Raw genomic sequence first — 57,320 nt, 5'->3', positions numbered from 1 at the left:
TGCAGGCGGCGGCGAACTGCGCCATCGGAGCGGCGTCGGCGGCGGTCGCGTTGAACGGCACCAGCGGCTCGCGGGTCTCCCGGTCGCGCACCAGTTCCAGCGCCCAGAACGCGCCGATCCCGCGGACGTCCCCGACCGACGGGTGCCGGTCGGCCAGCTCGCGCAGCCGCGGTTCGTAGACGTCCTGCGCCATACGGCGGACGTGGCCGAGGATGTCCTCCTCCTCGAAGATCCGCATCGAGGCGACCGCCGACGCGCAGGCGAGAGGGTGCCCGGAGTAGGTCAGGCCGCCCGGGAACGGCTTCTCGTCGTATGACGCAGCGATGTCCTCGTGGATGACGACCCCGCCGAGCGGCACGTATCCGGAGTTGACGCCCTTGGCGAAGCTGATCAGGTCGGGCGCGACGTCCCACGCGTCGATCGCGAACCACTGCCCGCACCGGCCGAATCCGCTCATCACCTCGTCGGCGATCATCACGATGCCGTGCTCGTCGCAGATCTCGCGGACCCCGGCGAGGTAGCCCGGCGGCGGCACGAGGATGCCGTTGGTGCCGACCACGGTCTCCAGCATGATCGCCGCGATCGTCTGCGGCCCCTCGACCATCACCACGTCGCGCAGGTGCTGCAGCGCGCGCTCGGTCTCCTGCTCCGGTGAGTCGGAGTGGAACTGGCTGCGGTAGGGATACGGCCCCCAGAAGTGCACGGTGCCGTGGGTGACCGGCTCGTTGGCCCACCGGCGCGGGTCGCCGGTCAGTCCGATCGCACCGGTCGTCGCGCCGTGGTAGCTGCGATAGGTGGTCAGGATCTTGGGCCGGCCGGTGTGCCCCTTGGCCAGCCGGATCGCGTACTCGTTGGCTTCCGCGCCGCCATTGGTGAAAAACACCTTGGTCAGCTTCTCCGGGGCCACCTCGGTGATCCGCCGGGCCGCTTCGCTGCGCACGTCGTTGGCCACCGAGGGCGCGATCGTGCACATCCGTGCCGCCTGATCTTGTATGGCGGCAACGAGTTTCGGGTGCTGATGGCCGATGTTGACGTTGACCAGTTGCGACCCGAAGTCGAGGTAGCGATTGCCGTCGTAATCCCAGACGTAGGAACCCTCACCCCGCTCGATCGCCATTGGGTCGAGGGCTGCCTGCGCCGACCAGGAGTGGAAGACGTGCTGCTTGTCCAACGCCTTCACCTGGTCACCGGAGAGGCCGAAATCGTTTGTGCTCACTGGAGATTCCTTCTCGTTGCGGGGTGACTCAGCGGGTCGTCGGGAAGCCGAGGTCGACCTGCGAGGTCGCCGGGTCCGGCCACCGGCTGGTGACGACCTTGCCGCGGGTGTAGAAGTTGATGCCCTCGGGTCCGTACATGTGGGAGTCGCCGAAGAGCGACGCCTTCCAGCCGCCGAACGAGTAGTAGGCGACCGGCACCGGGATCGGCACGTTGATGCCGACCATGCCGACCTCGACGTCGTTCTGGAACTCCCGCGCCGCGCCGCCGTCACGGGTGAAAATAGCTGTGCCGTTTGCAAATTCGTTTGCGTTGATCAGCTCCAGCGCTTCCTCGAAGGTCTCGCAGCGAACCACCGACAGCACCGGGCCGAAGATCTCGTCGGTGTAGACGCTCATCTGCGGGGTGACGTTGTCCAGCAGCGTGGTGCCGAGGAAGAACCCGTCGTCCGGGACGTCGGCGGAGCGGCCGTCGGTGACCAACGTCGCGCCGGCCTCCTCGCCCGCGGCGATGTAACCGGCGACTTTGTCGCGGTGCTCGGCGGTGATCAGCGGTCCCATCTCGACGCCCGCCTCGGCACCATTGCCGATCCGCAACGAGGGCAGTCGTTTTGCGATGGCCGGGACCAGGTCGTCGGCGACGTCGCCGACGGTGACGCAGACCGAGATCGCCATACAGCGCTCGCCGGCGGCACCGTATGCCGCGGACACCGCCGCGTCCGCGGCAAGGTCGAGGTCGGCATCGGGCAGCACCACCATGTGGTTCTTGGCGCCGCCGAGTGCCTGCACTCGTTTGCCGGCGTGCGTGCCCTTCTCGTAGATGTAACGCGCGATCGGGGTGGATCCGACGAAGCTGACCGCAGCCACATCGGGGTGGTCCAACAGCGCGTCCACTGCCGTCTTGTCGCCGTGCACGACGTTGAAGACGCCGTCGGGCAGGCCGGCTTGCTTCCACAGGCGTGCCAGCAGCAGCGAGGCGGACGGGTCCTTCTCGCTGGGCTTCAACACGAAGGTGTTGCCGCATGCGATTGCGTTGGCGCACATCCACAGCGGCACCATTGCCGGGAAGTTGAACGGCGTGATGCCCGCTACCACCCCGAGCGGCTGCCGGATCGAGTAGACGTCGACACCGGTGGACGCCTGCGACGAATAACCCCCCTTGAGCAATTGCGGTATGCCGGTGGCGAATTCGACGTTCTCCAACCCTCGGGCCAGCTCGCCCTTCGCATCGCTGAGCACCTTGCCGTGCTCGGCAGTGAGGATCGCGGCCAGCTCGTCGGCGTGGTCGTGGACCAGCTGCCGGAAGGCGAAGAGGATCCCCGCGCGCTGCGACAGCGAACTGCGCGACCAGGTCTTGGCCGCTTCCTTGGCGGCCTGCACCGCGGCGTCCACCTCGCCGACGTCGGCCAGGTCGACCTCGCCGGTCTGCTGCCCGGTTGCCGGATTGAAGACTGGTCCGGTGTTGCCCGAGGTGCCGGCGCGCTCGGCCCCGTTGATCCAGTGGTGAATGCCCGTCGTCATACCGGACACGCTACGTGTGGTCGGGTAGCGTGACAATAGAAACAATGTAATGTTACAAACATGGCGACCGCACGGGAATCCACCATCGACGCGATGCGGGCACATCTGGCCGAGCCGAGCTCGCGGGGGATTGCTGACGCGGTGACCGCCGCACTCCGATCCGGAGAACTGTCCGCAGGAGATCTGCTGCCCCCGGTGCGGCAGGTCGCGCACCGGTTGCAGGTCTCACCGACCACCGTCAGCGCCGCCTGGTCGCTGCTGTCCCGGGCCGGGGCAATACGCACCGACGGCCGTCGGGGGACCCGGATCGCGTCACTGGAGCAACGCGGCCCGGCGCGCTACCGGCAGGCGCTGGAGACGCGGCCGGCCTTCGCCCTCGACCTCGCCACGGGGGTGCCGGACCCGCTGCTGCTGCCCGACCTGGGACCGGCAGTGCGCAAAATCCGCACCGGGTCCGGGCCGAGCAGCTACCTCGAGGCTCCGGTGCTGCCCGAGCTGGAAGCGCAACTGCGCGCGACCTGGCCGGGTGAGCCCGAGCGCATCACCGTGGTGGACGGCGCGATGGACGCCTTGGACCAGGTGATCGGGCAGTTCGTGCGGCCGGGTGATCGGGTGGTGGTCGAGGACCCGACCTTCCCCCAGATCCTGGACCGGCTGGAGGCCGCCGGAGCGGTCGCGGTGCCGGTCGCCGTCGACCGGCACGGCATGCGATCGGACGCGCTCGCGGAGGCGTTGAGCGGCCGGGTGCGGCTCGTCGTACTCCAACCGCGCGGGCACAACCCGACCGGTGCGACGCTCACCCCTGCCCGGGTAGGGGAGCTCTGTCGCGCGCTCGCCGACCACGACTGTCTGGTGATCGAGGACGACTCGGCCGGCGACCTGTCCGACCATGGCCCGGTCAGTCTGGCGCGACGACTGCCGGCGCGCACGGTGCACATCCGCAGCTTCTCCAAGTCGCACGGTCCGGACCTGCGCATCGCTGCGGTCGGCGGTCCAGCCAGCCTGATCGACCCGCTCGTGGAGCGACGTCTGCTGGGTCAGGGGTGGACCTCTCGGCTGCTGCAGCAGGTGCTGCTTGAGCTGCTCCGGGATCCGGCAGGGGTGCGGGCCGTGGCCGACGCCCGGGTCGAATACGCCCAGCGCAGAAGGCTGTTGGCCGACGGACTGGCCGCCGAAGGCATCGACCTTCCAGACGGTGAAGGCTTGAACCTCTGGCTGCCCGTCGTCGACGAGGCGGCGGCGCTCGTGCTGCTGGCCAGCCGGGGCATCGGTGCTGCCGCGGGCCGCCCGTTCAGCGCGGCGGCAAGCCCCGAGCCGCACCTGCGCGTCACCTGCGGGCTGGTCGCGACCGACCACGAACACCTTGCCGTCCAGCTCGCGGCCGCGGCACGGGCACCGGGCTGGTCCGGCCCGCGATAGTGGACCTGCTGGCCCCAGGTCAGGTGGTCGCCGCCCCGGCCCGGTTGACCTGCGGCAGCACGTGCTCGGCATACCCGGCCAGCGTGTGCTCCTTGGCGTCGTGCTGCAGGTAGACCGCGAACTGGTCCACGCCCAGCTCGCGCAGTTCCTCGATGCGGCGCACCTGCTCCTCGACCGGGCCGATGATGCAGAAGCGGTCGACGATCTCGTCCGGCACAAACGCGGCGTGGGTGTTTCCCGCGCGGCCGTGCTGGTTGTAGTCGTACCCCTCGCGGCCGGCGATGTAGTCGGTGAGCGCCTTGGGCACACCAGAGGATTCGCCGTAGCGGGTGACGATGTCGGCCACGTGGTTGCCGACCATGCCGCCGAACCAGCGGCACTGTTCGCGAGCGTGTTTCAGCCCCGCGTCGCTCCCGTCGGTGACGTATGCCGGGGCGGCCACACAGATCGTCAGCTCGTCCGGATCGCGACCGGCCCCTTCGGCCGCGTCCCGCACCGCCTTGATCATCCATGCGGTGATCTGCGGATCGGCCAGCTGCAGGATGTAGCCGTCGGCGACCTCGCCGGTCAGTTGCAGCGCCTTCGGCCCGTATGCCGCGACCCACACACCGAGACGGGACCGCTCGGCCCAGGGCAGCCGCAGGGTTGCGCCCTCGTGCTCGACCGCGCGACCGTTGGCCAATTCCCTGATCACGCCTACGGATTCGCGCAGTGCGCCGAGTGTCGCCGGCCGGCCGCCGTTGACCCGGACCGCCGAGTCACCGCGGCCGATGCCGCACACCGTGCGGTTGCCGTACATCTCGTTGAGGGTGGCGAAGAGGGACGCGGTGACCGTGGAGTCCCGGGTGGCCGGGTTGGTGACCATCGGTCCGACGGTGACGTTGCGGGTGCGGTCCAGGATCTGCCCGTAGATCGGGTAGGGCTCCTGCCACAGCACGTGGCTGTCGAAGGTCCACACGTAGTCGAACCCGCACCGGTCTGCCTGCACGGCCAGATCGACGACGCGCGCCGATGGAGGAGTCGTCTGCAGCACGACCCCGAAGTCGAGCCGGGAGCGCCGCGCCATCAGACGAGGTACTGCGACAGGGAGCGCTGCTGGAAGTGGCCTCGGCCCGGCGAACCGCTGAACTCGCCGTCCGCGAGGATCACCTCACCCCGGCTGAGCACGGTCTCGACGCGACCGGTGAACTCCCACCCCTCGTAGACCGAGTAATCGACGTTCATGTGGTGTGTCTGCGCCGAAACCGTCTGGGTTGCCTGCGGATCGTAGATCACGATGTCCGCGTCTGCGCCGGGGGAGATGGTGCCCTTCCTCGGGTAGAGACCGAACATCCGCGCGGGTGTCGCGGCGGCGATCTCGACCCAGCGGGCCAGGCCGATCTCACCCTTGGTGACGCCCATGTGCAGCAGGTCCATCCGGTGCTCCACACCCGGCAACCCGTTGGGTATGGCGCGGAAGTCGTCCCGGCCGAGTTGCTTGTCCGGCACGAAGCAGAACGGACAGTGGTCGGTCGCGACCACCGACAGGTCGTTGGTGCGCAGGCCGCGCCAGAGTTTTGCCTGCTCCTCCTGCGGCCGCAGCGCCGGCGTGCAGACGTACTTGGCTCCCTCGAAATCTGGTCGGGCCAGGTCGGATTCGTCGAGGAAGAGATATTGCGGGCAGGTCTCCCCGAAGACGTTGCGTCCGGCGTCGCGGGCTTGCGCGACGACGTCGACGGCCTCACCACTCGACAGGTGCACGAAGTAGAGCGGTGCGCCGGTGACTTCGGCCATCCGGGTGGCGCGGCCAACCGCCTCTGCTTCCAGCGCGATTGGTCGGGTGAGGCCGTGATACTTCGGCTCGGTGTGGCCGGCGGCGATCGCGCGGGTGACGATCTGGTCGATGGCCGCGCCGTTCTCGGCGTGCATCATGATCGTCGCGCCGTTGTCGGCCGCCCGGTACATCGCCTGCATGATCTGGTCGTCGGTCGAGAGGAACACCCCGGGGTAGGCCATGAAGAGTTTGAAGCTGGTCACCCCCTGGTCGACCAGGACGTCCATCTCCTTCAGCGAAGACTCGTTGACGTCGGCGAGGATCGCGTGGAATCCGTAGTCGATGCAGGCCTTTCCGTCGGCCTTGGCGTGCCAGGTGTCGACTGCCTCCTGCAGCGACCCGCCCTTCTTCTGCACCGGGAAGTCGATGATCGTGGTCGTGCCGCCCCACGCGGCGGCGCGGGTGCCGGTCTCGAAGTCGTCGACACTGAACGTGCCGCCGAACGGCATGTCGAGGTGCGTGTGCACGTCGATGCCACCGGGCAGCACGTACTTGCCGGTCGCATCAATGGTCTTGTCGGGGACGAGCCCCAGGGTCTGCGCGGTGCCAGGCGCCAGCACCGCGGTGATCGTCTCGCCGTCCACGAGCACGTCGGCAGGGGTCACACCCTGCGGTGAGACAACCTCGCCACCAGAGATGAGCGTCGTCATACGGTCACTCCTTCGTCTTCGGGAGCGTCCGTCGGACGCTCCGAGTCGTCATACGAGACAGGGACTTTCAGTGCTTTCATCAGGATCGTGTAGAGCACGGCGGCGACGACGAGGCCGACCAGCCAGCCGTAGTCGGCGAGCGGCTTGAGCAGCGGGATCAGCCCGTCCACCGGGAATGGGCCGGTCTTGTTGCCCTTGGCGTCGACACCCGAGTAGGAGCCGCCGGCGGCGAGTATCGCGGCGACCGCGAACGAGAAGACCGCCACCCAGTTCCAGCCGCCGGAATACCAATAGAGGCCCTTGCCGCGGGTATAGAGGTCGCGGACCACGAGGTTCTTGCCGCGCACGAACCAGTAGTCGGCGAGCAGGATCCCGGCAACCGGTCCGAGGACCGCGCCGATGAACCCGAGCCAGGTGAAGATGTAGATGTTCGGGTCGGAGACCAGCTTCCACGGGAAGATCAGCACCGACAGCACGCACGTGATCAGCGCGCCCTTGCGGAAATCGATGTACTTGGGTGCCGCGTTGGCGAAGTCGTACGACGGGCTCACCAGGTTGGCGGCGATATTCACCGACAGCGTCGCGATCATCACCGTGGCGAGCGCGAGCAGGGTGCCGATCCAGTTGTCGATCCGGGCGGCCAACTGGATCGGGTCCCAGATCGGCTCGCCGTAGACCTTCTCCGATGCCGAGGTGACCAGCACCGACAGCAGCGCGAAGAGAGTCATCGTGGTCGGCAGGCCGTAGGTCTGGCCGAGCATCTGCTGCCGCTGGGAGCCGCCGAACCGGGTGAAGTCGGAGATGTTGAGCGACAAGGTCGCCCAGAACGCGATCATCCCCATCAGCGCGGGGCCGAAAGCCTTGCGGAACTCCGCGCCCGACATCGTGCCCGGCTGCGAGAGGATGTCGCCGACGCCGCCGGCCTTGATCCACATGTAGACCAGCAGCGCGACGGCGGCGACCAGCACGACCGGCGCGGCCCAGTTCTCGAAGTGCTTCAGGGTGTCGATGCCGCGCACGATGATCGCGATCTCCAGCAGCCAGAAGATCAGGAAGCTCAGCCATTGCGTCCAGGCGAAGCCGCCGATCTGGGAGGCGTTGGCCCAGCCGTCGCCGAACATCTTCCCGGCGAGCAGGAAGATGCCCTCACCGCCGATCCACGTCTGGATGCCGAACCAGCAGGTCGCCGCGAAGGCGCGTACCAGCGCCGGCAGGTTGGCACCGAACACCCCGAAGGAGGAGCGCGCCAGCACCGGGAACGGGATGCCGTACTTCGTGCCGCCGTGTCCGTTGAGCAGGATCGGCACGAGCACGATGACGTTGGCGGCGAGAATGATGAAAACTGCCTGTTTCCAGGACATTCCGGCCGCGATCAGACCAGAGGCGAGCAGCCAGGAGGGGATGTTGTGGCTCATCCCGACCCACAGGGCGGTGTAGTTGTAGGTGTGCCAGTTGCGGTGTGGCAGGTTGACGGGGGCGAGGTCGTCGTTGGCGAGGGCCGGGTCGTTCAGCGCGGATGCGTCCTCAAGGGTGACACGGCCGTCGGCATGCTGCCGCTGACCATGTATGACGGCAGTCACCGCATGCTCACTTGTCGGTGATGATCGAGTAGGTCTCGGGGCGGCGGTCCCGATAGAACGCCCATTGGTCGCGCACCTCGCGGATGACGTCCAGGTCGAGGTCGCGCAGCACGAGCTCCTCGACCTGGTCGGACGCGACGTCGCCGACATACTTGCCGCGCGGGTCCACGAAGTAGGACGTGCCGTAGAAGTCGTTGTCGCCGAGGTCGGACTCGATGCCGACCCGGTTGAGCGCGCCGACGTAGTACATGTTCGCCACGGCGGCGGCCACCTGCTCGACCTCCCAGATGTATTTCGACAGGCCGCGGGAGGTGGCACTGGGGTTGAAGACGAGCTCGGCGCCGGCCAAGCCGAGTGCGCGCCACCCCTCGGGGAAGTGCCGGTCGTAGCAGATGTAGACCCCGACCTTGCCGACCGCGGTCTCGAAGATCGGCCAGCCGTCGTTCACACCGGGCCGGAAGTAGAACTTCTCCCAGAAGCCCTTCACCTGGGGGATGTGCGTCTTGCGGTATTTGCCGAGGTATTTGCCGTCGGCGTCGATCACCGCGGCGGTGTTGAACAGCACACCCGGCTGCACCTCCTCGTAGACCGGCAGGATCAGCACCTGTCCGGTCTCCTTGGCGATGGAGCTGAAGCGCTGCACGATCGGACCGTCCGGCACCTGCTCGGCCCAGGAATACCACTCGCTGTCCTGCACCTGGGCGAAGAACGGGCCCATGAAAAGCTCCTGGAAGCAGAGCACCTGATTGCCTTGTTTCGCGGCCTCGTGGGCGATCTCCTCGTGCGCGTCGAGTTGCGCCGCCTTGTCCCCACGCCAGTGGGTCTGGAACATCCCTGCCTTGATGACCGCCATGCGCTCCGGCTCCTTCGTTCCCGTGATGGAAAAAAGTCACGCTAGCGCCACGGTGGTCGAAAACGGGCCGGTTCGGCGAGATTCGTCGGGCGCGCGCTACCGTCGGAGGCGAAGCGCCATACAACAAAGGGAGAAGAGCACCGATGCCCGACCGGATCGCGCTGCAGCAGTTTGTCGACGCCTTCCCGCCTGACGGCGGCACCCGCGTGCCGACCGACCCGTTCCTCACGTATGGCGAGGGTCACGCACCCGACGCCCTCGTCGAGCTGTGGCGCACCCACGGTCTCGGCTGGTATGGCGGTGGCCGCATTGCGCTCGTCGACCCGGGCGAGTGGATGGCGACCCTGCAGACGTGGTTCGGCAACGAGGTGGGCAGCTTCCCGATCGCGGTGACCAGCTTCGGCCACGTCTACCACTACGACCGGCCGGCCGGGAAGGACCGGATCCAGTGCCTGGACCCGCACTTCCAGAACAACCAGGTGGTGGCCGAGGACATCAGCGAGTTCTTCAACAGCCACCTGCCCGGCAACAGCTCGCACCTGGCCGACCTGCACGCGCTGCACAACGCCTCGCGCGACGCCAAGGGCGAGCTCGGGCAGGACGAGATCTACTACTTCGAGCCGATGCTCGCGATGGGCGGCCAGGTGCGGATCGAGAACCTGCGGTCGGGCAACGGCCCCGATCATCTCGCCGAGATCCACCGGGCGGTCGGGGCGCGCGCCGGAGCGTGAAACCCGTTCCGCGCGGTGCAGATCGCGTGCCATGCCACGCGACCTGCACCGTCCGGGACTGCCGTCATACGCCGGATCAGGAGGTGTGGTGCACCTCCTGCAGCCGGTAGACCGGCGTCGGGATGCCCTCGTAGCGCGCCTTGAGCTGTAGCGCGAGGTAAAGCGAGTAGTGCCGTGACTGGTGCAGGTTGCCGCCGTGGAACCACAGCGCCTCCTGCTGGGTGGGCTTCCACATGTTGCGCTGCTCGCCCTCCCAGGGGCCTGGGTCCTTGGTGGTGTCCGAGCCGAGGCCCCAGACCTTGCCGACCTTGTCGGCGGTCGCCTGGTCGATGATGTCGGCCACCCAGCCGTTCATCGAGCCGTAGCCGGTCGCGTAGACGACCAGATCGGCGGGCAGCTCCGTCCCGTCGTCGAGTATGACGGAGCTCTCGGTCAGGTGGTCGACCTGACCATGTGCCAGCTTCACCTTGCCGTCGCAGACCAGGTCCGCGGCGCCCACGTCGATGTAGTAACCCGACCCACGGCGCAGGTACTTCATGAAGAGACCACTGCCGTCATCGCCCCAATCGTGTTGGAAACCAACGGCTTCCAGCCGGTCGTAGAAGTCCTTGTCGCGCTCCTTCATCCGCTCGTAGAGGGGGATCTGAAACTCGTGCATGATCCGGTAGGGGAGTGAGGCGAAGATCATGTCGGCCTTCTCGGTGGTCACCCCGCCCGCGAGCGCACGCTCGGAGTAGAGGTCGCCGAGGCCGATGTCCATCAGCGTCGCGGACTTCACGATGTGCGTCGACGAGCGCTGCACCATCGTCACGTCGGCGCCGTGCTCCCACAGCGCCCCGCAGATGTCGTGGGCGGAGTTGTTCGAGCCGATCACCACGACCTTCTTGCCCTCGTAGGCCTCCGGCCCGGGGTGCTGCGACGAATGCTGCTGCTCACCCGAAAAGACATCCATGCCAGGGAAATCCGGCAGGTTCGGTTTGCCCGACATGCCGGTCGCAAAGACGAGGTGCTTCGGCTCGAGCACGATCTGCTCGCCGTCCCGGTCGACGACGACCCGCCACGTCTGCGAGCTTTCGTCATACGTCGCCGAGCGCACGGTCGACTTCGACCAGTAGGGCACTTCCATCACCCGGGTGTACATCTCCAGCCAGTCACCGATCTTGTCCTTGGGCGCGAAAACCGGCCAGTTCGCTGGGAATTGGAGATAGGGCAGGTGGTCGTACCAGACCGGGTCGTGCAGGCAGAGGCTCTTGTAGCGGCCGCGCCACTGGTCGCCGGGCCGGTCGTGCTTGTCGAGCACCACATGCGGCACGCCCAGCTGGCGCAACCGCGCCCCGAGCGCGATCCCGCCCTGGCCGCCGCCGATCACCACGACATACGGCTGCTGCTCGCGACCGAGTGTGGCTTCCTCCTCCTGCTTGCGCTCCAGCCACGACTTGCGCCCGGGCGCCAGCTGGTGCTCGACGCCCTGGGGACGACGCTCGCCGAGGCCCTCCTCGTGACCCTTGAACTCGCGCAGGGTGGTCAGCAGCGTCCAGCCCCGCAGCTGGCCGTCGTCGTCGGCCTTGAGCCGCAGGTGCCCCTTGCCACGGCCCACCTCCGTTTCGAAGGCGACCCAGCCCTCGATTACGCCGTCGGTCTCGGTGACCGGCTCGGTGAACTCGAAGGCCTGCGGCGCCGCCTGGTCCAGGGTCGCGGCCAGCAGGTCGCCGATGCCGTCCCGGCCCTCGGCGGTCGTGATGTTCCAGGTCAGCGCGACCAGGTCGCGCCAGAAGCTCTCAGTGCCGAACAGGCCGGTCACCGCGTCGACGTCGCGCGCGTCGAGCGCGGCGTTGAAGTCGGCAAGCCACGCATCGGCGCGGGCCTGGGCGTCGGTGCCGTCGGTCGCCGGGCGGGAGGACGCGCTCTGCTCGACGGGCGCGGCACCGGTGTCGGGTTCGAGTGTCTGGGTCATGGCGCAACCTTCCGAATCGGGGAATGTGATCCACAGCACACCGCGCCGGTTAGGCTTGTCGGAAGCGTTGCACCACGTTGCAGCCGCACCAGGCGGCGAGCAGGAGACCCCGTTGACCGACTACAGCGCCATCAGCGCCGGCACCGACCTGACCCGTTACGCACACGAGCTGGTGCGGATGCACGATGCACTCATCGGCGGCAGCCGGTCGGCGATGCAGCCGCGGCCGCTGGTCGAGCGGTCCTGGCAGCGGGTGATGCAACTCGGTCTGGTGCCGGACCGGCCGGGCGCTCGCGATCCGCTGCCGATCGAGGCACTTGAGCGTCGCCGGCGTGGGTCGCCGCTGCGGCTGGTGATCGACGACCTGGAGCGGGTGATCTCCTCAGTCGCCGACGCTTCGCACTTCCTGATGGTGGTCACCGACGGCGACGGGGTGATCCTCTGGCGCAAGGGCGCTCCGGCGGTGCGGCGGCGGGCGGACGAGTTGGGTTTTTGCGACGGTGCGCGGTGGACCGAGGAGACCGTCGGCACCAACGCGATCGGCACCGCGCTGGCCGAGGCATCGCCGGTGCAGCTCTTCTCCGGTGAGCACTTCGAGCAAGCCCAACACCCTTGGTATTGCACGGCTTTCCCGATCCACGACCCGCGCACCGGTGAGCTGCTGGGCATCGTCGACATCAGCGGCCCGGCGCTGACCCTGCACCCGGCGATCGGCGCTCTCGTCGAGACTGCGGTGCTGCTGGCCGAGTCGTTGTTGCACCGGCATCACGCGGCGGCGCTCGAGCGGTTGCGCCAGGCGGCCGAGCCGATCGTGGCCGCCGCCGGCGGCCCCGCGCTGGTCGTCGACGACGCCGGCTGGGTGGCGCACAGCCTGGGGGTCAGCACGCGGGACCGCATCTCGGTGCCGAGCGCCGACCGGCCGCTCGCGGTGCCCGGCCTCGGGCTGTGCCTGCCCGAGCGGCTCGACCACGGCTGGCTGGTGCGGCCGTCGGGCGGCGACCGCGGTGTTGAGGCACGACTCGAGCTCGGTGAGTCACCGGTGGTCGAGGTGCGCTCGGAAGGCGAGCCGTGGCGAATTGCGTTGTCCCCGAGGCGTGCCCAGATCCTGCGCGAGCTCGCCCGTGCGGGCCGCGAGGGTATGACGGCACAGCAGTTGTCGGTCGCGCTCTTCGGCGACGGCGAGCACACCGTGGCCGCGCGCGCGGAGGTTTCCCGCATGCGTCGCAGTCTGGGCGCGATCGTCGCCGGCAGCCCCTACCGGATCGCTGAGGGCGTGCGGCTGACGGTCGCGACAGCGGGCGCGACCGACTGAGCCGGAAGGGTTCAGCCGGTCGCGGCCTGCGTCATACCGACTCGATGACCGCGCCCCCGGTGGCGGTCCAGCGGATGGTCGCCTTCTCGAAGCGCTGCTTGCGGCCTGCGCCGTCGGCCTCCTCGTCGGCGAGCGGGTAGCCGAGTTGTCCCTCGCGGCCGGACCTCTCGAACTTCTTCAGGATCTCCCCGTGGATCAGGTGCGCGCCGGTCTGCTGCGACCAGAGGATGAGTGCGCCCTCGAAGTACTGGTAGCGACCCTTTGTGCCGGTCGGTGATGCGCCCGCGTCGAGCTCGTCCATGGTCGGGAAGCCCCACGCCTTCTCCGAGCCGGTGTTGCGGTAGGTGCTGAAGATCAGGCCATGCACCAGGAACGGCGCGGCAGCCCCGCGCTTCCAGATGATCATGCCGTTCTGGAAGTCCCGGAACCGGCCGGAACCAGCTGGGTTCGTGCTGAATTCGTCGTTCGTGGGGTTGCCCATGATCGATCGGTTGTTGCCCTGCAGCCACTTGGCGTTGATCAGGCCGTACGGCTTGAGGATGTCCACGCCGTTGTATCGCACCGGGTGGTAGCTGGCCTGCAACTCGGTGCGGGAATGGTTGTAGATGCGTTCGCCGCTGCCGGTGTGTTCCATGGCCTGGAAGACGTTGCGATCTGCGTCGTTGATCCAGTGACTGAAGATCATCACGTGGCCCGAGGCGCCGGGTAGCGGGTTGTTGACGGCGTCGCCGGGTTGCAGGTCGTTCCAGGCAATGCGGAACGCGCCGAACTGCTCCATTTCGGAGGTTCCCCGGCCGGGAGCCCAAGCGCCCCACGCGTAGGCGACGAAGCCGGAGCAGTCCTCGCGGTAGCCGTCGTAGTAGCCGGGCGGTTCGGATCGGTAGGGCAGATTCTTGCTGATCCGGTAGCGCGCCCGGTTGAGGACGTCCTCGCGGCCGATGGCGCCGAACGCCGATGCCGACGGTGCCGCGATCGCGGCCGCCGCCGCGGTGACCGGAAGCGCCACCGAACCGGCGATCAGCGTGCGGCGTGAAATGTGCAATGTCATCGTGCGAGCTCCTACTTCTTGGTCACGACGGCGCCACCGGCGGCCGTCCAGTTGATGGTCGCGTTCTGGAACTGCTGCACCCGCCCGCCGGCGCCGTCATCGGTCTCGTCGGAGGTCGGGTAACCGAGCGCTGCTTCGCGGCCATTGGTCTCGAAGGCCTTGAGGATCTCGCCGTGCACGATGTGCGTGCCGGTCGGCTGACTCCAGAGGAAGAGCGCGTTCTGGAAGTACTGGTAGCGGCCGGTGGTGCCGTCGGGCGCGGCGGCCGCCGCGAGTTCGTCCATCGTCGGAAAGCCCCAGGCCACTTCGGAATTGGTGGCCCAGAACTTCGTCAGGATGTCGCCGTGCACCCAGTGCGCACCGGTCGGTGCGGTCCAGATGATGATGCCGTTGCGGAAGAGCTGGAACCGGCCGCCGAGCTTGGCCGCTTCCTCGGCGCGCACCAGCGGGCCGACCTCGCCGCCGGCGCCGCCGAGCGCGGCGTATTTTTTGCCGATCTCGCCGTAGGGCTGCCGTGCCTGGTTCATCAGGTTCTGGGCGGTGGCCTGCGCTTGTCCGTAGCGGCCCCGCAGGTCCTCCCTGGGGCGCTCGACGTCGGCGGCGAGGGTGCCTGCGTCGCGGTAGTTCTGGACACCGAGCTTGTTCGCCTGGTTGACCCACCAGTTGGTCGAGTAGACCACGTCCTTGCGCTGGGCGTAGGTGCCCCAGAAGTCCTGCAGCTGAAAGACCCCGACGGAGGTCTCCTGTCCGCAGCCGAGGTTGTTCATATGCGACTCGACCCACCCGGCCTCGAACATCGCCAGCATCGTGATCGGCGCGACGTTGCGCGCCTGGCCAACCTCGTAGACCTTTCGGATCACGGCCGGGTCGGCCGTCGCGGGCAGGCCGCTGCATGACAACAGCGCACGCTGCGCGGTCGCCGACAGCGCGGTCAGCGGGACGTGGCCGCTGCCGTCGTCGGCGGCTCGAGCCGGCGGGGTCGCGACGGCGAGGGTGACGGCGGCGGCCAGGCAGCCGGCGGCCGGTAGAAGTCTGCGCATAGGGGTTTTTCCTCCGGGTGACGGGACGAGTGACCTCTTCATGAATAGGTCCCGCCGGGCGGGACGGACAACCACCGGATGGCCAAGTTTCGGTAAGGGTTTGGAAAATTTCATCATCTGATATTCGAGAACGGGAAATATGTTACATCTCGCTACGCCCGTCGGTGCTGGTTGTCGCGGATTCGATTGGCGGTGTCCGGCAGGAGGTCCGTAGACTGGGACGAGCAGCGTTCGAGCCGTCATCAGCGGCGAGCTTCCGGAAGAACCGCAGCCGTGAGGGTGCGCACTAGAACCGGACGGGACGAGCCCGTCACAGCTCATGCACGAGCGGTCGCCGGCCCCGGCATACGGGATCGGCGGCAAGCGAGGTGGTACCGCGGTGCCGATCGGAAATCCGGTCGGATGTCGTTCTCGCAGCAAGAGATTCGACCGACCGCGAAAGAGTGCACCCGCCATGGCCTACCCCAAGGTCGACCTGACGTCCGAGCAGCCACACGGTGTGGCCCCGAGCGCCGACTTCCCCGACATCGAGGTCGCGGTGCTGAAGTACTGGGACGCCGACGGCACCTTCCGCGACTCGGTCGAGCAGCGCGACGCCGGCAAGGACGGCGACAACGAGTTCGTCTTCTACGACGGGCCGCCCTTCGCCAACGGCCTGCCGCACTACGGTCACCTGCTCACCGGTTACGTCAAGGACCTCATCCCGCGCTACCAGACGATGCGCGGCAAGCGGGTCGAGCGCCGCTTCGGCTGGGACACCCACGGGCTGCCCGCCGAGTTGGAGGCGATGAAGCAGCTCGGCCTGAAGACCAAGGACGAGATCCTCGACATGGGGGTCGACAAGTTCAACGCCGCCGCGCGCGACTCGGTGCTGCGCTACACCCAGGAGTGGCGAGACTACGTCAATCGGATGGGTCGCTGGGTCGACTTCGACGGTGACTACAAGACGCTCGATCCCGACTTCATGGAGTCGGTGCTGTGGGCCTTCAAGAAGCTGTATGACGAGGGCCTGGTCTACGAGGGCTTCCGCGTGCTGCCCTACTGCTGGAACGACGAGACCCCGTTGTCCAACCACGAGCTGCGGATGGACGACGACGTCTACCAGATGCGGCAGGACCCGGCGGTCACCGTCGGATTCACTGCAACGAGTGGGGAACTCGCCGGTGCGAAGCTGCTGATCTGGACGACCACGCCGTGGACGCTGCCGTCCAACCTGGCGATCATGGTGCGCCCCGACATCGACTACGTCGTGGTCGAGAGCGACCTGCCGACCGGCCGCACCGAGCGCTACGTGCTGGCCGAGGCGCGGGTCGCGGCATACGCCAAGGAACTCTTCGGCGACGCATCAGCCGACTGGCAGGGCCACGTCGTGCAGCGGCTCACCGGCGCCGACCTGCTCGGCACCACCTACGCGCCGCCGTTCGGTTACTTCGACGGCCACGAGGGCGCGTTCCGGGTCGTCGAGGCCGACTTCGTCACCACCGGCGACGGCACCGGGCTGGTGCACAGCGCCGGCGCCTTCGGTGAGGAGGACATGGAGGTCACCGACCGCGAGGGCATCGCGCCGGTGATGCCGGTCGGCCCCGACGGGAAGTTCACCTTCCCGGTCGCGGAGTACGAAGGCATGCAGGTCTTCGACGCCAACCCGCACATCATCGACGACCTCAAGGCCGGCACCGGTGCGGTCACGCCCGGCACGGTGCTGCTGCGCCGGGAGACCTACGACCACTCCTACCCGCACTGCTGGCGGTGCCGTAACCCGCTGATCTACATGGCGGTGTCGTCCTGGTTCGTGCAGGTCACCAAGTTCAAGGACCGCATGCTCGCCCACAACCAGGAGATCAACTGGGTGCCGGGCAACGTGCGAGACGGGCAGTTCGGCAAGTGGCTGGAGAACGCCCGCGACTGGTCGATCTCGCGAAACCGCTTCTGGGGCAGCCCGATTCCGGTGTGGAAGTCGGACAACCCGGAGTTCCCGCGGGTCGACGTCTACGGCTCGTTCGCCGAGCTGGAGCGCGACTTCGGCGTCAAGGTCGACGACCTGCACCGACCCGGCATCGACCAGCTGACCCGGCCCAACCCCGACGACCCGACCGGGAAGTCGACCATGCGCCGGGTCGAGGACGTGCTCGACGTGTGGTTCGACTCCGGGTCGATGCCCTACGGCCAGGTGCACTACCCCTTCGAGAACGCCGACTGGTTCGAGCACCACTTCCCGGCCGACTTCATCGTCGAATACATCGGTCAGACCCGCGGCTGGTTCTACATGCTGCACATCCTGTCGACCGCGCTCTTCGACAAGCCGGCGTTCAAGAACGTCATCTGCCACGGCATCGTGCTCGGCTCCGACGGGCAGAAGATGTCCAAGTCGCTGCGCAACTACCCCGACGTCACCGAGGTGTTCCACCGCGACGGCGCCGACGCGATGCGCTGGTTCCTGATGAGCAGCCCGATCCTGCGCGGCGGCAACCTGGTCGTCACCGAGCAGGGCATCCGCGACGGCGTGCGTCAGGTGCTGATGCCGCTGTGGAGCAGCTGGTACTTCTTCAGCCTCTACGCCAATGCCGCTGGTATCGAAGGCCGTTGGTCGACCGACTCGACCAACGTCATGGACCGCTACATCCTGGCCAAGACCCGCGAACTCGTCGAGACCGTGCAGCGCGACCTCGATGAGTTCGACGTCGCCGACGCCTGCGACGCGGTGCAGTCCTTCCTCGACGTGCTGACCAACTGGTACATCCGCCGCTCCCGCGAGCGCTTCTGGGGCACCGGTGACGACGCCGCCGACACGCAGGCCGCCTTCGACACGCTCTACACCGTGCTCGAGGTGACCTGCCGGGTCGCCGCGCCGCTGCTGCCCTTCGTCACCGAGCAGGTATGGCGGGGGCTCACCGGCGGCCGGTCGGTGCACCTGACCGACTGGCCGGTCGCCGCAGACCTGCCCGCCGACAGCGGCCTGGTCGAGGCGATGGACCGCGCCCGTGCGGTGTGCTCGACGACGCTGTCGGTGCGCAAGGCCGAGCAGTTGCGGGTGCGGCTCCCGCTGGCCGAGCTGACCGTCGTCACCGCCGACGCCGACAAACTGGCGCCCTTCACCGGGCTGATCGCCGACGAGGTCAACGTCCGCAGCGTGCGGCTGGTCGACGTGGCCGACGCCGGCGAGTCCGATTTCGGGGTGACCACCAAGCTGACCGTCAACGCCCGAGCCGCCGGACCGCGCCTCGGCAAGGACGTGCAGCAGGCGATCAAGGGCAGCAAGAGCGGCGACTGGTCGGTGGCCGAGGACGGCACCGTGACCAGTGGCGGCCTGCAGCTGCAGGGCGGCGAATACACCCTGGAAACAGTCGTTTCCGACGAGGCGCGCGCCGGTCAGGTGCCGGCGATGCTGCCTGGGGGCGGCTTCGTCGTGCTCGACACCGACGTCACCGACGAGTTGCGTGCCGAGGGTCTGGCGCGCGACGTGATCCGTGCGGTGCAGCAGGCCCGGCGCACGGCCGACCTCGACGTCAGCGACCGGATCAGCCTCGGCGTCGCCGGTGACGACGAGGTCTGGCAGGCGACCGTCGCCCACCAGGAGCTGATCATGCGCGAGACGCTCGCGGTGCAGTTCGGCTCGGCCGGTGCCGGGCATGACCTGCCCGGCGGCACCCTCGCCGATCTCGGCGGTGGCAAGCAGGTGACCATCACGGTCAAACGGGTTGCGGCGCAACCGACCGAGCAGGGGGCGTGAGGATGAAGGTCGCGAACGGGGTGCTGCTGCGCGCAGCCACCGGAGAGGACCTGCAGGGCGTGGTCAAGGTCGGTCAGCGCACGTGGCCTGCGACATACGCCCCGATCGCCGGAAAAGACTACGTCGCAATGGGTTTGGCGAAGTGGTGGACGGCCGACGCAACCGTGCCGGCGATCCGTGCCGGCCGGGTCACCGTCGCCGAGTTCGACGACGAGATCATCGGGATGACGTCGGTCGGCCCGTTGGACGGGCACCTGGCACTGTGGAAGCTCTACGTGCTGCCCGAGTATCAGAGTGGTGGCGTCGGTGGCATGCTGCTGCGCGCCGCGATCGCCAAGGCCAAGGCCGACGGCTACGACGAGCTGCGGCTGTCCTACCTGGACGGCAACGACTCGGCGCGCGGCTTCTACGAGCACTACGGCTTCGTCGAGATCGGCCGGGAGAGTTCCGGTTCCGGGGTGCCCGACTCGGTCTGGCTCAAGCTGAACCTGGAGGATGGCACGCATGGCTAGTGGACGACCGGACGCCGCGCAACGCGACGCCGAGCACAAGCTCGAGGTGCGCAAGCGGCTGCGCGAGGTGACCGACGAGATCCTCGCGCGCACCCCGGAGAGCTCCCCGGAGCCGTCGCTGGAGCGGGTGCGCCAGATCATGGAGCTGCTCGGCGACCCGCAGCGCTCCTTCCCGGTGATCCATCTGACCGGCACCAACGGCAAGACCACCACCACCCGGGTGATCGAGCGCATCCTGCGCGAGACCGGCCTGTCGACCGGGCGCTTCACCTCGCCGCACCTGCATGACATGCGTGAGCGAATCAGCTTGAACGGCAAGCCGATCGACGCCGAGCGCTTCATCGAGACGTATGACGACGTGCTGCCCTACGTGCGCATCGTCGACGAGCGCGCGGAAGCCGAGGGCGAGCCGCGCACCACCTACTTCGAGATCCTGGTGGTCATGGCCTACGCCGCCTTCGCCGACGCGCCGGTCGACGTCGCGATCGTCGAGGTCGGCCTGGGCGGCGTCTGGGACGCCACCAACGTCGCCGACGGCCAGGTCTCGGTGATCACCCCGGTCTCGCTCGACCACACGCGGCTGCTCGGCTCCACGCTGGAGGAGATCGCGATGGAGAAGCGCGGCATCGTCAAGGACGGCGCGATCACTGTCGTCGGCCGGCAGGAGCCGGTCGTCGACGAGGTCATCGCGGAGCGGGTCGCCGAGGTCGGCGCGACCGTGCGCCGTGAGGACACCGACTTCGAGGTGCTCGAACGCGAGCAGGCCGTCGGCGGTCAGCAATTGACCGTGCAGGGCCTCGCCGCGGTCTACCCCGACCTGTTCGTGCCACTCTTCGGCGAGCACCAGGCGCACAACGTCGTCACCGGCATTGCCGCTACCGAGGCGTTCCTCGGCGGGGGAGAGCAGCCGCTCGACCTCGAGGTGCTGCAGGCAGCGCTCGCCGAGCTGACCTCGCCGGGCCGGCTCGAGATCGTCCGGCGGTCACCGACCGTGCTGGTCGACGGCGCGCACAACGCCGCCGGCGTGCGCGCGCTGCGCGACGCGCTGGAGGATTCGTTCAACTTCGCCCGGCTCGTCGGCGTGGTCGCGATCTTCGCCGACAAGGACGCCGAGGACATGCTGCAAACTCTTGAACCTGTGTTGGATGAGGTTGTCATCACTCGCAATTCGTCGCCGCGGTCGGCCGACCCGGCCCAGTTGGGCGCGCTCGCCGTCGACATCTACGGCGAAGACCGGGTGAGCATCGAGCCAGGCCTGGCCGACGCGATCGACCGGGCCGCCGAACTCGCCGACGAGGGCGGCGTCGCCGGCGGCGTGCTCGCGACCGGTTCGATCGTCACCGCCGCCGACGTGCGCGCGATGCTCGGCGCCACCGACACGTGAAAACCGCTGTGCAGCAACAGATCGGCGGCCTCGCCGTATACGGCGTTCCCGACCGTATGACGCGTCGCTTCGCCGGCATCGTCGTCGGCTCGGAGACGCTCGCGGTCTTCCTCGGCGCGCTCGTGGCCTGGGCCATCGCCAAGGCGCAGGGCAACGAGGCGCACACGTCATACCTTGTGGTCGGACTCGTGCTCGCGGTGCTCTGCATCGTGGCGGCCGGGTCGCTGCGGCGACCCTGGGGTGTCACCCTCGGCTGGCTGATCCAGCTGGCCACGATCGCATCGGCGGTGATCGTGCCGATGATGCTGATCGTCGGGGCGATGTTCGCGGCGCTCTGGGTCACGGCGCTGCACCAGGGCCGCAAAATGGACGAGCTGACGCTCAGCGCGTCGTCGCGAGCCGGCGAGCAACCACGGGAATGACGATGAGCGCCGCGACCAGGTGCAGCGTCATCAGCACCGCGGCGCTCGCGGCGTCGAAGCCGAAGGTCGCGTCCGGCACCACCGACAGCACCGTCAGCGCCACGGTGGTGCGCACGAAGGTGCGGCGCGGACGGCGGGCGACGCGCGCCATGACGACGGCCATCGCGACTCCGACGAGGGAGAAGACCGCGGTCAGCTGAGTGAAGCCCAGCAACGGGATCGCGCTGCCCCCGGCCTCGAACGAGACGCCGGCGGCTGACGCGAGCGCGGCAAGGGCCGTGGTGACGATCGACGCACCCGCGGCTGCGGCGACTCCGCCCTTCCAGACCGAGGCGGTGGTGGAGCCAGTGGCGGTTGCGGTGAGGACGGACATGATGGTCTCCGTTTCGGATTCGGCGACGGCCCCCGGTGGGCCGTTCTGACAGGTCCACGAATACGGAGCGGCCGATACGACACGTGGCGCCGAAGAAAATCCGGGAGCCGGCGGCTCGGCGCCGGCGGCGGGTGTGTCGCCGTCGGTCGCGCCGGGCATCTGTGCGACCCTTCTCCCGGCCCGGGAACGACCCTGCGGCCCACCCATCACGGGTAACGAACTCAAGGAGCGGGCGGGCAATACGATGACGTGGATCGAAGCGATCGTCCTCGGGATCGTGCAGGGACTGACCGAGTTCATCCCGATCTCGTCGTCCGCGCACCAGCTGATTGTCGGCCGGTTGTTCTTCGACAACGACGGCGGTGGCTCCGCATTCACCGCGGTCAACCAGCTCGGCACCGAGACCGCGGTGATCGTCTACTTCTGGCGCGACATCGTGCGGATCATCAAGCACTGGGGGCTCTCGGTCGCCGGCAAACTGCCCAAGAGCGACCCGGACGCCCGGATGGGCTGGCTGGTCATCGTCGGCACGATCCCGATCGGCATCCTCGGCCTGGTCTTCAAAAGCTTCATCGAGGGTCCGCTGCGCAACCTGTGGGTGACCGCATCGATGCTCGCCCTCTTTGCGATCGTCATCGCGGTCGCGGACAGCACCGCCAAACAGCGCAAAACCCTGGACGACCTGGACACCAAGGACGGTCTGCGGTTCGGCCTGTGGCAGGCGCTCGCCCTGATCCCCGGTGTCTCGCGGTCCGGCGGCACCATCGCCGGCGGGTTGTTCATGGGGTACACCCGTGAGTCGGCCGCGCGCTACTCCTTCCTGCTGGCGATCCCGGCCGTTGTGCTCTCCGGGCTGTTCGAACTCAAGGACGTCTCCGACGGCTCGAGCGACGGCTGGGGCCAGATCGCGGTCGCGACCGTGCTCGCGTTCGGCGTCGGGTATGCCGTGATCGCCTGGCTGATGCGCTACATCTCCAGCCACACCTTCCGGCCGTTCGTCTACTACCGCCTGGCGCTCGCGGTCGTGCTCTTCGGGCTGCTGATCAGCAACCAGATCGCCGCGTAGCACCGGGCAGTGGCGCCCCGGCATACCCGGTCCGGTTGAATAACGCCCATGGAACGCACCCTGGTCATCGTCAAACCCGACGGATTCGCGCGCGGCCTCACCGGTGAGGTGCTGCGACGCATCGAGGCCAAGGGCTACGGCCTCTCGGCGCTGCGCATCGACACCCCCGACCGTGACCGGCTCGCGAGGCACTACGCCGAGCACGAGGGCAAGCCCTTCTACGGGCCGCTCGTCGACTTCATGTCCAGCGGGCCGGCGACCTTCGTGATCGTCTCCGGCGACCGCTGCATCGAGGGATTCCGCGCGCTCGCCGGTGCCACCGATCCGACGACGGCAGCTCCGGGCAGCATCCGCGGCGACCTCGGCCGCGACTGGGGTCTGCCGGTGCAGCAGAACATCGTGCACGGCTCGGACTCCCCGGAGTCGGCAGAACGCGAGATCGGCATCTGGTTCCCCGAGCTTGCGGCAGACTAAGCGTCATGACCACGATCCGCTTTGCCGGTGCCGGGTTCGCCACGATCGCCTGCGCGGGGCTGACCAGCCTCGCGCTTGCCGCGCCGGCGCACGCCGCCACCCCCGACGCCGGCACTGCCGGATCGTTCCTCAGCGCGCAGCTCGCCGCCGGGGGAGACCACTTCTCCACGTCGGCGGGCGGTCAGCAGTACCCCGACTACGGCCTGACAATCGACGCGGTGTTCGCGCTCGACGCGGCCCGGGTCGGGCAGCAGGAGGCGAAGAAGGCCGCGGCATACATCAACAAGAACGCTGCGTCATACAACTCCGCCGGCGGTGACCGGTATGCCGCAGCCACCGCCAAACTGCTCGTCTTCTCGCAAGTGCAAGGGCTGCCGAGCTCCGGGTATGCCGACCAGTTGCTCTCCCTGCAGCAGCCGAACGGGCAGTTCAAGGACAAGTCGGCGTACGGCGACTACTCCAACACGATCGGGCAGTCCCTCGGGCTGATCGGATTGCAGCGCACCGGCAAACCCAACGCCTCCGGGGTCGCCTTCCTGCTGAAGCAGCAGTGCAACGACGGCGGCTTCCGGATCTCCTTCACCGGCGGGTGCACCAGCGACCCCGACGCCACCACCTACGCCGTGCAGGCGCTCGCCGCCTCCGGCGGCCACGACGCCGCGATCGGCAAGGCGTCCGGTTACCTGGCCGGCGAGCAGACCGCCGGCGGAGGCATCGTCGAGCCCGCCGCCGGGCCCAACCCGAACGCCAACACCACCGCGCTCGCGGCAGTCGCGTTCCAGCTCGCCGGCAATCAGGCCGCGGCCACCAAGGCGAAGAACTTCGTCGCCGGGCTGCAGTACGACTGCTCGTTCCCAGCGGCGCTACGGGGCGGGTTCGCCTACGACAGCGCGGCCTTCGACGCGCAAAAGGCCAAGGGCAAGGCAGCCACCGCCACCGACTCGGACCGGCGCAGCACCTCGCAGGCCGTGCTCGGGCTGACCGGTCAGCCCTACCTGACCCTGACCGCGGGCGGCTCCTCGGCCGCGCCGGCACTCGCGTGCGATGCACCCACGCCGTCGCCGACCGGCAGCTCGACCAGCACCGGCCCGGCCACCGCGACCAGCACGACCACCGGTCCGCCGATCATCACCGACGGCGGGTCGGCCGGCTCCGGCAACACCGGCGTGCTGGTTGCCGGCGGTGTCGTGCTCGGCGGTGCCGCGCTCGCCGGCGCGGGGCTGCGGCGGCGGTTGCGCCGGCGCTGACGCGGGCGGGGTGGCCCGGTCAGCGAAACTCACCGAATAGGTGGGTGACGCGCCGCGCGTGAGTGGTTTGGCGGCGCGTCGGCGACCTATTCGGTGAGTTGTGCGCCCGGAGTTTGCGTCCGGAGTTTTGCGCCCGCGGGCGCGCTCAGCGCAGGGCGTCGTCCAGACCGGCGATCGCCAGCTCAAGCAACTTCGCCAGCCGTTCCCGGTCGCGCTCCGGGACCCGTGCCAGCACGTCCGACTCGACAACGTCCGACTCCCGGACGACCTGCTGGAACATCTGCCAGCCCTCGTCGGTGAGTCGCACCAGGATGCGGGTGCGGTTGGTCGGGTCGGGGGTGCGCTCGATCAGGCCTCGGTCGGCCATCTTGTCCAGGCGGTGCGTCATCGAGGACGGTGCGACCGCGGCGGCCTCGGCGAGCTGCGACGGCGTCGAGACGTGGTCGGTCGTCTCGGCGGCGAGATGCGAGATGACCGCCCACTCGCCCGCGGACAATCCGATGTCGACGAGTTGCTTGGTGTACCACTGCGACAGCCGCCGGTGCAGCCCGTGCACGGCGGTCACCACCCGCTGCACCTGCTCGTTGCCGCCGGCAGCGACATACGCGGCCACCTCGGCCTCGTAGCGCTGTCGTTCGCTCGGCTCGGCGGGTTCGTCGGCGCTGGTCATGGCAACCCATTCAAACGTATGGCGCAGCGCGCCCCCGCCCCGACGTGCCCGGGCAGGGTGTCCGCCCCGTCATACCGGCTCGATGGTTAGCATCGCTCAGGTGACGGGAGCGCGCGCCTTGGCCGGACGGGATCTGGCGATCGACCTCGGCACTGCCAACACCCTCATCTACGAACGCGGCCGCGGCGTGGTGCTCGACGAACCGTCCGTGGTGGCCCTCGAGGTCGGCACCGGCCGGCTGATCGCGGCGGGCGCGACCGCGCGCGAGATGCTCGGCCGCACCCCCGGCCATGTCGACGTCATGCGGCCGCTGCGCGACGGCGTGATCAATGACGCAGAGGTTGCCGAGCGGATGCTGCGCTACTTCGTCGCGCAGGTCCGCCCCTCCCGGCTGATCCGGCCGCGGATGATCGTCTGCGTGCCGAGCGAGGTGACCGGTGTCGAGCGCCGCGCGCTGGAGGACGCCGCCACCCGCGCCGGCGCGCGCCGGGTCTATGTCGTCGAGGAGGCGATGGCGGCGGCGCTCGGCGCCGACCTGCCGATCAACGGCACCACCGCGAGCATGGTCTGCGACATCGGTGGCGGCACCACCGATGTCGCGGTGATCAGCCTCGGCGGCATTGTCGTCGCGCGGTCGATCCGCGTCGGCGGCGACGAGATCGACGAGGCGATCATCGGGCACGTCAAGACCGAGTGCAGCCTGCTGCTGGGGGAGCGCAGCGCCGAGGAGATCAAGCGGACCGTCGGTTCGGCCTTCCCGCTGCGCGAAGAGTTGTCGATGCGGGTGCGCGGACGCGACCTGATCAGCGGGCTGCCCAAAACCGTCACGATCACCTCGGGCGAGGTGCGCCGTGCCATCGAGCCGCCGCTGCTGCAGATCTGCGAGCTGGTCCGCGCCACCCTCGACGTCTGCCCGCCGGAACTGGCCGGTGACGTGCTGGTCGACGGCATCGTGCTCACCGGGGGCAGTGCGCTGCTGCGCGGGCTCGATGCGCGCATGCGGCACGAGCTCGGTGTGCCGGTGCGGGTGGCCGAGGAGCCGTTGCGCTCGGTCGCGCTCGGGTCCGGGCGGTGCGTCGAGGAGTTCGCGACGCTGCAATCGGTCCTCGTCGACGGCTTGCGTTACTGAAGTCGCCGGTATGACGCTGCAGACCCGCACCCGGCGACGGCTCCTCGCCGGCGGTGTCGTGATCACGCTCGCAGTGGTCGGCGTCGGTCAGGCACGACCTGCGACCCTCGCGCCGGTGCGCGATGCAGCAGGCAGCGTCTTCGGCCCGATGGAGGACGTGCTCACCACTCGTGACGACACGATCGAGACGCTCACCAGACAACGTGACGACGCCCGCCGGCAGCTTGCGCAACGCAGCCGTGACACCCGGCAGCAAAGCGACCTCGAGGGGCTGCAGGGCGCGCTCAGCCGGGTCACCCGCTACCTGCCCGCACAGGTGGTGGGGATCAGCAGCGATGCCACGACGCAGACGCTGCGGCGGGTCACCATCGACCTGGGCAGCGCCGACGGGATCGAGTCCAACCAGGCGGTGCAGGCGTCGGCCGGTCTGGTGGGCCGCACGGTGGCCGTGTCCAGACACACCAGCACCGTCCAACTGATCACCGACCCCGATGCGGTCGTCGGGGCGCGGGTCGGCGCCTCCGGGTCCCTCGGCACCGTCGGCAACGTGACCCCGCCGGGGCTGTCCGCACGCGAACCCGGTCTGATGACGCTCACCATGGTCGCCGGCGGCAATGTCCGCAAGGGTGACCAGGTGCACACACTGGGCAGCGCGGGCGGACGCCCCTATCCTGCGAACATCCTTATCGGAGAGGTCGTTTCGGTTGACCCCGACCGCGGTCAGTCGGGTATGACGGCAGTCGTCCGCCCGGCAGTCGCGCTCGATCGGCTCGACCTGGTGGCGGTCGTGATGTCCGTCGAGCGGGCCACTCCGGACCGCATCCTGCCCGGGGCGGCGCCATGATCGACCTGCCCGGCCGGCTGGCGGCGCTGCGCGCACTGTGGCTGCTGGTGGCCGCGCTCCTCGCGGTGACCGTGCTGCCCCGCTTCGTCGTCGCGCCCGATCTGGTCGTGCTGGTCGTCGTCGCCGTTGCATTGCGCGCGGGCGCGACGGTCGGTGCACTCACCGGTCTGGCGGCGGGCTGGCTGGTCGACCTGGTGCCGCCCGGCGGTGTCCCGCTAGGCGCGTCGGCTCTGATGTACGCGGCCATCGGTGCGGCAATCGGCTTGGCACAAAGTAGTTTTCGCGTCTCCGCACTCCTTCCGGCGTTCAGCGCCGCTGCCGCCGCTGCCGCTGTTCAGGTGCTGCGTGCCGGCCTGACGATCTACCAGGGCCGTGCCGTCGACTGGCTGGTCGCCGCCGGCACGGTGCTGTGCACCGCACTGATCGGTGCCCTGCTGGTGCCGCCGTTGATGCACTGGGAGCGTCGGCTCGTGCAGCGGGGGCTGGTGTGATGCGATTGCGCGCCATCCGCGGGCGCCGCCGCCGGAGTCGCTGGACCCCACCGCGGCGCTCGCCATACATCGCCCGCATCTGGGCGCTGGTATTGGTCGCGGTGTTGGTGATCGGCACGCTCGTCGGCCGGCTCGGTCAGCTCCAGGTGTCCGACGGCCCGCAGATGCGCGCGGCCGCCGAACGGATCAACACCCGGTCGGTGCCGATCCCCGCCGTGCGCGGCCGCATCCTCGATGCAACCGGAAAACCACTGGTGGCAAACGGATCCACCGAGGTGCTGACGATCGATCCCACGGCGATCGCCGACACCGATGACGGTGGAAAGGCACTCATCGAGCGGGTTGCCAAGGTGGTCGGCGGAGACCCCGCGCAGATGCTCGGCCGGACCAAACCGTGTGGTACCAAGGGTGCGCCGAAGACGCCGCTGTGCAACACGGCGGACGCGGTGCAGCCGATCCCGATCCTGCTCGACGTGTCGCCGGTGAAGGCACTCGCGTTGCTCGAACGGCCCGAGGACTTCCCGGGGCTGGCCGTCGAGTCGGTCCCGGTGCGGCGCTACCCGGCCCCTGACGGGACCAACGCAGCGCAGGTGCTCGGTTATCTGGGTCCGGTGAATCAGGCTGACCTCAAAGCCGATCCGGCGCTCACCGCGCAAGATCGCATCGGACGCGCGGGCCTGGAGTTGCAGTATGACGCCCAGCTGCGCGGCACCGACGGCCGGTCGGTGCTGGCGGTGGACGCCCGCGGGCTGCCGGCTCGCGAGGTCGAACGCGTCGCACCGTCGGCCGGCGCCGACGTGCGGACGCACCTGGACGCCGCGGTCCAGTCACGTGCCGAAACCGCTCTGGCACAAGGGATTGCGCAACTTCGCAAGAAGAAATTGCCGGCCACCGGCGCTGCGGCGGTGGTGCTCGACGCGAGCAGCGGTGCCGTCGTCGCGGCTGCGAGCAATCCGTCATACGACCCGAGTGTGTGGAGCGGCGGCATCAGCTCCACCGACTACGCCGCGCTCACCGCGAAATCGGCGAACCAGCCGCTGCTCAACCGGGTCGTCGGGCAGTTGCAGCCCCCGGCGTCGACCTTCAAGGGCATCACCCTGCCCGCGGCGATCGCCGCCGGTGTCGACCCGAAGGGCAGCTACGAGTGCTCCTCGGCATACCGGGTCGGTGGCCGCGTCTTCACCAACTTCGAGTCGGCGGCATACGGCTCGATCTCGATGACCAAGGCCCTCGAGGTCTCCTGCGACACCGTCTTCTACCGCTGGGCCTACCAGCAATGGCAGCAGGCCGGCGGGCTGAAGGCGCCGACGGACAGCCCGGACCCGTTCGCGTCGATGGCACGGCAATTCGGCATCGGCGAACGCACCGGCGTCGACCTGCCGGGCGAGCAGGCCGGCCTGCTGCCCGACCGGCAGTGGAAGGTCGCCAACTGGCAGGCAACCCGCGCCGACCTGTGCCAGCGCGCCAAGACCGGCTACCCGGAGGTGAAGGACAAGAAGCAGGCCGACTACCTCCAGCAGGTGGCGAAGGAGAACTGCACCGACGGCTACCTCTACCAGCCCGGCGACGCGGTCAACTTCGCCATCGGGCAGGGCTCCACCCAGGTCACGCCCTTGCGTATGGCGGTGGTCTACGCCGCGATCGCCAACGGCGGGACGTTGTGGACCCCGCAGGTTGCGGCCGCGATCGACCCGGCCGGCGGCAGACCCGAGCCGATCGCGCCGAAGGTCGCCGGTCGCGTCACGGTGCCCGCCGCGGCACAGCAGATCGAGCGCGACGGCCTGCGCGACGTGATCACCCAGCCGCAGGGCACGGCATACCCCGCATTCCAGGGGTTCCCGGGCAGCTACCCGATCTCCGGCAAGACCGGCACGGCAGAGGTTTTCGGCAAGCAGGCGACCGCATGGTTCGTGTCCTACGGGCCGAAGCTGCCGAGCGGGAAGCAGTACGTCGTCGCGGTGATGATCGAGCAGGGCGGCACCGGCGCCGAGGGGGCGGCGCCGGTCGCCCGGAACATCTGGGACCTGCTGCGCACCAAGCGGTGAGCCGGCCGCCGGCGCCGATTAGGGCCGGCCGGATCTCGCTGCTAATCTGGTGGGCGCCGTGAACCGGCCGCGGATTCGATAGCGCCCTGGTGGACATGCCCAGGAGCACCGCGCAACGATCGAGAAAACGGAGTCGCCACACCATGCCTTTGGACACTGCCACCAAGCAGCAGATCATCTCCGAGTACGCCACCAAAGAGGGCGACACCGGCTCGCCCGAGGTGCAGATCGCGATGCTGACGCAGCGCATCAAGGACCTCACCGAGCACTCGCGCCAGCACCCGCACGACCACCACAGCCGTCGTGGCCTGCTGCTGCTCGTCGGTCAGCGCAAGCGCATGCTGCGCTACCTCGAGACCATCGACATCGAGCGCTACCGTGCGCTGATCAAGCGACTCGGACTGCGTCGCTAGAAAGCAGCGGCACATCAAGACTTACGACCGCAAGGCGGCCACCGGTGACGGTGGCCGCCTTGTCGGCGTGAGCGGACGTTTCCGGGGCGCCGCGGCAGGCGCGGGCCGGCCCGCCATACGTCCGTAAGAACGAAGCCCACGCACAACGACGATGCGTGGTCCACGAAGAGAAAGAACAGGAGGGCCCATGGAGGGTCCAGAGATCACGTTCGCCGAAGCTGTCATCGACAACGGCAAGTTCGGCACCCGCACCGTCCGGTTCGAGACCGGGCGCCTGGCGAAGCAGGCCGCTGGTGCGGTCGTCGCCTACTTGGACGACGAGACCGCGTTGCTGTCGACCACGGCGGCCGGCAAGCAGCCCAAGGATCAATTCGACTTCTTCCCGCTGACCGTCGACGTCGAGGAGCGGATGTATGCCGCGGGCAAGATCCCCGGTAGCTTCTTCCGTCGCGAAGGACGCCCGTCGACCGACGCGATCCTCACCTGCCGGCTGATCGACCGCCCGCTGCGTCCGGCCTTCATCAAGGGGCTGCGCAACGAGGTGCAGGTCGTCATCACGGTGCTGTCGCTCAACCCCGACCACCAGTACGACGTGCTGGCGATCAACGCCGCCTCCGCGTCGACCCAGATCTCCGGTCTGCCGTTCTCCGGCCCGATCGGCGCGACCCGCGTCTCGCTGATCGACGGCCAGTGGGTGGCGTTCCCGAACTTCTCCGATCAGGAGCGTTCGACGTTCGACATGGTCGTGGCCGGTCGCGTGGTCGGTGACGACGTGGCGATCATGATGGTCGAGGCCGAGTCCACCGAGGCGACCTGGGACCTGGTGAAGGTGCAGGGCCAGCAGGCGCCCACCGAGGAGATCGTCGCTCAGGGCCTCGAGGCCGCCAAGGGCTTCATCCGGGTGCTGTGCGAGGCGCAGGCGAAGCTTGCCGAGCAGGCCGCCAAGGAGGTGCAGCAATTCCCGCTGTTCCTCGACTACGAGGACGACGTCTACGCCGCCGTCGAGAAGGACGCGACCGATCAGGTCGCGGCCGCGCTGACCATCGCGGGCAAGCAGGACCGCGAGGAGAAGCTCGACGACATCAAGGCGAGCCTCAAGGAGCTGCTCGCCGGCGAGGGCAAGCCGTTCGAGGGCCGTGAGAAGGAAGTTTCCGCTGCCTTCCGCGCGCTGCAGAAGAAGCTGGTGCGCCAGCGGATCCTGCGCGAGAAGGTGCGCATCGACGGCCGTGGCCTGAAGGACATCCGGGCGCTGTCGGCCGAGGTCGAGGTGCTGCCTCGGGTGCACGGTTCAGCATTGTTCGAGCGCGGTGAGACCCAGATCCTGGGCGTCACCACCCTCAACATGCTGCGCATGGAACAGCAGCTGGACACCTTGTCCCCGGTGACCCGCAAGCGCTACATGCACAACTACAACTTCCCGCCCTACTCCACCGGCGAGACCGGCCGTGTGGGCTCGCCCAAGCGGCGCGAGATCGGGCACGGCGCGCTCGCCGAGCGTGCTCTGGTGCCGGTGCTGCCGACCCGCGAGGAGTTCCCCTACGCGATCCGTCAGGTCTCCGAGGCGCTGAGCTCCAACGGCTCCACCTCGATGGGTTCGGTCTGCGCGTCGACGCTGTCGATGCTCAACGCCGGTGTGCCGCTGCGCGCGCCGGTGGCGGGCATCGCGATGGGTCTGGTGTCGGCCGACATCGACGGCAAGACCGAGTACGCCGCGATGACGGACATCCTCGGAGCCGAGGACGCCTTCGGTGACATGGACTTCAAGGTCGCCGGCACCCGTGAGTTCGTGACCGCGATCCAGCTGGACACCAAGCTCGACGGCATCCCCGCCGACGTGCTCGGTGGCGCGCTGACCCAGGCACGCGACGCGCGCCTGCACATCCTGGACGTGATGCACGAAGCGATCGACGCTCCCGACGAGATGTCGCCGTTCGCCCCGCGGGTCATCGCGGTCAAGGTGCCGGTCGACAAGATCGGTGAGGTCATCGGCCCGAAGGGCAAGATGATCAACCAGATCCAGGAGGACACCGGCGCCGACATCTCGATCGAGGACGACGGCACCGTCTACATCGGTGCGACCGACGGCCCGTCCGCCGAGGCCGCCCGTGCGGCGATCAACGGCATTGCCAACCCGCAGATGCCCGAGGTCGGCGAGCGCTTCCTCGGCACCGTGGTCAAGACCACGACCTTCGGTGCGTTCGTGTCGCTGCTGCCGGGCAAGGACGGCCTGCTGCACATCTCCGAGGTGCGCAAGCTGGTCGGCGGCAAGCGGATCGACGCCGTCGAGGACGTCCTCAAGGTCGGCCAGAAGGTGCAGGTCGAGCTCAAGGAGATCGACCCGCGCGGCAAGCTGTCGCTCGCGGTCGTCGAGGAGGGCGGCGACAAGGCCGGCTCCGACGACGCTGCGGATTCGGCTGGCGCCGACGGTGAATCGGCCCCGACCGAGGCTGCCGGCACCGACGACGCCGACAACGACGCGTCGGCCGACTCCGGCGACGACAAGCCGGAGCGTGAGCGTCGCCCGCGCAACCGCCGTCGTGGCGGTCGCGGTCGCGGCAAGGATCAGGAGTCCGGCGACTCCTCATCGGAGGGTGCCTCCGACGACGTCGTCACCGAGGCTGCCGAGTAACTAACGGCACTCACATCGAGCGGCCCGCCATCCCGTCACGGGGTGGCGGGCCGCTCGCTCGTGGCGGGCGCGGCTCGGTCTGCAGCGCCGGCGTAGCGTGCTGTGTCATGGACCATCTGGCCGGCAGTGCTGCCGCACGCATCGAGCAGGCTCGTCGCACTTCGTTCTGGCTCGACACGGATCACCGACCGGCTCCACGGCCTCGTCTGGATGGTGACCTCGACTGCGAACTCGCAATCGTGGGAGGGGGATTCAGCGGCCTGTGGACGGCGGTGCTGGCGAAGGAGGCTGACCCGCAGCGTGACGTGGTGCTGGTCGAGGGCGGCCGCCTCGCGTGGGCGGCATCGGGTCGCAACGGCGGCTTTTGCGCTGCGAGCCTCACCCACGGCTACGACAACGGCGTCAGCCGGTTCGGTGAGTCGGCGCAGGCCGAACTCGATCGGCTGGGTGTGCGCAACCTCGACGAGATCGAGGCGACGGTTGCGCGGTACGGCATCGACTGCGCCTTCGAGCGCACCGGTGAGGTCGACGTGGCCACCGAGTCCTATCAGCTGGAGGCACTGCGGGTGCACGCCACGAAGCTCGGCCCGCATGACCGACTCCTGGACCAGGACGGGGTGCGCAACGAGTTGCGCTCACCGACCTTCCTCGGCGGGTTGTGGGACACCAAGGGCGTAGCCATGATCGACCCCGCTCGGCTGGCGTGGGGTCTCGCCGAGGTCGCGGAGCGGCTGGGCGTGCGCATCGTCGAGGGCACTCCAGTGCGTGCGCTTCGGTCGGTGACCGGGAAGGTCGAGCTCACCACCGACACCGGTGTCGTGCGTGCTGCACGAGTTGTCTTGGGCACCAACGCTTTTGCGCCGCTCCTGCGCCGGCTCCGTCTCTTCTGTGTCCCGGTGTACGACCACGTCCTGGTCACCGAACCGCTGACTGCCGCGCAACTGGAGGCGATCGGCTGGCGGAACCGTCAAGGTTTCGGCGACTCGGGCAACCAGTTCCACTACTACCGCCTGACCCCCGACAACCGGATCCTTTGGGGCGGTTACGACGCGGTGTACCACTTCGGGCGGCGGCTCGACGCGGCATACGACGACCGACCGGCGACGTTCGGCAAACTCGTCGAGCATTTCGACCAGACCTTTCCGCAACTGGCCGGCATCGGCTTCACCCACCGGTGGGGCGGTGCGATCGACACCTGCACCCGGTTCTGCCCGTTCTTCGGCACCGCGCTCGACGGCCGGGTCGCTTATGGGCTCGGCTACACGGGACTGGGCGTCGGCGCGACCCGCTTCGGCGCGGCGGTGATGCTCGACCTGCTCGACGGCCGGGACACCGAACGCACCCGCAATCCGTTGGTGCGCACCAAGCCGCTGCCGTTCCCACCGGAACCGTTGGCGTTCATCGGAATTGCGCTGACCCGCTGGTCGCTCGCCAGGGCCGACGAACATGAGGGACGCCGCAACCTGTGGTTGCGCACGCTGGACCGTTTGGGGCTGGGGTTCGACTCGTGACGGGCCAGGCGGCACGCCTCCCTGAGTACGCTCGCGGGATGCCCCGATTGCTGTTGTCCTGCCCGGTCGGCCTGGAGGATCTCGTGCGGGGTGACTTGGCCGATCAGCACCAGATCACGACGGCCGGCCTCGGCCCTGGCCTGATCGGCGCGGACCGACCGATCGAGCCGGACTGGCTGAGCCCGATGATCGAGCGGGTGAGTGTCGAGGGCACCGAGGATGTCAGCCTGCAACAGGCAGCCGCCGTGATCGGTATGACGCAGCCGGCGTTCCGGGTGCAGTCGGCCGACCCGGACACCCGCTCGCAGTGGATCGACGCGATCAGCGCCCGCGGCTGGCCGAACGCTCCGGGGGATTGGCAGCTCAACATCGACCTCGACGCCGGCCGGGTCGACCTCGGTCCGCTGCACTGGTCCCGCAGAGTGGCCCGGTTGGCACGACTGCCTGCGACGACACCGGGGCCGGTGGCCGCCGGCTTGCTGCGGCTGGCCAAGCTGCGTCGCGGCGACCTGCTGCTTGATCCGTGCGGCGGCGTCGGCACGGTGGCGATCGTCGACGCGCTGCAGCGGGGCGGCCCGGCGGTCAGCGCCGACAGCGATGCCGAGTCGGTGGCGACCGCGCGGCGCAACGTTGCTGGGCTCGGCCTTGGCGACGCGGTCGAGGTGCTGAAGGCCGACGCCGCGCACCTGCCGCTCGACGGCGATTGCGTGGACCGGGTGGTGAGCGACCTGCCGTTCGGCAAACGCATCGGCAGCAACGACCTCAACCGCACGCTCTACCCGGCCATCCTGCGCGAGCTGGAGCGGCTGCTGACCGCTGACGGCAGGTGCGTGCTGCTCACCGACGACAAGCGGGTCTTCGCCGACGCCGTCGCCCGCGCGCGCGGGTTGAAGGTGGTGGGTGAGCGGGTGATCCGTTACAACGGAGTGACGCCCACGGCATACGTCGTGGTGCGCAGCCGCCGGCGCAAGCGCGGCTGACGCGAGCAGTCGCTGCCGGGCGGCCCCGGTTGCAACCCGACACGGGCAGCGGACGCACAGGCGACGCTCAGCAACCTGCTGGACGGCCGGTCGGTCGGTCGGGAGACAATGACGTGATGACTGCCGAACTTCTGCTCGGTCCGCTCGTCCGCTATGTCGACGAGACCTCCGCGACGATCTGGGTCGAGACCTCCGAGGCCACCGACGTCACCGTGTCGATCGGGCAGGCCAGCTGGCTCGCCCCGACCTTCTCCGCGCACGGCAAGCACTACGCGCTGGTGATCGTCGACGGGCTCGCGCCGGGCAGCGTCTCCGACTACCAGGTGCGGCTGGGCGGTGCGCAGGTCTGGCCGCCCGCTGATTCGCCGTTCCCGCCGAGTCGGGTCGCCACCCTCGACCCGGCCAAGCCGTTGCGCATGGCGTTCGGGTCATGCCGCACCAGCGTGCCGCACAACGCGGAGGGCAACCGCACGCACGGCGTGGACGCGATGCGCGCCTACGCCTATGACATGGCGAATAACCCTGATTCGCAACGGCATTGGCCGGACCTGGTGCTCTTCCTCGGCGATCAGGTGTATGCCGACGAGACGTCGCCGGCGATGCAGGACTTCATCGAGAAGCGGCGCGGCCTCGAGGAGCCTCCGGGCGAGGAGCTGAAGGACTTCGTCGAGTACGCCCACCTCTACCACCTCGCGTGGAGCGACCCCGCCAACCGGTGGCTGTTGTCGACGCTGCCGAGCGCGATGATCTTCGACGACCACGACGTGCGCGATGACTGGAACACCTCGCTGACCTGGCACGAGGAGATGAACGCCGTGCCGTGGTGGCACGAGCGCATCGTCGGCGCCCTCGCGTCCTATTGGGTCTACCAGCATGCCGGCAACCTGTCGCCGGATGAGCTGGCGAAAGACCCCATCTGGCAGGCGATTTCGTCATACGAAGGCCCGGGGGAGTATGACGCCACGGAGCTGCTCGACAGCTTCGCCGAGCGGGTGGACAAGGACCCGACCAGCTACCGCTTCAGTTACGCCCGGGACCTCGACCAGGCCAAGCTGATCGTCATCGACTCGCGGGCCGCGCGTGTGCTCGAGCCCGATCGCCGGGCCATGCTCGACGACAACGAGTGGCAGTGGCTCGACGGCCAGCTGCGCGGTGACATCGAGCACCTGCTGATCGGCACGTCGCTGCCGGTGTTGCTGCCGCCGGGCATCCACGACCTGGAGTCGCTCAACGAGGCGATGGCCGAGGGTGCGTGGGGTGAGCGGGTCGGCCGATTCGGCGAAAAGGTGCGCCAGGCGGTCGATCTCGAACACTGGGCCGCTTTCGAGAAGTCGTTCCGGCAGCTGATCGGTGCGGTGGTGTCGGTCGCGCGCGGTGAGCGCGGGAAGGCGCCCGGGACGATCACCTTCCTGTCCGGCGACGTGCACAACTCCTACGTCACCGAGCTCGACAGGGACGTGCCCGGGATGACGTCAGTGGTGGCACAGGCGGTCTGTTCGCCGATCCGCAACCCGCTACCGGTCCATGTGCGAGCCCTCCAGGGCGGAGTCGCCCGCGGTCTCGCGCGGCCGATGCGAGCGCTCGTCAGCCGCATGCGCAAGGTGCCGAACCCGCCCTACGACTGGTCGATCACGCATGGTCCGTGGTTCGACAACAACCTCGCCACCCTCGAAGTGTCTGGCGATTCCCTTCTACTCACCTGGGATTCGGGCGAGGTCGTCGGCGAGGAGTACGACAATCCGAAGTTGCGCCGGGTGGCCGAGGTGCGGGTCGGTCCGCGAGAGGACTGAGGGGAGCCGGCTGAGCAGTCGGTGCGCAGAAGTACCCCTGTGGATAACTTCTGCGGCGATGGGGCGGTCCGTGCCACGGTCTCCCACATGCGATTTCGAGGTCTGACCAACAAGACGCCGGGCGTGGCCGCGGCAGCGATCTGCGCGGCGGCCGGGCTCACCGTGTCCGGCTGCAGCGGATCCACCGCGAGCGGAGCGACGACGAGCACCGGCACACCGCGCTCAGCGACGTCCGCGGCTCCGGCCGCCGTGAGCATGGCGGAGGCGAAGGCAATCGTTGCCTCCTACGACCGCGACAATCAGCGCGCGATCGCGCGAGCGCTCAACCCGCCATATGACGAAAAGGCCTGGCAGCAGGTGGATTCCGAGCAAGTCCTGGCCACCGACCTCTATGACACCAAGGACGCGCGACTGACCAAACGGTCGGAAAAGCCGTCCGCTTCCACCTTCGGGCTCGACGCGGTGTACGGCAGCACTACCGGGAGCGCGGACGGTCAGTCTTCGTGGGTGTTGACGGTCGGACGGTGGAGCGGCGGGTTGTCCAGTGCGTCGCCGAGCGCCGGCGAGTCAGCGAAGCGGACCGCGATGTCCTGGGTTCGCACCCCTGCGGGCTGGCGGCACGCGGTGACCATCACCGGTGTGGACGCTGCGAAGTTGCCACCACAGGGCACTCCGCCGACCCGTCTCACTGCGGCGCAGCGGCAGGCGGCCGCCAATGTCGTGCCGGCCGTCGTCCGCGCGGTCGACGTCGGCGATGCTGGCACCGTGCAGAACCCGGGACCGATTACCGAGCTGCGCAAGCTCATCAAGGCTGACGGCGCAGGAGACTACATCGCGTCCCCCACCTGCCGGCCCTGGGGCAGTCCGATCGGCACCAGTGCCGACACCGCGATCACTGTCGGCACACCGGCCCTGAGGGTGGTGCGGGCCGGCACGGTCACGCTCGGCGTGCTCGCCCTCGACTGTTCGATCGACGTCGAGCGGGTGGACGGCGGCCTGGTAGGACTGCAGTCCGATGCGGCCGCTGTGGAGGGTGACGACGGCAAGCTCAAATCGGTTGTGACGCGCAGGTTGGCGTTGGCCGTCCTGCTGTCGATCCCGGACTCCGGCAAGTCGTCGGTGTTGGGCGCCGACGCAAACTGGGTCATTCCGGCCGGCAAGTAGCGCAAGTCAGGTCAGGCGGGCGATCTCGCGCCGGACGTTGGCCCGTGCGCGCTCGGTCCACGCCGTCCGCGCAGTCACTGTCCGGTAGACGTTCTCGCGGTCGACGAGGTCACCCAGGATTCGCGAACGCGCCTGTGAATACCTGTCTTCCGGCACCTCGGCGTACTCCTGCCGGACCTGTTCGCAATATTCGTCGAACCGGTCGGCCGGGGCGGCGAGGATCCATAGGTCGGCGTCGTGGAAGACGCCGCCGGCCGGGGTTGCCGCGGTGTCGCCGTGGTCGATCGTCATCAGTATCAACGCCTCGACCTCGTCGATGTCGGCGCCGGGAACGCCCAGGGCGGACAACATCTCCCGGCCGAGAGCGGCACTCGCCCGCTCGGTGTCGCCGGGCGGTGCCTGCACGTCATACACCGCGTCGTGCAGCCACGCTCCAATGCGTATGACGGCGCGTTCGCGGGCGTCGAGCCCGGCCGGGCCGGCCAGTTGCTCGAACGCCGCGAACATCTCGGTCAGGTGCTGCAGCGTGTGATAGCGGCGATGGGGCTGCGACCACCGGGCGACGAGACCGTCCCCGACCGAGGCCGCGAACGTCGGATCGGCCTCCGGAGCAACGGCTTTCACGTCTTCGAGCCACAGGCGCAAGAGGCCGTCAGCAGCGTGGTCGGTCATCGCGCGCCTCTCAGGAGTCGTCGTGCCGTCCGAACCGGTCGGCCAGTCGCGGATCAGTCAACCACCACGGCTGATCGGGCTCGGTCCCGACCGCGTCCGGCGCCTGCGCACGGCGGCGCGCCTCCAGGTCGTCCAGCCGGGCATCGGTGACGGCGGCCTCCGCCCGATCCGAGCGCATCCACTCGGCGAAGACGGCGGCGAGCATCGGAATGCCGATCGTCTCGGCCACCACCAACAACGCTCCGCCGGCGTACTTCTGGTCCAGGCCGTGACTCAATCCGCCGCGTACCGCGTTCGCGGACGTCGCGAACCCCGGAAACCCAGGCAGCAGAAGGGAATGCGCCGTCATCACCAAGATCCCCGGGATCGCGTCGGCCAGTCCGTCGAAGAACGCCAGGAAGGTCCGCACGGGCGGCGTCGCCCAGTCCGGGAGGAGATCATCGGCCAGGGTCGGCATCACGAAGAGGAGCCCGACCACGAGTAGCTGCAGCAGGAGCAGCGTGCCGACAAGCGTTGAGCGCGCTGCCTTTTCGCCATACGGGGAGAGGAAGACCGCGAGGATGCCGCCGATGTCGAGCAGACAACTCACCGCCGGGAAGGTGAGCACCCGTGCGACCCGGGAGTGCGCCATGCGGTGCGCGAGCGTGCGCGACGAACCAGTCGCGGCGTCGATCAGCCGCAGTGGGTCGCCGATCGCGAGCCCGACCGGAATCACGGTGCCAACGGCCGCGACCTGGGCGGCGAACATCCACATCAGCGTGCTGCGGTAGACGCCCACCGGCCCGCACGTGACGTAGACCAGCGTGCCCACCCCCAGCACGACGTATGACGCAGCGCGCCACCACGGCCAGCTCACCCCGCGCGCTCGGGCGCGCACCCAGAGCACGACATACGGCACGAGCAGCGCCAGGGCGAGGACCACTCCCACGGCGTCGAACCGCCAGGCGGTCAGCCAGCTCGAGGTCTGCAGCGGTGCCGGGGCGAGGGAGGTCACCTGCGGATTGTCACCGGGTAACCGCAACGTCCGCTGAGTGCTCCTGGTCGGATCCGCCGGCTGCCTGCGCCCGGTCGGCCGAGTCGTCGTGCACGTACTTGCTGCCGCGCATCAGGCTCGCGACTGCGGCCACCACCATCATCGCCGCGGCCGCGCCGAACACCACGATCAGCCCGTCGTGGAACGGCCCGGACAGCAGGTGCGGGAAGAACTCCTTGCCGGTCAGCGTGTGCACGTTGCCCGCCGGGAGGTGCTGCAGCGCGCCCGTCGGCTCCAGCAGCGACTGGATCGGGTTGAACCCGAGGAACGCGGCGAACATCGACCCGACCGGCGGCAGCGCCGCCACCTGGTCGGCGACGCCGGGGGAGACGTGCTGGGCGGTGAGGCCGCTGCGCATCGCGTCCGGCAGGTGCTGCGACAGCCCGACGATCATCAGCGAGAAGAAGATGCCGATCGACAGGGAGGTGCCGGCGTTGAAGAAGGTCGCCCGCATGCCGGAGGCCGCGCCACGCTGATGGGCCGGCACCGAGTTCATGATCGCGGTGGTGTTCGGTGCCGAGAACATGCCCGAGCCGACGCCGTTGAGCAAGAGCAGCAGCGCGAAGATCCAGTAGTCGAAGTCGACGGGGATCAACAACAGGCCGACGAAGGTCGCGGCATTGAGCAGCAAGCCGCCGCTGGCAAACGCGCGAGCGCCGAACCGGTCGGACAGGTATCCCGACACCGGGCCCGCGATCAGGAAGCCGATCGTCAGCGGTAGCAGGAAGATTCCGGCCCACAGCGGGGTCGACTCGTAGTCATAACCGCGCAGCGGCAGCCAGATGCCCTGCAACCAGATGATCAGCATGAACTGCATGCCGCCGCGGCCTATCGAGGCGAGCAGCCCGGCGAAGTTGCCCGCGCTGAACGCCTTGATGCGGAACAGCCCCATCGAGAACATCGGGTCCGCCACCCGCGCCTCGATGATGCAGAACGCCACCAGCACGAGCGCGCCGCCGATGAGCCCGGCCAGCACCCACGGGTTGGTCCAGCCCATCGTGTGGCCGCCATACGGCTGGATGCCGTAGGTGATCGCGACCAGGATCGCGGTCACGCCGACGGCGAAGGTGAGGTTGCCCGGTAGGTCGAGGCGGCCGCGGCGGGTGCTGCCGAGCTCGTGGAGTGATTTGTAGGACCAGATCGTGCCGAGCAGCCCGATCGGCACGCTCACCCAGAAGACCGCGCGCCAGTGCCATTCGGACAGGATGCCGCCGATGATCAGGCCGAGGAACGATCCGGCGATGGCCGCGACCTGGTTGATGCCGAGCGCCATCCCGCGCTGGGTGGAGGGGAATGCGTCCGTGAGGATCGCGGTCGAGTTGGCCATTAGCATCGCGCCGCCGACCCCCTGGACGATGCGCCCGATGATGATCCAGAGCGCGCCGGAGCCGCCGCCCCACGGGTCGAGCGAGAGCAGGATGGACGCGATGGTGAAGACGACGAAGCCGAGGTTGTAGATCTTCACCCGCCCGAACATGTCGCCGAGCCGACCGAGCGCGACCACCAGCACCGCCGAGACGACCAGGTAGCCCATCAGCGTCCAGAGCAGGTAGCTGATGTTGCCGGCGCCGAGTGGGTCGAGGTCGATCCCGCGGAAGATCGCCGGCAGCGAGATGATCACGATCGAGGAGTTGATCGTCGCCATCAGCACGCCGAGTGTGGTGTTGGAAAGCGCCACCCACTTGTAGTGCGGGTGGTCGGCCTCGTAACGGCGACGCCGCCCGCGGCGGCGTTCTTCGAGATGGGCGGGGGAGGGAGCTTCGGTCACGGGTGGGACGGCTTTCGGTCGCTCGGAATCGTTACCTTAGGTAATCAATATAGCAACCGTATGGCGATTCGGAAGTCCCCTCCGTCTGATGCGTGAGACGTGTCCGGATCCCGGACGGGCCGCTGTCCTAACCTGATCCGCGTGACTGACACGATCGATGTCGCCGTCATCGGCGCCTCCGGACGGATGGGCTCGACCACCTGCGAGGCGGTGGAGGCGGCCGACGGACTACGACTCGTCGGCCGGTATGACGAGGGCGACGACCTCGGTGACCTCGGCGGCGCGCAGGTCGCGATCGACTTCACCGTCCCCAGCGCCTCCCCGGCCAACGTCGCCTATTGCGTCGACCGCGACGTGCATGTCGTGGTGGGGACCACCGGCTGGGACGACACCAGGATCGACGCGCTGAAAACCCAATTGGCCCAGCATGATTCGGTGGGTGTGCTGATCGCGCCCAACTTCGCCATCGGCGCGTTGCTGATGATGTCGTTCGCCCAGCATGCCGCCCGGTTCTACGAGTCGGTCGAGGTCGTCGAGACCCACCACCCGGGCAAGGTCGACGCACCCTCGGGCACCGCCGCGCGCACCGCCCGGCTGATCGCGCAGGCCCGCGACGACGCCGGCCTCGGGCCCGTGCCGGACGCGACGCAGACCGACCCGGACGGCGCGCGCGGCGCGGACGTCGACGGCATACCGGTGCACGCGCTGCGGCTGCGTGGGCGGGTCGCGCACCAGGAGGTCGACTTCGGTGCCGAGGGTGAGGCGCTCACCATCCGGCACGACTCGTTCGACCGGATCAGCTTCATGCCGGGCGTGATCGAGGGGGTCCGCCAGGTCGGGCAGCACCCCGGGCTGACCGTCGGGTTGGAGCATTACCTCGGTCTGTAGACCGCTGCCGCGGCCCTCGGCGTCGTCCGTGGTGGGCGGCTCGGGGCGCCGGCCCTGCTGGTCGTCGCGTGCGCTTCCACGCGGCGCCGTCTGCAGTTCACCGGGGTGTCGACCCCGCGACCTAACGTGACCAGACCGGCTCGTCGCCACGGGCGGCCCGTTGCGTGAAAACCGTTGGAGGAGCCATCGTTTCCGACGTCATGTCGTTCATCGAAGGACTGATGGACTCCTGGGCCGTCTACCCGATGCTGACGGCGATCTCCTTCATCGACGCACTGATTCCCGTCATACCGAGCGAAGCGCCGATCATCATGGCCGGCGTCTACTCCGGTTCGACCGGTCGCCCGATCGCGCCGCTGGTCGTGCTCGCGGCCTTCATCGGCGCGTTCATCGGCGATCACGTCACCTATTTCATCGGCCGGCGCTTCAGCGGCATGATCGACCGGACCCGCCCGGACAGCCGCCGCGGCAGGGTGCTCGCCTCCACCCGTGAGCTGCTCGACCGGCGGGGGCCGACCGCGCTGATCGTGGCGCGCTTCATCCCGTGGGGGCGGATCGGAGTGAACCTCCTGATGGGCGCGACCGGCACACCGCTGCGCAAGTACTCGCCATACGACGCGATCGGCGTGCTCATCTGGGCGGTGTATGGCGTTGCCGTCGGTTACCTGGGCGGCTCGGCGTTCGAGAACAACCCGCTGGCTGGGCTTGTGCTCGGGCTGGGCGTCGCGATGGTGTTCACGCTCATCGTCGAGTGGGTTCGGCCCCGGCTCGCGCGCCGCCGGGAACGGCGCGCCCGGCAGCGGGCAGACGAGCCGGCCAAGCCCGCCGGGGATCAGCCCGAGGGGTCGGCGGCGGCACCGTCCTCGTTGGCTCGCGCGCCCTCTCATCACGAGTGACGTCCGGGGGGTTCGACTGACGCTCGGTGAGTTCGACTGACGCCCTTGGTCAGTGACTGACGTCGTACGCAACGAGTGACGTCGCTGCTAGGACGTCACTCGTTGCGCACACCGTCGCTCGCGAGCGAACGACGTCACTCGACGTGGTTTGCTGGGCGCGATGGAAGCGAATGTCGAACCCGCCCCGCGTGCTGAGTCCGCTGGACGCATCGAGTCCGACGGTCCCGTGCTCACCGTGATTCGTAACGATGCCGACAGCGGCCCGGGTCGGCTGCTGGAGTGGGCGCGGGCCGCTGGCGTGCCGGTCCGGGAGATCCGCGCGGACGAGGGTGAGCAGGTGCCGACGGATGCCCGTGCGGTCGACGGGCTCGTGTTGCTCGGCGGTGGTCTGCTGCCCGATCAGGACGACGATGCGCCTTGGCTCGCCGATGAGCGGGCCCTCACCGCCTCGGCCCTGGAGCACGGCCTGCCGCTGCTCGGGATTTGCCTCGGCGGCCAGTTGCTCGCGCACGTCGGCGGCGGGCGGGTCGAGGGCGACCACGGCCTGCCCGAACGCGGCGTCACCGAGCTTGCGCTGCGCCCCGAGGCAACCGAGGACGAGCTGCTCGGTGCGCTTGCGGCGTCCCGGGCAGCGAGCGGCGCACCCGTTGTCGCGATTGAGAGCCACCGGGACCAGATGACCGCGCTGCCCGCCGACGCGGTCTGGCTGGCCAGTAGCGAGCGTACGACGCATCAGGCGTTCCGGCTCGGCTCCCGGGCCTGGGGTCTGCAGTGGCACCCGGAGGCCACGGCGGCGAAGGTCGCCGGCTGGGACCGGGCCGTCCTGCGCTCGCAAGGTTTCGACCCCGACGAGGTGGTGCGGGTGGCCCGGGAGCGCGACGCCGAGCTCGAGCACACCTGGCGTCCGGTCTTCGAGCGATTCCTGGCGCTCCTGCCGCGAGCAGCCGACGCCTGATGCGGCCTTGTCACGTTCGAGGGGTACTTGTCCCGTTCGAGGGCACTTGTCACGTTGCGCGATGACTCGTCACGTCGAAGGGGACTCGTCACGTTAGACGGGCACTTGTCACGTCGGGCGAGGGCTTGTCACGTCGAAGGGGACTCGTCACGTTCGACGGGCACTTGTCACGTGCAGGAACACGTGACAAGTGCACTGGTGACGTGACTAGTGGCGCATGAGGTGACAAGTCGGCTCCCGACGTGACTAGTGCCGCAAGCGCGGAGGAGTCAGCCGCGTAGCACGATGACCCGCAGAGTGCGTGGCCCGTGCACCCCTTCGACCCGGTTCAGCTCGATGTCGCTGGTGGCGCTCGGCCCGCTGATCCAGGTGAGCGGCCGACCGGCGCGCACCGCCGGGTCGAGCACGGCCATCGCCTCCGGCACGTCGGGAACGAGTTGGTCCTCGCGCACCACGCACACATGCAGGTCGGGAACAAGCGACAAGGCCCGACGTCCTTGCGCCGCAGCGTGGTCGAGCACGATCGTGCCGGTCACCGCGATGCCGAGCGCGGCGCCGGTGACGACCGCGTCGACGCGGTCGAGTGCGTCCGGCGCCAGGTCGTCATCGGCGATCTGCCGCGCCGCCGCCCGCGCGAGCCAATGCGCAGGAACCCCACCCGGGACGACCACGGTCGCTGCGTCGCCGAGTGCCGCGGCGACCGCCTCGGCGACGGCACCGGCGTCGCGGGCCGCCTCGGCCACGACGGTTACCTCGGCGCGATAGTCGGCCACTCGTTCGGCGAACAGTTGGACCAGGGCGTCACCTGTCGGTGTCGAACCGGTGGGTTTGACTGCGCCGGAGGAGGTTTCGGCGGGTGAGGCGGGTTCCGCACGCGCCATACCGGCAACACCGGCGTGCGTGTTGGCGGTCCGGATGCGAGCCAGGATCTGGTCGCGGGCCGCCGGGCGGGCGTTACTGGTCGGCACGGTGCCGCCGCTCTCGCCGCTGCTCATGCCTGCGCCCCGTGGGTGCGGGCCCACCACTGCCGGAACGTCTCGCGGGGAGGCGCGGGAACGTTGCGCGCCGCCGTCCACGCCCCGGCCGGTCCGGGCAGCCAACCGGGCAGCGTGTAGTCCGTCCGCACGTCGGCGAGGCCGCCCTTCCCGCTGCGCAGGGCGCGCGCGGCAGCGGTGACCCCCTGTTGGGCGAGCTTGAGCCGCCCGGGTTTGCCGAGCACCCACTCGGTGCCGCGCATCGCAAGGGCCTGCACGTCGGGTAGTCCGCTCCGGTGCTCGTCCACCACCTGGGTCCGCAGGTGCACCAGCAGCGTCGGGATGTCGATGCGCACCGGACACGCGTCGAAGCAGGCCCCGCACAGGCTCGACGCGTAGGGCAACGACTGGTCGAGTTTGCTTGCAGTTCCTCGCAATTGAGGGGTCAGCACTGCGCCGATCGGTCCAGGGTAGACCGAGCCGTAGGCGTGGCCGCCGGCGCGCTCGTAGACCGGGCAGACGTTCAGGCAGGCCGAACACCGAATGCACCGCAACGCCTCGCGGCCGACCGCGTCCTCCAGCACGTGGGTGCGGCCGTTGTCGACGAGGACGACGTGCACGTCCTGCGGGCCGTCGCCCTCACTGACGCCGGTCCACATCGAGGTGTAGGGATTCATCCGCTCGGCGGTGCTCGACCGGGGGAGCAGCTGCAGGAAGACATCGAGGTCGCCCCAAGTGGGCAACACCTTCTCGATGCCGACCACCGAGATCAGCGTCTCCGGCAGCGTCAGGCACATGCGGCCGTTGCCCTCCGACTCCAGCACCACCAACGTGCCGGTGTCCGCGAGAGCGAAGTTGGCGCCGGAGATCGCGACCCGCGCCCGCAGGAACTTTTCCCGCAGGTGCAGCCGCGCAGCCTCGGCGAGCGCGGCCGGGTCATCGGTCAGATCGGCCGGAGCCGGGCGACCGGCCTGCGCCATACGGGCGGTGAAAATATCGCGAATCTCGCTGCGACCCTTGTGGATTGCCGGCACCAGGATGTGCGACGGCCAGTCGTCGCCGAGCTGGACGATGAGCTCGGCGAGGTCGGTTTCCCACGCGTGTATGCCGGCAGCCTCAAGCGCCTCGTTGAGCCCGATCTCCTGGGTGGCCATCGACTTGACCTTCACGACCTCATCGGAGCCGGTGGCCTGCACGAGACGGGTGACGATCGCGTTGGCCTCGCCGGCGTCTCGTGCCCAGTGCACCGTCGCGCCGGCCGCGATCAGGCTCGCCTCGAGCTGCACCAGGTAGTCGTCGAGGTGGGCGAGGGTGTCGTCCTTGATGGCGGCCGCACGGCGGCGCAACCGCTCCCACTGCGGGACCTCGGCGACCGCGGCGGCCCGCTTCGCGCGAATCGTCCGGGTTGCGTGTCTCAGGTTGCGCCGCTGCTGGTCGAGGCCGAGTTCGTGCTGCGCCGCCTGTGGGAAGGCGGGCATGCCCAGGAAGAACTCGGTCGTCGTACCGACCGGGTTGGCGCTCGCGGCCGAGGCTTTGCTGCTCATCGGGCATCGTCCCGGGTGCTGGCCAATATCTCGGCGAGATGGATCGGGCGAGCAGTGCGGGTGCGCCTGTCGCCCGAGTGACCGAGCAGGCCGCCGATCTGGGCGAGGCACGAATTGTCGCCGGACACAACGTATTCGGCGCCCGTATCGGTAATGTTGCGCACCTTCTCCCCGCCCATCGCCACCGAGACTGGCGCGTTCTTCACCGCAAACGTCCCGCCGAAACCGCAGCACTCGTCGGCGCCCGGCAGCGGAAGCAGTTCCAATCCCTCGACCGCCGCCAGCAATCGCGTCGGCCGGTCGCCGACCCGCAGCATGCGCAGCGAGTGACAGGTGGGGTGGTAGGTCACGCGATGCGGGAAGAAGGCGCCCACGTCGGTCACCCCCAGCACGTCGGTCAGGAACTCGCTGAGCTCGTAGACACGCGGGCCCAGCTCAGCGACCGCGCGTTCCAGGCCGACGTCGCCGGTCCGCCGGGCGAGGGTCGCGTATTGCTCGCGCACCGACCCGACGCAGGATCCGGACGGTGCGACGATGGCGTCATACCGGGCGAACACGTCGACAAAACGGCGCACCAGCGGGACGGCCTCGTCGGCATACCCGGTGTTGGTGAGCATCTGGCCGCAGCAGGTCTGCGCCTCGGGAAAGTCCAGGTCGACCCCCAGCCGTTCGAGCAATTGAACGGTGGCCTTCGGGGTTTGCGGCCACATCGTGTCGTTGAAGCAGGTCGCGAAGAGTGCCACCCGCCCGGGGTTCGCCGGGGCCGGATTATTCATCCGATGATTTTGGCACGGAGTGCGGCGATCTGTGCCTCGCTCCAGCCATTTGCCTCCAGCCAACCGACGACCGAGCCGTAGTCGGCGTCGATCGCGTCGAGCACGCGGGTGATGGTTTCGGCGCGCGAGTGGTGCGCCTCCAGCGGAACGCCCTCGAGGTTCTCGGCATACCCGGGCACCTGGCTGAGCCGTTGCACGATGCGTTCGGAACGTTCGGTGCTGGCGACGTAGTCGGCCACCACCTCCTCGCGCGGCACACCCGCGACGGTCAGCGCCATCGCGACCACGGTGCCGGTGCGGTCCTTGCCGGCGGCGCAATGCACCAGCGTCGCGCCGTCGCTGGTCGCGATGACGTCGAGGGCGGCGCTCACCGAGTCAGGGCGCTCGGCGAGGTAACCGAGGTAGTGGCTCGCGGTCGGGTTGTCGTCGCGCTGTTCGTCCTTGCGCCCGTGCCACGGCAACACCAGTGCGTCCTTGGTGCTGATCGGCTTCTCCTCGGGGAAGAGCGAATGATGGTGGTGGGTGATCGTGCTGACCTGCTGCAACGGGCCCGGCCCGGTGATGTGCAACTCCATGTCGGTGCGCAGATCGACGATGTCGGTGACGCCGTGCTCCTCGACCAGCAGGCGGATGTCCTGCTCGGTGAGATCCTGCAGGTTGTCCGACCGCAGCAACCGCCCGGGCTGGACGCTCCCACCGTCGGTCGTTGGCAGGCCGCCGAGGTCGCGCATGTTCGCGACGCCGTCGAGATCGATCCAGGAGGGAGTCGTCGTCACGGTTTCCAGGCTAGTCCGCCGGTGCTGTGCGCGGGCATCAGCCCGCGCCGAACGCGCGCAGCAGCGCCGCGGTGCCGGCGGCCGAGACCACCACCAGCAGGAACGGCGCCCGGGCGAAGAGGCAACAGATCGCCACGCCGAGCCCCGCAGCGCGGGCATCGAGGGTGAAGTCGCCCGCGCTCGTGGTGAGCGCCTGCACTGCGATCAGTGCCGACAGCAGCGCGACCGGCAGATACCGCATGATCCGGTCGGTCAGCGGGTGGTCCAGAGCGGACTGCGGCACGACATACCCGAGGAGCTTGGTGGCGAAGCTGATCGCGCTCGCGATCAGCACCGTGAGCCAAAGGTTCATCAGATGTCCTCGGCGCCGGTGATCGTGCGGTCCGGCAGCAGCCCGGCGACGACGGCGGCGAGTGCCGCGACCAGCACTGGTATGCCGGAGGCCGCGTGTGGTGCGACGAGCAGTGCGATGACTCCGGCGGCGATCGCGACGACGCGGGCGCGCGTCGTGCTCAGCCGCGGCCAGACCAGCGCGCAGAACGCGGCCGGGGCGGCGGCGTCTAGGCCGAACGTCTTCGGGTCGCCGATCGCGTTGCCGAGCAGCGCGCCGACCGCGGACATCGCGCCCCACAGCACGTAGACCGACAACCCGGTCCACCAGAAGCCGGTGCGGGCGAGCTCGCGGTTGGGCTGGGTGACCGACACCGCCGTCGACTCGTCGATGGTCAGCTGCGCGGCCACCACCTTGCGCCAGCCGGTCTCCTGCAGCAGGCGGCTCACCTGCAAGCCGTAGAAGCCGTTGCGCAGGCCGAGCAACGCCGAGGTGCCGATCGCGCTCGCGCCGGAGCCGCCCGCGCCGATCACCCCGATCAGCGCAAACTGCGATCCGCCGCTGAACAGCAGCAGTGACAAGGTAACCGCCTGCCAGACGTCCAGTCCCGCGGTGACCGCCAGCGCGCCGTAGCTGATGCCATATGCGCCAGTCGCGACCCCAACCCAAAACCCTTTGCGGGCAACACTTTTCGCGGTCGGCGCGACGGCGCTGTTCACGCCGCCTCGCTCATGTGTGCTGCTCGGGTGACGTGGCCTGCTCGGGTGACGCGGTCTGCTCGGGTGACGCGGTGTCGGCCAGGCCGGCGGTCAGCCGCACTTCGCGCGCGGTGCGACCGTCGGCGGAGACGACCCGATCCCGATAGGCGCCGTCGGGTCGTAGCCCGGCGGTCTCGGCAAACGCACGAGTCGCCTCGTCGTCGGAGAGCAGCCAGGCGCTGACCCCCGTGAAGTCTCCCGCGCGCAGGGTGTCGACCGCGGCATTCAGCAGGCGGGACCCGTGACCGCTGCCGCGATGTGCCGGGTCCACCGCCAGCGCGAGAATCTCACCTTCGCCGGTCTCGTCGGGTCCGGCGGCCCGCCCGGCATCCGGGTCCGCACTCGGCCCGATCGCGGCGAACCCCACGATCGTTTCGCCGTTGCCGTCGATGTCGCCGCCCTCGGTCGCGACGAGCAACCGGTGGCGGGGCGAGGGAGCGTCAGCCAGCGAGGTGCGCCACGCCTCCTCGAAAGCGGCCGGCAGGAAGGTCTCCAACACCTCAGGGTCGACCAACGCGGAGTAGGCCTCCCGCCATACGGCCGCCTGGATCTCCCCGACCTGCCGAACGTCGTGCAGGCGTGCGGTCCGGACGCTGGCATCACTCATTCCGCCAGTGTTCCAGCCGGTATCGCGCGGGAATGCCGTGGGGCGCTGTGAGACTTTGATGGGCGTGAGCATGTTGCAGACGCGGCCGCGGCGCGCCCGTCCACGCTTCCACCCGCTGACGGTCTCGCGGGTGGAACGGTTGACCGATCGCGCGGTGGCGATCAGTTTCGCCATACCCGAGGAGTTGCGCGAGACCTTCGCGTTCCGGCCCGGGCAGCACCTCACCCTGCGCACCCAACGTGCTGGCGAGGAGGTGCGTCGGTCCTACTCGATCTGCTTGTCTCGCGACGAGGCGGCGCGGCGGGGGGAGTTGCGCATCGGGTCGGCTGTCGTGGACGGCGGGCTGATGTCGACCTGGCTCAACGAGGAGGTGCGCGCGGGTGACGTGATCGACGTGCTGCCCGCGCTCGGGGACTTCACCGTGCCGACGGACCCGACCCGGCCGCGCCATCATGTTGCGATCGCTGCAGGTTCGGGGATTACGCCGGTCCTGTCGCTGCTGACCACCGTGCTCGAGGACGAGCCGGAGTCGCACGCGACGCTGATCTTCGGCAACCGCGACCCGGATAGCGCGATGTTCCTCGCCGAGCTCGAGCTCCTCGCCGACCGTTATCCGGACCGGTTCACCCTGGTGAACGTGTATTCGCGCGTGCCACAACCGGATGGTTCGCCTGCCGGGCGCCTCGGCGCCGCCCGGTTGGAGCAGTTGCTCGGCACGGTCGCACCGCCGGACGCGGTCGACGAGTGGTATTTGTGCGGGCCGTTCGAGATGGTCGAGAACGCCCGAAAATTGCTGGCACACAACGCGGTTGAGCCGCATCACGTGCATCACGAGGTGTTTCACGTGGACGGCCCGGTATGACGCAGGCCGCTGGCGTGCCGCCGACTGGCCGCTGACGCACACCAACTTTCGGCACCGGGTCGCCCGCGCACTGCCCGGCTCGCAGCCTCTACCGTTGGGCGCCATGGGAGAACCGAGCTGGGTCCAACACAGCCTCTGGTGGCACGTCTACCCGTTGGGATTCCTGGGTGCCGACACCACCGGGGTCGACCGCCGGCCCGGCGGGGGAGCGGCGGGGGTTGGAGCACGGTTGCGCGGCGACTCCGGTCAGGAGGACCTTCCGCGCGACGACGTGCCGCGCGACGAGTCGCCGCGCGACGCCATGCCGCGCGATCACACCCTGCGTGACCTCATCCCATGGCTGGACTACCTGACCGAGCTCGGTCTCAACGGACTCGCGCTCGGCCCGATCTTCGCCGGCGAGACCCACGGCTACGACACGGTCGATTACTTTCGCATCGACGAACGCCTCGGCACGGACGACGATTTCGACGCCCTGGTTGCCGGCTGCCGAGAGCGCGGAGTCCGGCTCATGCTGGATGGCGTCTTCAACCACGTCGGCCGCTCATACCCGGATCGCGAGGAATTGCAGTCGGATTCGGTGTTCGAAGGTCACGAATCGTTGGTCGAGTTGGACCATGGTCGACCTGAGGTTGCCCAGCTCGTCACGCGCGTGATGGACCATTGGTTGAGTCGGGGAGCCGACGCGTGGCGACTGGATGCGGCATACGCGGTGCCGCCCGCCTTCTGGCGGAGCGTGCTGCCGGCGATCCGTGAGCGACACCCGCAGGTGTATGTCGTCGGTGAGATTCTGCACGGCGACTATGCCGAGCTTGTGCGGGCGAGCGGGATGGATGCGTGCACGCAGTACGAACTGTGGAAGGCGACCTGGAGCGCGCTCAACGATCGCAATTTCTTCGAGCTTGAATGGGGACTTCGGCGCAATGACGAGATGCTCGCGACGATGGTCCCGTGGACGTTCCTCGGCAACCACGACGTCACCCGGATCGCCTCCCAACTGGTCGACGAACGTCTGCTCCCGCTTGCACTCGTGCTCCTGCTTACGCTGCCCGGCACGCCGGCGGTCTACTACGGCGACGAGCAAGGGTTCCGCGGAGTCAAGGAAGAACGTGCCGGAGGTGATGACGAGATTCGCCCGGCGTTCCCAGCGACGCCGGCGGACCTGTCGCCACTGGGCTGGCCCGTCTACCGGCTCATGCAGGAGCTGATCGGGCTGCGCAGGCGCCACTCATGGGTGCACCGCGCGCGCGTGGAGACGGTGCATCTAACAAACGAGCAGTTCGTGTATGTCGTTGCCGCGCACGAGGATCCGGGCGTTCCGGGCGTTCCGGGCGATCTGGGTGGCCAGGACGGTCCGGGCGACCATGGCGATCTGGGCGAGCAGGACGGTCCAGGCAACCAGAACGGTCCGGGCGACGTGGAGCGCCGCCTGCTCGTCGCGCTCAACGCAGGCGAGGAGCCAGTCGACGTGCCGTTAACCCGCGTGGGCGCAGGCGGGCCGGCCGGTGCCGGCAACGTGGGCGGTGACAGGGACGGCGAGGTTGGACCCCGCGAGGAGGGCGGGTCCAGCGATCAGGGTGTGGCCGGCGGCCGATTGCGGAGGATCGCCGGCTCCGCCGAGTTGATCCCTGCTGACGGCGCGCCGAACGCGGTCGTCCGCATGCCGGGCTACGGCTGGGGTGTATTCGAGGTGGGTGGCCGCTAACCGGTCACGTCGGGGGAGCGCGGGCTCAAGCGCCGCGGGCGCTCGTTCACGGGTGGCCGGGTTGCGGACTCGAGACTGGGCCACTGCCCGCGATGGCGCCCGGGTGTGAATCGGTCGCCGGTCCAGGGTCAGCACGATGCTGCGGGAGGGTCCGGGTCGTCGTCCGAATGTTCGGCGGGCCGGATGTGCGCTCGACGGTTGGCGTCGAAGCGCACCATCGCGAGATGGAGCGTGTCGTTGGTCGGCCCGGCATACTCACCGAATCCACTTGCCGGCGAACGAGTTTCGTCATACATCGGTCGGGTGGGTCCGACGATGGTGCCGTTGCGGGCGGTGAAGATCACGCCGTCGCGTCGGCTGGGGTCGCCGACCATGGTGAATGCGCCGCGGTGATGTTCGTGATGGTGATAGCGGCAGAGCATCAATAGCCGGTCTTCGTCCGTCGGCCCGCCGTCGATCCAGTGGTCGAGGTGGTGGCACTCCAGATGGTGCAGGGCGAGGCATCCCGGGTAGCGACAGCCTCGGTCGCGGTCCTCGATGATGCGGCGGGTGCGGTCGGGCACGATGCGCTGGGTGCGCCCGACGCTGATCGGCCTGCCTTCCTTCTCCCAGATCGGCTGTATGGCGCCGTCGCACGTCATACGGTCGCGAAGCACGGGCGGGAGCGCGGCACCTTTGTTTAGCCAGGCACTGCCGTCGGTGTCCAGGTGCAGGTAGATGCGGTAGCGGCGGTCACGCGAACTGCCGGGCGGCGCACCGGTGTCCAGTGAGCGCTGTGCGAGCAACTCCATCGCCTCGCCGAGGGTGACTCTCTTGCGTGGCCGGTTCGGCTGGGGAGCGGCGTCCGGCTTCGGGTTGCGCAGCCGGAAGAGGGTGTCCTTGGCCTCCAGAACGGCTTGTTCAACCAACGCACCGATATCTGCCGGTGCGTTGTAGGTCAGGTGGAATCTGCCTGCGGCATAACGCATGTCGAGCTCGGGCGGTGCCGTAGCAGGATCGAAGACATCGGGTGCGCGGTCGGTGGCGGCGTCGATCGCGGCGAAAACCTCGTCGACCTTGGCCGGGTCGTTGACGATCTCGCCGGGCAGGTGGGCCGACCGGTCGTCACCTGGCTCGGCGGCGGTGGGGTGCGTGGTGACCAGTTGAGCGGTCGCCGGCGTCTTCTCCACGTTGAACTCGTAGCGTGTCAGTGTGCGGCGTAGCTGGGTCACCGTTGCGTAAGAGGCGAATTCGGCGACATCGTCGTCGTGGTCGACCGGCGTGTACTTGGCGACCACGGCGGCCTGGCCGAGGGTCAGCCTGCCCTGGTCGATCAGGGTGGTCATCGCCGGTAGGTCGTCGGCGCGGCCGGCGATCCGGACGATGTCATGCGCGGCCGACCAGGACAGACCCGCGAACGCGGTCAGCCAGTGCTCCGGCGACTTGAGCCCGGCACCGGCCCACAGCTCATCGGCCAGCACCCGGCGCATCAGGCCGATCAACTGACGATGACCGTCGTTGATCTGCGCACAGATGCTCGAGAGTTCGTCGCGGGCGACCTGCAACGGATCGCCCGGCGCCGCGGTGTCGTCACCTGGGGCCAGTAGCTCGGCCGGACTCTCGTCATACGGCGAGTTAGCAGCGGCAGCAACGCTTTTCGCGTCGCTCTCCGGCTGCTGTGCCGGCCGTCCGGCAACTCCTCGTCGGGTCATGACAGAAGTCAAACACCGACCACCGACAACCCGTATGGCGCGCGAGGTCAGTCGAAGTAGGCGGTACCTGCGGGCAACTCGAACGCGGCCCGCACCAGCGGGCGATGCGCCGGGATGATCGGCAGGCGCGCCGCCTCGGACTCGGTCAGCCAAGCGACCTGGGTGACCTCGTCGGACAGCCCGGCCGAGCCCTCGACCACGTGCGCGCGGAAACACACCCCGAAGATCGCGTTGCGGCGACCGTCGGGGTAGACCACGACGATGTCGGGATCGCTGTATGCCGCCAGGATCTCGTCCGCCTGCACGACCAGCCCGGTTTCCTCGCGCACCTCCCGGACCGCCGCCTCGGACCAGGTCTCGCCCGGCTCGACGCCGCCGCCGGGCAGGCACCAGAGGCCGTTGTCCTCGCGGCGGGTGAGTAGGAGTCTGTCCCCATCGCGAACTGCACAACTCGCACCTACCTTGACCCGGGCCGCGGGCGGCGCAGCGGCATCACTCGTTTCGGTGTTGTCGGCGTGGTCGGTCGCGGCGGCGTTGCCGGTGTTGCCGGCCGCTCCGGCGGCGATGCGCGGGCCGATCTCCACCTGGGTGCGCGGTTTGCGGCGTTCGTAGGTGACGACCGTCCAGCCGTCGTGCGGCTCGCGGGAGACCTCGCGCCAGGTGGGCGAGTCGGTGAACGGCCAGCCGGGGAAAAACGTGTCTCCCTCTGGCTCCAGCGGGATCTCGGACAGGATCATCCGGTCCACGAGCTGGGCGAACTCGGCCCACACCTGCGCTCCGCCGGTCACGAAGATATCGCCGTCACCGGCCAGGAAGAGCGCCTCGTCGACCGAGTGCGCAACCTCGACACCTTCGGGCGCCCAGGACCGGTCGTGGGTGAGCACGATGTGTCGCCGACCGGGCAGCAGCCCGTGAGACTCGAACGTGCGGCGCCCCATCACCATCGGGTGCCCCATCGTGGCGGCCTTGAAACCCTTCTGCTCGCCGGGCACCTGCCAGGGCATCGCGCCGTCGCGGCCGACCACGCCGTTGCGGGCCACGGCGGCGATGAAGCTGATCGTCATGCGGGGGAGAAAATTTGCGGGGCGCTCATACGGCGATCGGGGCCTTGATCGAAGGCGCCGCGACATACCCCTCGAGCGCGATGTCAGGCAGGTCGAAGGCGTCGATCTCCCTGATGTCCGGGTTGAGGCGGAGGGTCGGCAACGGTCCGGGCTCGCGGGTGAGTTGCAGTCGTGCCTGGTCGAGGTGGTTGGTGTAGAGGTGCGCGTCGCCGATGGTGTGCACGAACTCGCCGGGCACCAGGTCGGTCACCTGCGCGACCATCGCGGTGAGCAGCGCGTATGACGCAATGTTGAACGGCACGCCCAGGAAGATGTCGGCCGACCGCTGGTAGAGCTGGCAGGACAGGGTCCGCCGGCCGTCCTCGCCGGGCGCGCCGACATAGAACTGGAACATCGCGTGGCAGGGCGGCAGCGCCATGTCGTCGACATCCGCGACGTTCCACGCGGAGACGATGTGCCGACGGGAGTCGGGGTTGGTGCGCAGGCCGTCGATCAGCCGAGCGATCTGGTCGATCGTGCCGCCGTCCGGGTCCGGCCAGGAGCGCCACTGGTGTCCGTAGACAGGGCCGAGGTCACCGGCCGCGTCGGCCCACTCGTCCCAGATCGTGATGCCGCGCTCGTGCAGCCACCCGACATTGGTGTCGCCCCTGAGGAACCACAGCAACTCGCCGAAGATCGACTTCAGGTGCAGCTTCTTGGTGGTCAGCACCGGGAATCCGGCGGCGAGGTCGAACCGCATCTGATGCCCGAAGACCGACAGCGTGCCGGTGCCGGTGCGATCGTCCTTGCGGGTGCCATCGGTGATGACCCGGTCGAGCAGGTCGAGATACTGCTTCACGAGGTATGACGCTAGCAGCGGCCACCGACACCGGCTTCGCCGCAACGCCCTGCCGCGACGACCAGCGCGGCGCCCGCAGCCCTGCCCGCGTTACCGGGTTTTGGCCATGTGACTTAGATCACACAAAGTAGTTGTAACGTCCATCATGTGCGCAGCGATGTAGCCAGTGATCGCGTCGCCACCCGGACCCCCGAGCGGGTGGCGACGCGATCTTCATGTCTGCGATCTTCATGTCTGCGGTCATCTAGGCGGTCATGTCTGCGGTCGTGGGTGCGCGGTGGTGGTGCCGTTCGGTCGCCTCTTCGCCGGGCCGAGCCCGATCTGCGGCCGCTGGGCGGCATACTCGTCGCGATGACCATCGACCAGATCCCGGCGAGGCGCGGGCTGCTCGCCCTTGCGGCGGCGCTGTGTGCCGCATTGTTCCTGCTGGCCGGTTGTTCCTTGCCGCAGAGCCAGCAGAGCGCCAAGGCCAACTCCAAGCTGCTCACGTCCGACCAGGTCAAGATCGCGGTGGTGACGCACGCGGCGCCGGGTGACCAGTTCTGGGACTTCGTGCGGTCCGGCGTGGACCAGGCCGCCAAGGACGACGGCGTCCAGGTCGACTACAACTCCAGCCCCGAGCCCGCCCAGCAGTCGACGCTGATCGACAACGCGGTCGCCTCCGGCGCCAACGGCATCATCGTCTCGATGGCCAACCCGGACGCATTGCGGGCCGCGATCCGCCGGGCCGTCGCCAAGGGCATCCCGGTCGTCACGATCAACTCCGGCATCGACGACTGGAAGGGGTTCGGCGCGTTCACCCACGTCGGGCAGTCGGAGTCGATCGCCGGCACGGCCGCGGGGGAGCAGCTGTCCAAGGACGGCGCGAGGAAGGCGGTCTGCGTCATCCACGAGGCCGGCAACATCGGCCTGGAGCAGCGGTGCGCCGCTGCGAAGAAGGCGTTCAAGGGGAGCATGACCAACCTGCAGGTCAACGGCACCGACACCAACGGCACCGCGGCATCGATCACCTCCAAGCTGCGCGCCGACAAGAGCATCGACGCGGTGCTCGCACTGCAGGGTCAGGTCGCCACCCTCGCCGTGCAGGCCAAGGGCGCGGCCGGCAGCAAGGCGGAGGTCGCCACCTTCGACGTCGACCAGAACGTCCTGTCGGCGATCCTCGGCGGGCGGCTC

50 protein-coding genes (2 of these 50 only partly in view) are annotated in these 57,320 nt (G+C 68.9%); 26 read left to right on the top strand and 24 right to left on the bottom strand.

Annotation, left to right across the window (positions count from 1 at the left end):
* Both N2M23_RS08230 and N2M23_RS08225 read right to left on the bottom strand, forming a co-directional pair.
* On the bottom strand, positions 1-1,216 hold the 5' portion of the coding sequence (locus N2M23_RS08230) for an aspartate aminotransferase family protein (protein ID WP_265444664.1). It extends 143 nt beyond the left edge of the window; the window shows 1,216 of its 1,359 coding nt (coding positions 1-1,216); it begins with the start codon at positions 1,214-1,216; the stop codon falls past the left edge of the window.
* A 28-nt stretch (positions 1,217-1,244) separates the two neighbouring features.
* Positions 1,245-2,735, bottom strand: a complete 1,491-nt coding sequence (locus N2M23_RS08225; RefSeq protein ID WP_265444662.1) for a CoA-acylating methylmalonate-semialdehyde dehydrogenase — start codon at positions 2,733-2,735, stop codon at positions 1,245-1,247.
* Between the two features lie 60 nt (positions 2,736-2,795).
* On the opposite strand from N2M23_RS08225, the gene N2M23_RS08220 reads away from it, so the two are divergent.
* Positions 2,796-4,154 carry an aminotransferase class I/II-fold pyridoxal phosphate-dependent enzyme gene (locus N2M23_RS08220; RefSeq protein ID WP_265444661.1) on the top strand — a complete coding sequence of 453 codons (1,359 nt, stop codon included), beginning with the start codon at positions 2,796-2,798 and terminating at the stop codon, positions 4,152-4,154.
* Positions 4,155-4,173: 19 nt separating this feature from the next.
* On the opposite strand, the gene N2M23_RS08215 is transcribed toward N2M23_RS08220, so the two are convergent.
* The 4 genes from N2M23_RS08215 to N2M23_RS08200 are packed head-to-tail and all read right to left on the bottom strand — an operon-like array spanning position 4,174 to position 9,050.
* Positions 4,174-5,220 (bottom strand): TIGR03842 family LLM class F420-dependent oxidoreductase, encoded by a 1,047-nt coding sequence (locus N2M23_RS08215; RefSeq protein ID WP_265444659.1) that lies wholly within the window; start codon positions 5,218-5,220, stop codon positions 4,174-4,176.
* Entirely contained in the window at positions 5,220-6,617 is a 1,398-nt protein-coding gene (gene hydA / locus N2M23_RS08210) for a dihydropyrimidinase (protein ID WP_265444657.1), read from the bottom strand. Before hydA ends, N2M23_RS08215 begins: the two co-directional genes overlap by 1 nt.
* A complete protein-coding gene (locus tag N2M23_RS08205; protein ID WP_265444655.1) occupies positions 6,614-8,197 on the bottom strand; it encodes an NCS1 family nucleobase:cation symporter-1 in 1,584 nt (527 codons plus the stop codon). Before N2M23_RS08205 ends, hydA begins: the two co-directional genes overlap by 4 nt.
* A gap of 7 nt (positions 8,198-8,204) precedes the next feature.
* Positions 8,205-9,050: a nitrilase-related carbon-nitrogen hydrolase gene (locus N2M23_RS08200; RefSeq protein WP_265444654.1), complete on the bottom strand. Its 846-nt coding sequence runs from the start codon at positions 9,048-9,050 to the stop codon at positions 8,205-8,207.
* A gap of 143 nt (positions 9,051-9,193) precedes the next feature.
* Between N2M23_RS08200 and N2M23_RS08195 the strand changes: the two genes are divergently transcribed.
* Positions 9,194-9,781 (top strand): GAD-like domain-containing protein, encoded by a 588-nt coding sequence (locus N2M23_RS08195; RefSeq protein ID WP_265444653.1) that lies wholly within the window; start codon positions 9,194-9,196, stop codon positions 9,779-9,781.
* Positions 9,782-9,857: 76 nt separating this feature from the next.
* Here the strand turns inward: N2M23_RS08195 and N2M23_RS08190 are convergent, their stop codons facing one another.
* Positions 9,858-11,735 carry an NAD(P)/FAD-dependent oxidoreductase gene (locus tag N2M23_RS08190; RefSeq protein WP_265444651.1) on the bottom strand — a complete coding sequence of 626 codons (1,878 nt, stop codon included), beginning with the start codon at positions 11,733-11,735 and terminating at the stop codon, positions 9,858-9,860.
* A gap of 112 nt (positions 11,736-11,847) precedes the next feature.
* Between N2M23_RS08190 and N2M23_RS08185 the strand changes: the two genes are divergently transcribed.
* Positions 11,848-13,047: a sigma-54-dependent transcriptional regulator family protein gene (locus N2M23_RS08185; protein WP_265444650.1), complete on the top strand. Its 1,200-nt coding sequence runs from the start codon at positions 11,848-11,850 to the stop codon at positions 13,045-13,047.
* Positions 13,048-13,078: 31 nt separating this feature from the next.
* Here N2M23_RS08185 and N2M23_RS08180 read toward each other — a convergent pair whose 3' ends face one another.
* Both N2M23_RS08180 and N2M23_RS08175 read right to left on the bottom strand, forming a co-directional pair.
* Positions 13,079-14,095 carry a hypothetical protein gene (locus tag N2M23_RS08180; protein ID WP_265444648.1) on the bottom strand — a complete coding sequence of 339 codons (1,017 nt, stop codon included), beginning with the start codon at positions 14,093-14,095 and terminating at the stop codon, positions 13,079-13,081.
* 11 nt (positions 14,096-14,106) lie between these two features.
* Positions 14,107-15,135, bottom strand: a complete 1,029-nt coding sequence (locus tag N2M23_RS08175) for an LGFP repeat-containing protein (protein ID WP_265444647.1) — start codon at positions 15,133-15,135, stop codon at positions 14,107-14,109.
* Positions 15,136-15,589: 454 nt separating this feature from the next.
* Here N2M23_RS08175 and ileS point away from each other — a divergent pair, with 454 nt between their 5' ends.
* From ileS to N2M23_RS08155, 4 genes are read left to right on the top strand one after another with little or no spacing between them, the layout of a single operon-like run.
* Positions 15,590-18,865 (top strand): isoleucine--tRNA ligase, encoded by a 3,276-nt coding sequence (gene ileS, locus N2M23_RS08170; protein ID WP_265444646.1) that lies wholly within the window; start codon positions 15,590-15,592, stop codon positions 18,863-18,865.
* A 2-nt stretch (positions 18,866-18,867) separates the two neighbouring features.
* Complete coding sequence (locus tag N2M23_RS08165; protein ID WP_265445118.1) at positions 18,868-19,377, top strand: GNAT family N-acetyltransferase; 510 nt, start codon at positions 18,868-18,870, stop codon at positions 19,375-19,377.
* Positions 19,361-20,761 (top strand): bifunctional folylpolyglutamate synthase/dihydrofolate synthase, encoded by a 1,401-nt coding sequence (locus tag N2M23_RS08160; RefSeq protein WP_265444644.1) that lies wholly within the window; start codon positions 19,361-19,363, stop codon positions 20,759-20,761. The genes N2M23_RS08165 and N2M23_RS08160 overlap by 17 nt, the downstream gene beginning before the upstream one ends.
* On the top strand, positions 20,758-21,183 hold the full coding sequence (locus N2M23_RS08155) for a DUF4233 domain-containing protein (protein ID WP_265444643.1): 426 nt from the start codon (positions 20,758-20,760) through the stop codon (positions 21,181-21,183). Before N2M23_RS08160 ends, N2M23_RS08155 begins: the two co-directional genes overlap by 4 nt.
* Here N2M23_RS08155 and N2M23_RS08150 read toward each other — a convergent pair.
* Positions 21,143-21,556 (bottom strand): DUF6069 family protein, encoded by a 414-nt coding sequence (locus tag N2M23_RS08150; RefSeq protein WP_265444642.1) that lies wholly within the window; start codon positions 21,554-21,556, stop codon positions 21,143-21,145. The two genes, N2M23_RS08155 and N2M23_RS08150, sit on opposite strands and share 41 nt — an antisense overlap.
* Before the next feature lie 244 nt (positions 21,557-21,800).
* Between N2M23_RS08150 and N2M23_RS08145 the strand changes: the two genes are divergently transcribed.
* Genes N2M23_RS08145 through N2M23_RS08135 form a run of 3 tightly spaced genes read left to right on the top strand, consistent with a single transcriptional unit; the run spans position 21,801 to position 24,343 of the window.
* Complete coding sequence (locus tag N2M23_RS08145) at positions 21,801-22,622, top strand: undecaprenyl-diphosphate phosphatase (RefSeq protein ID WP_265444640.1); 822 nt, start codon at positions 21,801-21,803, stop codon at positions 22,620-22,622.
* A gap of 48 nt (positions 22,623-22,670) precedes the next feature.
* Positions 22,671-23,096 (top strand): nucleoside-diphosphate kinase, encoded by a 426-nt coding sequence (gene ndk, locus N2M23_RS08140; RefSeq protein WP_265444638.1) that lies wholly within the window; start codon positions 22,671-22,673, stop codon positions 23,094-23,096.
* A gap of 5 nt (positions 23,097-23,101) precedes the next feature.
* Positions 23,102-24,343 carry a prenyltransferase/squalene oxidase repeat-containing protein gene (locus tag N2M23_RS08135; protein ID WP_265444636.1) on the top strand — a complete coding sequence of 414 codons (1,242 nt, stop codon included), beginning with the start codon at positions 23,102-23,104 and terminating at the stop codon, positions 24,341-24,343.
* Between the two features lie 145 nt (positions 24,344-24,488).
* On the opposite strand, the gene N2M23_RS08130 is transcribed toward N2M23_RS08135, so the two are convergent.
* Positions 24,489-25,013: a MarR family winged helix-turn-helix transcriptional regulator gene (locus tag N2M23_RS08130; protein ID WP_265444635.1), complete on the bottom strand. Its 525-nt coding sequence runs from the start codon at positions 25,011-25,013 to the stop codon at positions 24,489-24,491.
* Between the two features lie 82 nt (positions 25,014-25,095).
* Between N2M23_RS08130 and mreB the strand changes: the two genes are divergently transcribed.
* The 10 genes from mreB to N2M23_RS08080 all read left to right on the top strand — a co-directional run bounded on the left by mreB (position 25,096) and on the right by N2M23_RS08080 (position 38,009).
* Positions 25,096-26,142: a rod shape-determining protein gene (gene mreB / locus N2M23_RS08125; protein WP_265444633.1), complete on the top strand. Its 1,047-nt coding sequence runs from the start codon at positions 25,096-25,098 to the stop codon at positions 26,140-26,142.
* Between the two features lie 10 nt (positions 26,143-26,152).
* Complete coding sequence (gene mreC / locus N2M23_RS08120; RefSeq protein ID WP_265444631.1) at positions 26,153-26,986, top strand: rod shape-determining protein MreC; 834 nt, start codon at positions 26,153-26,155, stop codon at positions 26,984-26,986.
* Positions 26,983-27,477, top strand: a complete 495-nt coding sequence (gene mreD, locus N2M23_RS08115) for a rod shape-determining protein MreD (RefSeq protein ID WP_265444629.1) — start codon at positions 26,983-26,985, stop codon at positions 27,475-27,477. The genes mreC and mreD overlap by 4 nt, the downstream gene beginning before the upstream one ends.
* Positions 27,477-29,522, top strand: a complete 2,046-nt coding sequence (mrdA, locus tag N2M23_RS08110; protein ID WP_265444628.1) for a penicillin-binding protein 2 — start codon at positions 27,477-27,479, stop codon at positions 29,520-29,522. The genes mreD and mrdA overlap by 1 nt, the downstream gene beginning before the upstream one ends.
* A 143-nt stretch (positions 29,523-29,665) precedes the next feature.
* The gene (gene rpsO, locus N2M23_RS08105; RefSeq protein ID WP_265444627.1) at positions 29,666-29,935 is read left to right on the top strand and encodes a 30S ribosomal protein S15; all 270 of its coding nucleotides are present in this window, start codon (positions 29,666-29,668) and stop codon (positions 29,933-29,935) included.
* Between the two features lie 187 nt (positions 29,936-30,122).
* Entirely contained in the window at positions 30,123-32,564 is a 2,442-nt protein-coding gene (locus tag N2M23_RS08100) for a polyribonucleotide nucleotidyltransferase (RefSeq protein ID WP_265444625.1), read from the top strand.
* Between the two features lie 107 nt (positions 32,565-32,671).
* Positions 32,672-34,075 carry an NAD(P)/FAD-dependent oxidoreductase gene (locus N2M23_RS08095; RefSeq protein ID WP_265444623.1) on the top strand — a complete coding sequence of 468 codons (1,404 nt, stop codon included), beginning with the start codon at positions 32,672-32,674 and terminating at the stop codon, positions 34,073-34,075.
* 38 nt (positions 34,076-34,113) lie between these two features.
* A complete protein-coding gene (locus tag N2M23_RS08090; protein ID WP_265444622.1) occupies positions 34,114-35,055 on the top strand; it encodes a methyltransferase domain-containing protein in 942 nt (313 codons plus the stop codon).
* Between the two features lie 116 nt (positions 35,056-35,171).
* Positions 35,172-36,845, top strand: a complete 1,674-nt coding sequence (locus tag N2M23_RS08085) for an alkaline phosphatase D family protein (RefSeq protein ID WP_265444620.1) — start codon at positions 35,172-35,174, stop codon at positions 36,843-36,845.
* Between the two features lie 87 nt (positions 36,846-36,932).
* On the top strand, positions 36,933-38,009 hold the full coding sequence (locus N2M23_RS08080) for a hypothetical protein (RefSeq protein ID WP_265444618.1): 1,077 nt from the start codon (positions 36,933-36,935) through the stop codon (positions 38,007-38,009).
* Positions 38,010-38,015: 6 nt separating this feature from the next.
* Here N2M23_RS08080 and N2M23_RS08075 read toward each other — a convergent pair whose 3' ends face one another.
* The 3 genes from N2M23_RS08075 to N2M23_RS08065 are packed head-to-tail and all read right to left on the bottom strand — an operon-like array spanning position 38,016 to position 41,482.
* Positions 38,016-38,681 (bottom strand): HD domain-containing protein, encoded by a 666-nt coding sequence (locus N2M23_RS08075; RefSeq protein ID WP_265444617.1) that lies wholly within the window; start codon positions 38,679-38,681, stop codon positions 38,016-38,018.
* Between the two features lie 10 nt (positions 38,682-38,691).
* Complete coding sequence (locus tag N2M23_RS08070) at positions 38,692-39,675, bottom strand: cytochrome c oxidase assembly protein (protein WP_265444616.1); 984 nt, start codon at positions 39,673-39,675, stop codon at positions 38,692-38,694.
* Positions 39,676-39,685: 10 nt separating this feature from the next.
* Positions 39,686-41,482 carry an MFS transporter gene (locus N2M23_RS08065; protein ID WP_265444615.1) on the bottom strand — a complete coding sequence of 599 codons (1,797 nt, stop codon included), beginning with the start codon at positions 41,480-41,482 and terminating at the stop codon, positions 39,686-39,688.
* Positions 41,483-41,623: 141 nt separating this feature from the next.
* Between N2M23_RS08065 and dapB the strand changes: the two genes are divergently transcribed.
* The 3 genes from dapB to N2M23_RS08050 all read left to right on the top strand — a co-directional run bounded on the left by dapB (position 41,624) and on the right by N2M23_RS08050 (position 44,221).
* A complete protein-coding gene (dapB, locus tag N2M23_RS08060) occupies positions 41,624-42,370 on the top strand; it encodes a 4-hydroxy-tetrahydrodipicolinate reductase (RefSeq protein WP_265444614.1) in 747 nt (248 codons plus the stop codon).
* A 200-nt stretch (positions 42,371-42,570) separates the two neighbouring features.
* Positions 42,571-43,266: a DedA family protein gene (locus N2M23_RS08055; RefSeq protein ID WP_265444612.1), complete on the top strand. Its 696-nt coding sequence runs from the start codon at positions 42,571-42,573 to the stop codon at positions 43,264-43,266.
* Positions 43,267-43,501: 235 nt separating this feature from the next.
* Entirely contained in the window at positions 43,502-44,221 is a 720-nt protein-coding gene (locus tag N2M23_RS08050; RefSeq protein WP_265444611.1) for a type 1 glutamine amidotransferase, read from the top strand.
* Between the two features lie 269 nt (positions 44,222-44,490).
* Here N2M23_RS08050 and N2M23_RS08045 read toward each other — a convergent pair whose 3' ends face one another.
* From N2M23_RS08045 to N2M23_RS08015, 7 genes are read right to left on the bottom strand one after another with little or no spacing between them, the layout of a single operon-like run.
* Positions 44,491-45,216 (bottom strand): LutC/YkgG family protein, encoded by a 726-nt coding sequence (locus N2M23_RS08045; RefSeq protein WP_265444609.1) that lies wholly within the window; start codon positions 45,214-45,216, stop codon positions 44,491-44,493.
* Positions 45,213-46,739, bottom strand: a complete 1,527-nt coding sequence (locus tag N2M23_RS08040) for a lactate utilization protein B (RefSeq protein WP_265444608.1) — start codon at positions 46,737-46,739, stop codon at positions 45,213-45,215. The genes N2M23_RS08045 and N2M23_RS08040 overlap by 4 nt, the downstream gene beginning before the upstream one ends.
* Complete coding sequence (locus N2M23_RS08035) at positions 46,736-47,515, bottom strand: (Fe-S)-binding protein (protein WP_265444606.1); 780 nt, start codon at positions 47,513-47,515, stop codon at positions 46,736-46,738. Before N2M23_RS08035 ends, N2M23_RS08040 begins: the two co-directional genes overlap by 4 nt.
* Positions 47,512-48,291 (bottom strand): tyrosine-protein phosphatase, encoded by a 780-nt coding sequence (locus N2M23_RS08030; RefSeq protein ID WP_265444604.1) that lies wholly within the window; start codon positions 48,289-48,291, stop codon positions 47,512-47,514. The genes N2M23_RS08035 and N2M23_RS08030 overlap by 4 nt, the downstream gene beginning before the upstream one ends.
* Before the next feature lie 37 nt (positions 48,292-48,328).
* A complete protein-coding gene (locus N2M23_RS08025) occupies positions 48,329-48,643 on the bottom strand; it encodes an AzlD domain-containing protein (protein WP_265444603.1) in 315 nt (104 codons plus the stop codon).
* Entirely contained in the window at positions 48,643-49,341 is a 699-nt protein-coding gene (locus tag N2M23_RS08020) for an AzlC family ABC transporter permease (protein WP_265444601.1), read from the bottom strand. Before N2M23_RS08020 ends, N2M23_RS08025 begins: the two co-directional genes overlap by 1 nt.
* Positions 49,342-49,351: 10 nt before the next feature.
* A complete protein-coding gene (locus tag N2M23_RS08015; protein WP_265444600.1) occupies positions 49,352-49,987 on the bottom strand; it encodes a GNAT family N-acetyltransferase in 636 nt (211 codons plus the stop codon).
* A gap of 70 nt (positions 49,988-50,057) precedes the next feature.
* Between N2M23_RS08015 and N2M23_RS08010 the strand changes: the two genes are divergently transcribed.
* Positions 50,058-50,849: an FAD-binding oxidoreductase gene (locus tag N2M23_RS08010; RefSeq protein ID WP_265445116.1), complete on the top strand. Its 792-nt coding sequence runs from the start codon at positions 50,058-50,060 to the stop codon at positions 50,847-50,849.
* A 103-nt stretch (positions 50,850-50,952) separates the two neighbouring features.
* A complete protein-coding gene (locus N2M23_RS08005; protein WP_265444599.1) occupies positions 50,953-52,554 on the top strand; it encodes an alpha-amylase family glycosyl hydrolase in 1,602 nt (533 codons plus the stop codon).
* A gap of 128 nt (positions 52,555-52,682) precedes the next feature.
* Here the strand turns inward: N2M23_RS08005 and N2M23_RS08000 are convergent, their stop codons facing one another.
* The 3 genes from N2M23_RS08000 to N2M23_RS07985 are packed head-to-tail and all read right to left on the bottom strand — an operon-like array spanning position 52,683 to position 56,147.
* Positions 52,683-54,245: an HNH endonuclease signature motif containing protein gene (locus tag N2M23_RS08000; RefSeq protein WP_265444598.1), complete on the bottom strand. Its 1,563-nt coding sequence runs from the start codon at positions 54,243-54,245 to the stop codon at positions 52,683-52,685.
* A gap of 47 nt (positions 54,246-54,292) precedes the next feature.
* The gene (locus N2M23_RS20670) at positions 54,293-55,309 is read right to left on the bottom strand and encodes a dihydrofolate reductase (protein WP_279671836.1); all 1,017 of its coding nucleotides are present in this window, start codon (positions 55,307-55,309) and stop codon (positions 54,293-54,295) included.
* A gap of 25 nt (positions 55,310-55,334) precedes the next feature.
* A complete protein-coding gene (locus N2M23_RS07985) occupies positions 55,335-56,147 on the bottom strand; it encodes a thymidylate synthase (RefSeq protein WP_265444597.1) in 813 nt (270 codons plus the stop codon).
* 351 nt (positions 56,148-56,498) lie between these two features.
* Between N2M23_RS07985 and N2M23_RS07980 the strand changes: the two genes are divergently transcribed.
* On the top strand, positions 56,499-57,320 hold the 5' portion of the coding sequence (locus tag N2M23_RS07980; RefSeq protein WP_265444596.1) for a substrate-binding domain-containing protein. Its footprint extends 180 nt past the window's final position; the window shows 822 of its 1,002 coding nt (coding positions 1-822); the start codon lies at positions 56,499-56,501; its stop codon lies beyond the right edge, outside the window.

The sequence above is a fragment of the Flexivirga meconopsidis genome (assembly GCF_026162425.1).
GTDB classification, from domain to species: domain Bacteria; phylum Actinomycetota; class Actinomycetes; order Actinomycetales; family Dermatophilaceae; genus Flexivirga; species Flexivirga meconopsidis.
This window is presented reverse-complemented; position numbering and strand designations above follow the sequence as displayed.

Coding starts and splice junctions, on each gene's coding strand:
- N2M23_RS08225 (WP_265444662.1), bottom strand. CDS start 2,735: ATGACGACGGGCATTCACCACTGGATCAACGGGGCCGAGCGCGCCGGC.
- N2M23_RS08220 (WP_265444661.1), top strand. CDS start 2,796: ATGGCGACCGCACGGGAATCCACCATCGACGCGATGCGGGCACATCTG.
- N2M23_RS08215 (WP_265444659.1), bottom strand. CDS start 5,220: ATGGCGCGGCGCTCCCGGCTCGACTTCGGGGTCGTGCTGCAGACGACT.
- hydA (WP_265444657.1), bottom strand. CDS start 6,617: ATGACGACGCTCATCTCTGGTGGCGAGGTTGTCTCACCGCAGGGTGTG.
- N2M23_RS08200 (WP_265444654.1), bottom strand. CDS start 9,050: ATGGCGGTCATCAAGGCAGGGATGTTCCAGACCCACTGGCGTGGGGAC.
- N2M23_RS08195 (WP_265444653.1), top strand. CDS start 9,194: ATGCCCGACCGGATCGCGCTGCAGCAGTTTGTCGACGCCTTCCCGCCT.
- N2M23_RS08190 (WP_265444651.1), bottom strand. CDS start 11,735: ATGACCCAGACACTCGAACCCGACACCGGTGCCGCGCCCGTCGAGCAG.
- N2M23_RS08180 (WP_265444648.1), bottom strand. CDS start 14,095: ATGACATTGCACATTTCACGCCGCACGCTGATCGCCGGTTCGGTGGCG.
- N2M23_RS08175 (WP_265444647.1), bottom strand. CDS start 15,135: ATGCGCAGACTTCTACCGGCCGCCGGCTGCCTGGCCGCCGCCGTCACC.
- ileS (WP_265444646.1), top strand. CDS start 15,590: ATGGCCTACCCCAAGGTCGACCTGACGTCCGAGCAGCCACACGGTGTG.
- N2M23_RS08165 (WP_265445118.1), top strand. CDS start 18,868: ATGAAGGTCGCGAACGGGGTGCTGCTGCGCGCAGCCACCGGAGAGGAC.
- N2M23_RS08160 (WP_265444644.1), top strand. CDS start 19,361: ATGGCACGCATGGCTAGTGGACGACCGGACGCCGCGCAACGCGACGCC.
- N2M23_RS08150 (WP_265444642.1), bottom strand. CDS start 21,556: ATGTCCGTCCTCACCGCAACCGCCACTGGCTCCACCACCGCCTCGGTC.
- N2M23_RS08145 (WP_265444640.1), top strand. CDS start 21,801: ATGACGTGGATCGAAGCGATCGTCCTCGGGATCGTGCAGGGACTGACC.
- ndk (WP_265444638.1), top strand. CDS start 22,671: ATGGAACGCACCCTGGTCATCGTCAAACCCGACGGATTCGCGCGCGGC.
- N2M23_RS08135 (WP_265444636.1), top strand. CDS start 23,102: ATGACCACGATCCGCTTTGCCGGTGCCGGGTTCGCCACGATCGCCTGC.
- N2M23_RS08130 (WP_265444635.1), bottom strand. CDS start 25,013: ATGACCAGCGCCGACGAACCCGCCGAGCCGAGCGAACGACAGCGCTAC.
- mreB (WP_265444633.1), top strand. CDS start 25,096: ATGGTTAGCATCGCTCAGGTGACGGGAGCGCGCGCCTTGGCCGGACGG.
- mreC (WP_265444631.1), top strand. CDS start 26,153: ATGACGCTGCAGACCCGCACCCGGCGACGGCTCCTCGCCGGCGGTGTC.
- mreD (WP_265444629.1), top strand. CDS start 26,983: ATGATCGACCTGCCCGGCCGGCTGGCGGCGCTGCGCGCACTGTGGCTG.
- mrdA (WP_265444628.1), top strand. CDS start 27,477: ATGCGATTGCGCGCCATCCGCGGGCGCCGCCGCCGGAGTCGCTGGACC.
- rpsO (WP_265444627.1), top strand. CDS start 29,666: ATGCCTTTGGACACTGCCACCAAGCAGCAGATCATCTCCGAGTACGCC.
- N2M23_RS08100 (WP_265444625.1), top strand. CDS start 30,123: ATGGAGGGTCCAGAGATCACGTTCGCCGAAGCTGTCATCGACAACGGC.
- N2M23_RS08095 (WP_265444623.1), top strand. CDS start 32,672: ATGGACCATCTGGCCGGCAGTGCTGCCGCACGCATCGAGCAGGCTCGT.
- N2M23_RS08090 (WP_265444622.1), top strand. CDS start 34,114: ATGCCCCGATTGCTGTTGTCCTGCCCGGTCGGCCTGGAGGATCTCGTG.
- N2M23_RS08085 (WP_265444620.1), top strand. CDS start 35,172: ATGACTGCCGAACTTCTGCTCGGTCCGCTCGTCCGCTATGTCGACGAG.
- N2M23_RS08080 (WP_265444618.1), top strand. CDS start 36,933: ATGCGATTTCGAGGTCTGACCAACAAGACGCCGGGCGTGGCCGCGGCA.
- N2M23_RS08075 (WP_265444617.1), bottom strand. CDS start 38,681: ATGACCGACCACGCTGCTGACGGCCTCTTGCGCCTGTGGCTCGAAGAC.
- N2M23_RS08055 (WP_265444612.1), top strand. CDS start 42,571: ATGTCGTTCATCGAAGGACTGATGGACTCCTGGGCCGTCTACCCGATG.
- N2M23_RS08045 (WP_265444609.1), bottom strand. CDS start 45,216: ATGAGCAGCGGCGAGAGCGGCGGCACCGTGCCGACCAGTAACGCCCGC.
- N2M23_RS08040 (WP_265444608.1), bottom strand. CDS start 46,739: ATGAGCAGCAAAGCCTCGGCCGCGAGCGCCAACCCGGTCGGTACGACG.
- N2M23_RS08035 (WP_265444606.1), bottom strand. CDS start 47,515: ATGAATAATCCGGCCCCGGCGAACCCCGGGCGGGTGGCACTCTTCGCG.
- N2M23_RS08025 (WP_265444603.1), bottom strand. CDS start 48,643: ATGAACCTTTGGCTCACGGTGCTGATCGCGAGCGCGATCAGCTTCGCC.
- N2M23_RS08015 (WP_265444600.1), bottom strand. CDS start 49,987: ATGAGTGATGCCAGCGTCCGGACCGCACGCCTGCACGACGTTCGGCAG.
- N2M23_RS08010 (WP_265445116.1), top strand. CDS start 50,058: ATGTTGCAGACGCGGCCGCGGCGCGCCCGTCCACGCTTCCACCCGCTG.
- N2M23_RS08005 (WP_265444599.1), top strand. CDS start 50,953: ATGGGAGAACCGAGCTGGGTCCAACACAGCCTCTGGTGGCACGTCTAC.
- N2M23_RS08000 (WP_265444598.1), bottom strand. CDS start 54,245: ATGACCCGACGAGGAGTTGCCGGACGGCCGGCACAGCAGCCGGAGAGC.
- N2M23_RS20670 (WP_279671836.1), bottom strand. CDS start 55,309: ATGACGATCAGCTTCATCGCCGCCGTGGCCCGCAACGGCGTGGTCGGC.